We start from the raw sequence: 57,671 nt of genomic DNA on the forward strand, positions 1-57,671 counted from the left end.
GGCTCGTCGCCACTCCACAATGTGGCTGGAATACAGCCCCTCGCGGCGGAGCACCGCGCCTTTCTCACCATCAGGCGACGCGTCGTAAGCGGCCAGCACCTCCAGCTTGTACTTCGCGGTGAATGTCCGGCGCCGGGCACGTTCGGGCACCTCGGGATCGGGACGTTGCTTTCCGTCGTCGGCCATCCGACCAGGATGTTCCATCCCGGTCGCACAGACCAACGTCGTCACCTTGCTTGTCATCTCAGGGAGTCTCTCCATCCCCGCCCTCGAGTCATTAATTGTCAGGGGGTGGGCGCCTCAACTCAGGTTGGCAGAGAGGGGAATCGCCATGGCTTACAAGCTGATCGACGCCGCTCAGGCTCGTTGGCGCGCCGTCAACGCTCCCCACCTGGTCGCCCTGGTCCGTGCCGGAGCGGTCTTCCATAAGGGCAAACTACTCGAACGTCCTACCGACATCACCCCACCCGAACCGGCAGACGACGCCGCCACCACGACCGAAACGGAGGTCGCCTGAAACACCCGATCCACAGGTATTGACGATTCCTCCACTCGGGCAACAGAGTCCCACAACGACTGGACCACTACGACGGGCTCACCTCAAGGTGTGAGCCTCTGCTTATGCTTAGCTATCGGTCCGCACAACGCGATGACCTCGGATCGCGACACTAGATTCCGCAAGAACGGTGTTCCAGCCGCATATGGTCCCGATGAGCTCAGGTCGCGCATACAGTCCCGCGCGCATCTCGGATCGTGTGAGCCGGCTGTAGAGGTCGCGTCGTGCATCGTCAGCGCCCAAAAACTCTTCTTTGCGGTGCAGCACTGGCGGATTCGGGGATTGGCGGTAGTCCCGCCAGTCCACCGTCAGCTTCCGAAGATTCACAATTACGGAGGATGCGAGCGTCGGGTGTGCGTTCCGGTCGAACTCGGGATACGTCAGATACGACACCTGCGGCTCGGTCACTGACAGCTTAACCAGGTTTGCGTGCTCGACCGTGCCGGACAGCGCGCGGGCGCAGCCCTCGTAAACCTGGAGGATTGGCGGAAGCTCCCCCAGAGCACTCCGATGCACATAGAGAGCGCTCGGGGTCTGCTTGCCGACAGAACTCGACCGCGCGTTGACGAGCACTATCGCCGGGTCGCCGCACGCCAGCAACATGCGGTCCGCTTGTATGCACGCATCTTGGTACTTGCCGAAGTGCGTGCGGATATCGATTGCGAGTGTCGTTCCCAGCTGGCTGAAGCGTGGCCTGCCGTTGAATCGCGAAAGTGCAATGTAGACAAGGAGTTCAGCCCGTCGATGAATCGCTACCTGCTTCCAGTAATCGTCATCAGTAACCTTGCGGATGAGCTGCTGGGCACGCGCGATGCTGCCGACGGCATCTTTGATGGCTGATTCCGACTCCGGGCCGATCTCTCCGGTACGTGGCGCTCGTCCGTGCACCTTCATAAAGGACAATAGGGGCTCAAGAACGGTCTCATTCGCCTGGAAGAGTTCGTGCGGATCAATACGCAAACGTGGCCGGTAGGTGTGCACACGTTCAGCCAAGAAGGCTTGAGCATCGGCGGCTTCCCGAAAGACGTAATAAACACCCGGCGCTGCGGCATACGCCTCGGTGCCGAGTGTGTCTTCGATCCACCGGCCCAGTTCTGCTTGTTCGTAAAGCTTTTGAAACGTCCCAGTTCGCGTGACCAGACCGTCACCGAGCGGACGTCCGGTCAGACTCCGCGCATCCCATGTGAGACGCGAGGAAACGACCAGAGCTTTCTCAGCTAGCGCCCATGCGCTTCTTAGGGTTTCAGCGCGTTCACGGGGGTCTTCAATCACATTCACGACATACCCGAGGTTCACGACATCGGCGGACTGAACCGAAGCCGAGGGCCGGTGGGTGGGGTCCCAACCGTCTACGGTGTAGCCGAGAGCGGTTAGGTTTCGGATGTCATCACCCTTACCGCAGCCGTAATCGAACACTGACGTGGTTGACGTGACTACTGCGTCACGTAAAGCCCTGGCGACTGGCCGGGATAAAGCCGCCCGGCTCATCGCGGTCTTATGCCGGGCGACTTGATCATTCATGCGGCGGGGTCACCCGCCAGCGCAAGACCTGCAAGTCCTGCGACGTCGGTGACTCGCGGATCACCGACGAGATAGCCGATGCCGCGGTGAAGATGTAACCGGAACTGAGTGGCAAGTGTTTCGTCGTCGAGTGACAAGCCGTCGAGGTGGCAGCGGTATCTCACCAATCCCCAGTAAAGGTCACCGTGCTCGCCCGCGAAGACGCGCCACGACATCTCGACGTTGCTGTCGAGAGTTAGTTGGACGGTGGGTGGCGGAGCTGGCTCGGCCAACGAGCGGCATAACGCCCAGCGGCAGAGGATGTTCCAGTTGAGTATCCCCGTGCGACGTTTCAGTGTGACGAGCTGATCGCGTGCTGTTTGGGAGAGCCGAATATTCTCGATTGCCATGACTATCCCCAAAAATATCCGTTGACCACAGAGGTCGAGTTGGTTGATTGGTTGAAGACCAGTCGGTACTCGCGACCGACGTGCTTCGCTATGCGGGCGTACGCTTCATCATCGATCTCGGTATCCGTGGACAACAACAGAACCTGATGGCTTGCGTACGGAAAGTAGCGCTCTAGTAGATGTTGTCGGTGAGAGCCATCGAGTCGACCAAGCGGGGTATCGATCACCACGGGGAGAGGTTGTCCTGCAGCGCGAGCAAGTCCCCACAGCAGCGCTACAGCAAGCAGCTGACGCTCGCCTGCTGACAAATCACTTGCTGGTAGCGGGAGTCCATCCTGGCCCGACAGTTGGACGATGTTTGTCTCCGGATCGACATCCACCTGCGTGATGAGGTTCTCTTTGCGGAGGAGGCGTCCAAGCGCATCGAGTATGTATTCAGAGATCCTTCGAAGATGGCGCTGACTGGCCGCCAGCCTGAGATCCGTCAGCGTTGCTCGCACTCTGTCAACGTGTTCGACTAGTCGTCGTTCGTCGTCTGCCTGGAGCGACGCTTGCGCCGCTTTCTCAAGAGCCGATTCATACGCTGCGTCAGCCCGTGCCCGTTCCTGACGGGCAAGGTTCAGTCGTTCCTCGGAGACAAGCAGTGCCGTGCGGCGTCGCTCCACCTCGTCCGCGGCATCGCTGCGTTCGCGTAACAGTGATCCGATTGCTTCGTCATCAGGGATTGCGACCAACACACGTTCTGCTTGGTCGAGCTTTCCGCTTGTGTCGGTACGCATCTCGATCAACTCACGCAGGCGCTTATCGGCACTGGGCAATGTCGACGAGATGAGGTGACGTAATGCTGCGGCGTCGGTGATACCGACGATTTCACGGGTGGAGGATGCGATCGTTCGCGCCTCCCTATCCGTGGTTAAGAACTCTTCGACTTGACGTCGAACTGCGGACGCGACCTTCGCTTTTGCCAGGAAGGTCACGACATCGGCGTCTCGACTGGCGAGGATATTGCTGACCGCCCGGTATTGCCGTGCCTCAGATTCCGCTTCGACTTGGGTCGACATATCCTGCAGCAACTCTGAAACGAGAAGCAGGGGAGCTGCTTCGGCCATTTCATGTCGAATCGCATCTTCGATGCGGGAAAGCTCGCTGCGTAAGGTACTAGCCCTCTGCTCGGCCGATTCGCGTTGTTCGACGAGCTCACCACCTGCTGCACGGAAACGCTCATTGATTTCGTGCAGGGTGTTTTCCGCGCGCTCGACACTGACACGCAGCCCAGCGGCCTGCTGAGCGGCTGCCTCCTCCTCCTGCCGCTTAACGGTAACGTTCTGCTTGCATTCGTCCACTATCGCAAGCGATTTGTCAGATACGTGGGCCTTGTGATGACGCTTCCGTAAGACAGCGAGGTCAGTCGAGAGTCGGTCGACGAGTTCGAGGCCCATTAAAGATGCGAGCGCCGACGAGAGCACTTCCTGCGAGCGCTCAAGATCCGCAAGGGCTTCGATCTGTTCGCCATCGAAAAAGAAGAGCCCAGCGATCCCACGCGGAAGGAATGCTTCGACGTGCTCGCTCCAGGTCGAGGTCAACGCTTCGTCGTGTCTACCGTCGACGGAGACAAGAAGAATTTCACGGATGGATGACCCGATACTCCGCCAACTGCGTCTTATCCAGTATTCCTTTTCGACTCCCTCTTGGTGGGCGTGGAACGTTAGCTCAAGTGCAGCACCCTCACTTGCCGGCACCCCCCGGTGAATCAATCCGCGAAGGTAAGCCTCGTAGCTGCCGGACCTTCTCGCCGCAATCCCGGCGAGCGGTCCGTAGAGCACGAGATGAATTGCTTCGAGCAGCGTGGTCTTGCCAGCTCCATTTAGCCCACCGATCAACACAATCGGTTTCTTCGACGATGGTGGGGTGAGCTCAATCGTGTGGCGGCCCGCGAATGTGCCGACGTTGTGCAGAACGAGCTGGTCGATGATCATCGTTCGACACCCGCCTGTGCAGTCCGCACGAATCCATCTGCGACATCCAATGGATCGGGCTCATCGGGTGTTGGTTTGTCAACTCTCTCAAGCGCCGCTTTGCGATTGAGTGCCCGCTCAGTCGCGTCGTCCTCATTCTCGTAGAACCCACGACGGAGCGCCTTCTCGAGGGAGTCGAAGAGCCCGGCGCGACGTGCGCGCGACCGATGTCGCTGTTCGACGTCGAGCAATTCGCGCACGAGCTCGAAATGTAAACGGTCATCGCCGACGACTTCGGAAAGGACTTCGACCACGTCCGCGCCCAGCGGAAGGTGCTCATCTAGGGGACGGCCGGGGTAGCGCTCGCCAGTAGCAGCCTCATATATCCTCGGAAGGTTGTCCTCGAACTCATGCTTCTCTACAACCCAGTGCCGGCGAATTTCTTCGAGCTCGGCCAGCGTGATTAGTTCGAGCGATCGAACGTAATCGGGTCCATGGGCCCGGATCCACGTCTGTGCCTCGAGAAGCTGCCTCAGCCACTGCTCTCGCGACTGCTGGGTATATGGGCCAGGTATGGGCTTGTCGTGGAACAGCTGGACTGAACCGTTCATACGGCGGAAATCACGAAGGTGACGGTCGTCCGCGACATCCAGTGCGTTGCGTAGTTCGAGCAGCGGAAGCATCCACTCCTTTTCATCGTCGTTCTGGATCATCGCGGACATCGACTTGTCCTTGTCGACCAATGTGCACGTCCAGCAACCGAAGCGACTGTCGCCGCAACTGGGAGTCGTTGAGTCAACGACCAACGGGCACTCGCCGTCTGGTGACGCTCCTTGGTACATGGTCAAAAGCTCTTTGTTTGAGTAGCCCCATGGGTTCGGAGTCTGCATGAGGAACGTCCACACGTCGTCATTCGACCAGTTCTCGACGGGGGAATACACCAGACAATTGGGCAGGGACTCATTGGGACTCAACAAATCTCGGGACCGCCGAGCTTCGAGTGCGGTCATCCGATGAGAGCGACCGCTGCTTTCGGCTTTCCGCGTGCCCAGCACGAGGATCGCTTCTCCGTGCGTGCGAACCATGCTCCTGATAAAGGTGTTCGATGGTTTGATCTTCAACCGTTCGGTACACCAGCGGAATTTGGGGCGAGGAGCGGGATAACCGCGACCTATTAGATTGACCCAGAACGTGTCAGTTACCGCGGGAGTCAATCGATGGGGCTTGATCGGAAGCCACTGTGTTTCAGCCTGTTTCGATAGCACCTCCAGGGAATGGGTAACCCATGAGGCGACAACAGGATTCTCGACCAGCGTGTCGGTGCTAATGACGTGCACCGGCTTCGTTCGTTGGGTGGGTGTAAGGGCTGCAAGCGCCAACCACACGAGCTGGAGCACGGCGGTGGAATCCTTTCCACCCGAGTATCCGACGACCCATGGCACCGCGTCCGCGAGATATAGCTCTTGCGTCTGTTTGAGAACTGCGTCGATTGTTGCCACATAGCCGAGACGGTCGAAAGCGGACCGATTCCGCGGCATGATCGGTAGTTCGCGTTTCATTTGTCTCTCCTAGTGAATTCGCGCTCAGCCTGCTGCTCGTCAGGCGGCAATTCCAATCCAAGCGCGGCTCGGATGTGGCCTGCAGTCAGCAGGATGTTGGAGGCGCCTTTACTTACCTTGCCGCCGATAGTGGCGCGGCCCTCCCAAACCGACGCGTTGGATCGGTGCCAATCGATCTCCCCTAGCTTCGAAAGAACTGCCACCCAATCCGTTTCACTGTTGGACTTGCGAATCAGGGCGTTGCCGATCTTGCCCAGAGATTGGAGAACGATGCCGTGACTATGAATGAAGTCGCGCCGAATCTCACTCGAGTGCACCTGACGTCTGCGGACTTGGTGCCACTCGGGAAACTGGTCGGCGACGACAGCCCAATAGCGGGCCGCCAAATCGACGCGACGCTCGAATGAACCCACCTCGATTCCTTCTAAGAGCGATTTGTTGGCGCTGTAGAGCGCGGATAGTGTGAACAGTTTCCGTGACCGAATAGACAGGTTGCTTGTCTCAGTTTCGGTCAAGTCGCTGAAGAAGGGAGAGCGGGTCACGATAAGCTTTGTGATTACTGACAGTTCGTCGCGGTTGTCATACAGCACACCGATCGACTTAGAAGGTCTGATTGCGTGGCGGTTGAGGTCGGCGAACATCTGTTGGCAGCGTTTTAGCCCGACATCGAGGAAAAGAACGATAGCGATGCTCTCGTCCCCAAGGTCGGGGTTCTCGACCAGCGCTTGCTGGATCGCCGCTCTACGGTGCTGCCCATCGTTGATAATGAAGCGAGCAGACATAGGGATCGATAGCATCCCGACGCGCTCGCCGGCAGTGGCTGCGCCATCGATCGGTTCGAACTGCACGTCCGCGTTGATAGACGCAGTCAACGCCGAAAAGATATAGCTATCAGGATTTTCGACGATATACCGCGATATCTCGGGTATGCGGGCCTTGTTAAGGGTGCGCTGTGCGCGCATCTCGGCCGGCACCTCCTCCTCGTCGAAGGAGAACAGCTTCGGGATGAGACGTAGCGGACACATCGTCACGTAATACTCGCGGCCGGCCTGGACGCCGCGAATCGCGGGGAAGTTGTACTCGAAGCCCGCGGATTTCTTGCTTGTCGCCTCGTCGCTCGCGCGGCGCTGCTCTAACGTGGTCATGCATGCCTCCCATGGCGGATGTACGTATCCTTTGGTCCGTACTGATGGACGTGTTGATCCGTACTGATGTCTGAACCTACACGTACGATTGCTGCCATGACCGTAACTGCCACCACCGACACGCCCGGTGGAAGCGATGCCCAAAAACTCCAACGACCGGTGTACCTCGATTGCAATGCGACGACGCCAGTCGAGCCGGCGGTGATGGAAGAGATCGTCAGATGGACTGTCGAGGAGTTCGGCAATGCTGGGAGCCGCACCCATCACTACGGTCAGGCTGCAAAGAATCGCGTGAATGCTGCCCGAGCGGATATCGCATCCGTCGTCGATGCGTGCGCGGACGAGGTAGTCTTCACCAGCGGCGCCACAGAGAGCAATAACCTGGCGATCCTCGGTCTGGCTTCACATGGGGTTCGGACTGGGCGTTTACACATCGTTTCGACCCAGATCGAGCACAAATCCGTGTTGGGCCCGCTCGACGAGCTGTCAAGGCGCGGATTCGACGTGACTTTGATTCGTCCGACGCCGGGCGGGTGGGTTGATCCCGACGAGGTACAAGCGGCTCTACGCGCCGACACGCTTCTTGTTTCAACCATGGCCGTGAACAACGAGACGGGGGTTGTGCAGCCCATCGCTGAGATTGCCGATGCCCTCAAAGAGCATGAGGCATTCTTTCATGTAGACGCTGCGCAAGCATTCGGTAAAATCATCGCCCCCCTGCGCTTGAAGCGCATAGATCTGATGTCGATCTCGGGCCACAAGATCTATGGGCCCAAGGGGATTGGTGCATTGATGACGCGTCGGCGCCGTTTCAGTCGACTTCCGCTCGAACCCCTTCAGTATGGCGGCGGGCAGGAGCGCGGGCTGAGACCTGGCACCCTACCGGTGGCCCTTATTGCGGGGTTTGGCTTAGCGGCGTCCCTTGCCCTTCAAAATCATGAGCAAAGGGCCGCCAAGTGCGCAGCGATTAAGCGTGAGGCGTTAGCGTCGCTGTTGCCTCTGGGGATCGGAATCAACGGAGATCCAGACAGGACGATTGAACACACGATCAACTTTTCTGTGCCTGGGGTCGATTCAGAGGCCGCCATTGTTGCTTTGAAAAACCTCGCTGCAGTTTCGAATGGATCAGCTTGCACTTCACAGAGTTACGAACCAAGTCACGTGCTAGTTGCAGCTGGACTACCTTCCGAGCAAATCGAAGGCGCGCTGCGAATGTCGTGGTCTCACCTTACGGTTGTGGACGACTGGACGGCTATCGCTGAGACGTTAGGACGGCTAGCGCGCCCCTAGGCGGTTGACGGCAGCACGGGAGGGACCGCTTCAACCGACCAAGCGGGGGATCAAAAGACCCGAACCCGAGAAGCTGGATGAGAGTGCAGGCACGAGCGAAACGAGTATGGAGGAGTTGCTTGGCCAGGACGAAGTTGCAGAAACCGTTAGGCCCATGTAACGCCGCCCAAGAGTTCGTCTACTGACAGAGGTCGCGCCCCGCCGCCTTCAGCCAATGCGTCTGTTACCAGATCTACAACGATAAGGTCGACCGGCTGGTGCCTGACGTTGACCTGCTCTTGGATGTATTCGAGTCCGCCATTTGCGTATTCTTCGAAGATCCTGATTCGTTCTTCCAAGCGGGAAGCATCCATGATTTCAGGATCGTCTGAAATCGTGTTCGCGGCAATCATGTTGATAAGCGTATCGCTGAACCCGGGATAGGTAAGCACCTCATATCGAATCGGATCGCCCGAACTGCTGCTGAACGGAACTCGGCGCTGCTGATGAAACCCCACAGCTGCAGCAAACAAGAGGATATCGCGGTACGTGGGAAACTTTGCTTCGTTTTGCATCTCTTGCATGAGCGCCTCGTGCTGCTGCGGTCGACGGGCACGAACCTCACCATGTACGGTGGTCATTTAATTACCTTCAATTCGGAATGATCAGACGTGTCTGACCGAATGTACGGATACGACATCCCTTCCAGCTCGATGTCCTCGGCAACATTTCCCTGTGCAGTCGTGTGCGCCTCAATCACGCCGAGATGACTGACGTAAGGAAGTAGTTCTGTTACCACTTTACCGAGGCCTTGGCTCTTGCTAACTAGAACTACCAGCTGCGGCGCCATCCTCGCCAGTGCCCGCGAAACAGCTTCTTGGTAGTCCTGATCTAAGGAGCCAAAAGCAGCGTCCATCACTATCGGGAAGGTTCCTGCATCGATAGCCGGCGTACCTTCCGCCCGGCCGACTTTTCGGATTTCCCGAGCTAGCTTTGAAACAGCTGCTACGAAGCTTAGGCTCAGTATTTGGTTCTCGCCAGTGGACTTCGGAACAGGCAACTCGACGCCATTAACGTTCTGGTGAAGGGTCAGCTCGAATCCCTCGTTAAGCGTGGGAACGTATGGTTTGAAGGTGATTCCTTTAAATACTTCCTTGACTTCGGCGTCGAGACGTCGCCGCATGTCTTCCTCTCGGAAGGCAAGTATTTCTTCGAGCGCCTTTTTCACGGACTGCACTAGATCGGATCGTGATCGAGCCTTTTGTGCCAACTCGTCGGTTACCTGTGCCCGCGAACGTTCTTTAGTTTTCTGCTCGATTTCTCTTGCAATTGCGTCCAGCTCTGCCTGAATTGAACCCTTGCGTTGGTTTTTGACAGCGATGCGGCCTTCCAAATCAATTCGTTTGTTTTCTAACTCCTGAATGCCCTCCAATCGGCTGGCTTTGAGCTTGCCGTCGAGTTCCGATTTGCGCGCCTCCAGGCGTGATACTCGTTCACGCTCAACCTGAATACGATTTAGCAATGCGCTGAGCGCATCCCGCAGATTTGCGCGTGCGTCCGCTAGTGGTGCAATCTGGCCGCTTAGTTGTTGCCAGGCGGTCTCGACGGCCTGCAACCCAGCCCGTTGCCGCCACTCCCTGACGTGACTCCATGGCGTGCTGTGCTCAACAAGAGGGGTTCCACAGATGCACGAGCCCTCTTCAAGCAACTGGTCAACGAACTCTCGCTTGAGAGGGGCAGGCAACGCCCCTTTTTGATACAGGTTGTCGGCCATCGCTGCCGTCTTTTCGCCCAGGGACTCCGTGAATGCCTGGAATCCTTTCGTCGCCACCAACAACGCGCGCTCTGTCAACGCTGCGTCCCGAGCTTTGCGCGCTTCCTCAAGCTCAGTCGAGACGGAGTCACGTTCAGCCTGGATCGGCGCCGCTTCAGCGTGCTGTCGTAGCAACTCCATAATGGCGTCACGCTCTTCAGTCAGTATCGCAATTTCGCCCTCAATGACCTTCAAGTCATCCTTGGCCTTCGTTTCCCTATCTGTCAGCGAGTCGATGGCATCCTGAATTGCGCTAGCGGTCGCACCGCCGTGCTTTTTCAGTTCATCAGTGAGCTTGCGGTTCACTTTTGGTAGATGCACGATTGCGCGTTCTACCTGCTCCAGATCAAGTAGGACTTTAATGTCTTTCTGCACCTCAGCGTAGGCGCCCTTCTTGACGAGGTTTTCAATCCGTTCGCCGTTGAAGAAAAAGAACCTACTTACGCCGACCGGAAGAATGCTAAGGATGGTTTCCTGAGGAGCGTGACTCACCTCAGACGAGCCATCTGGACGCGTAGTCCATAGCTCCAGTGTGGGCGATACTGGGCCTTGATGGTCAGATTCCTTGCGGAGGTGGGCACTTCGACGTAGCCGATAGTCCCGTCCTTCATGATCGAAGCGGATTTCTACGGCGACCTCAATCGAGTCGCCGATCGGGAGTTCTCGCCACACGCTGTCCGTGACCATACGCTGTTGCTGCTCGACGTCCTCGGACATATTGCCGTAGAGACCCCAGGTGAAGGCATTGAGCAGTGTTGTCTTACCTGCACCATTCGCTCCGAAAACCAGCGTGACTGGCCTCATGGCATCCGAAGTCAACTCGAGAGTCTGCGTCCCCCTAAACTGACGGAAGTTTGTCATGGTGATTGACTGTAGTTTCACGGGATAATCTCCTTCACCGCTGCCAGCAAGTCGTCAGTCGCGTCGTAGGCGGCGATATGGAGCTTTGCTCGTTCGATCTCAAGAACACGTTTAAGCAATGCTAACTGCTCGGTGCTAAGACTTTCTAATACTTGTCTTTCGGTTCGCACTTCTGTCATTCTCGATTCCTTCGGCTTCGGATTCTTGCATTAAGCTGTTTTACATGTCCATAAGTTGGTAGCGCTGTTTTAGGGGGCGCAAAACTTGCAATGTCGTCTCATAGTTTTCTGACAATTTCCCGAACTCGTTGGCCCTCTCCAACTCCCGGACGAGGAGAGCGCGTTCGATGTTGAAGTTAATCGTTGCCTCGGCATTCGGTACGGCAAGGTAGTCCAAAATCTCTGCCCGTTGTTTCCCCGGCGCGCGTCGCAAGAGGCGCCCGCGACGCTGGATGAACTGTCTCGGATTGCTACTGCTTGCTAGCAGGTAACCGACACGCGCATCCGGAATGTCAACCCCTTCGTCCAGGCAACGCATTGCTACCAGTATGCGCAAGTCATTTCCTGTACCGAAACGTCGGAGGAGCGCCCTCCGTTGAGTACGTGGCGTTTCGGATACGTAAGTGTGTCCCGATAATTTGAGTGCATTCCCAACGAGGTGCATCACCTCGTCGATTTGTCTCGGTCCAGGAGCATCGCCAGGCTCCGACGGGCACCGGCCTTCAGCGCAATAGATTAGCTGGAACCACAAGTCCCGGCGGGACTGTAGATCAGCGCGAAGTGCGGGAAGTTTGCCTCGGGCGTGACCGAGGACGCCCGCTCGCTGACGAAGCAAAAATCCAAGGGGCGAATCCGGGCTCGCATACTTCAAGTCGTCGCCAGATGCGACGCATTGCGCGATCTGTGCCGAGAGTTGCACATAGAGATTGGTCTCAGCATCGTCCAACTCAATGAGCCGAGGAAGGTAGTGGTACGGGGTGAGCGCCCCTATCTTGATCGCGTCCCCAAGCCCGAGCTCGCAACAGACTGGCCCGAAGTACTCAGTGAGAGCATCCGTCCCCTCGTCATCGAACCAACGCTCTGGTGTCGCGGATAAACCGAGGCGGTAGGTGGCGTTCTGAGGTAGCGCTGAACGAAAAACCTTCGAACCGAGGTTGTGCGCCTCGTCGGCAATTACCAGTAGCGGCAATGTAATCCGTGATAAGAAGGACTGGAACCGTTGGCTGGCAAACGAATCGTTCGTCGCAACCATAGCCATTACGGGACGCTGACCCATACGTGTTGCTGCGAGTTGCTCTTCGACCACCGGAAGCCACTTTTGACTCGACTCGTAGACCGCCACAGGCCGAACCCCGAAGTCTTCAATCTCAGTGATCCATTGGTCTACTAGGTGAATTAGCGGAGCTAGAACCAGCAATACTAGCGGCTGTTCATTTTGGCGCAACATGTCGCCCAGTTTGGTTGCCGCCACCATTGCCGTCTTGGTTTTGCCAGTGCCGGTGGCCATCTTAAGGATGCCGCACCCTCTCTGGGCTAGCCAGGCCATCACGGCGTCCCGTTGGTATCCGCGCACCTGCAAGCCATCTGGGATCTTCAGTCGCGGTGGCTCGCTAACTTCTACCGGCGCCGGAATCAAAGCGTTGTCGGTAGCCGGCACAGGACAATGCCGGCGGGTTTTTCCGAGCATGATTAGTCGCTCGCGTGCGACCGCGGGGAATCGTTCCACGCTCAAGTGTGGTGTCTGATTTGACCACAAGGCGCTGAAATCCGCCTCTAACCGCAATGCCCGCGCGCCGTCTCCCGAAATCCACCCACGGTAGACCTCAACCGACTCAAAATTGGCCATGAGCCCGCCGTAGGTCTCGTTGCTACTACCCGTAAACCCCACCAAGTCCCCAGCCTCATCACGAAAGATGCCGATCTTTTCGTGATAAATGCCGACGCAATTGTCTTGTTCGACGAACGCGAGTTTAATGTCGAGCCGCCCTTCGGCGATTAAACGTCCCACTACGCCGAGGCCGTCAAGCACAACATTAGGCTGTTCGTCATGAAGTTCGCGTAGTGTGGCCCGCTCAACCACGGCACGTATGTCATAACCGCGGTTTATGTCGATGATGTCATCTTCGGTGAGATGCGGAGAGGCAATGAGCCGCATCGACCCGCCGCGACTGGCGAAGATCTCAATCCCGCGTGCGTAGAGCGCCAGGCTAGTTGAAGTAAAGTAGCCGACTGCGCGGCTGTAAGACGATGAAACAGAGAATGCGGGCAAGAAAAAATTCTTGACCACATCTTCCCGATCGCTGCGGTAACGATCGCTTAGTTTTAGAGACCGCAGCCCATGCATAGTGTCAATCATAAAAGGTCCAAGATCTCATCTATGTCTGCATCATGTGTGTGCTCGGCTCGCGTATGGCCTGTTTCAAGAAATTCCCGTGCTGCGAATATAAGGTCAGCGACATCGTCATCGCCGCGAGCGCGGTAGTCGCCGATAATGCTGGCGACGGGTGCGTCCTCAGGCAGCCCAATTGCAGTCGCCAACGAAACTCGGGCCTCTTTGGCATCTGACGTCGGCATTGCTCCTATCAGCGAGAGGGCGTCGGAAACGGGGTCGTTAGTTGACTTCCGAACTTGCTCGAAGTCGAACGTACTATCGTCGCGGATAACGAGAAATGCTTCGCTACCGGCGGCCACGTCCTCCTCAATGAGGAACCGGCGGATCGTTCCGAAGGACGGTTGTATTCCGGTCCACGCGATGGTTTGCGGGCCCAGCCGGGACTTCAGTTGAATCGCCTTGCCCTCGCTTAGATTGACGATCTTTGCGATCGCCATCGGTGCCACGGACCCGCTGCCCCGCAGATGATCAGTTGTAATGCGTACGCGGTAGACCCACCCGTCCGGTCGACGGAACAACCGCCGGGTTTCGCGCGGAGTCTTGCGCGCCGTTCGCTCCGCGCCTAACTGAACCACGCCATCTTTTGTCGTAAAAGGTGCGGCAGCAGCGTAAGAGATGACGCTATTGGCGCTAACGCTGTACCTAGCTGTGATGTACTCGACCACTTTGTCCAGCCGCGCACGTCCACCTTCCCGTGCGACGAGTTCGCGGATTATTGACCTGATACCGGTATAAGCTTCTAATCCCCACTCCTTCAGCGCCCAGCGATCACGATCAACACGTTCGAATCGGCTGTCCGAGCTCAGGGCGTTCGCGAGGGAGCGGGCATTGCGTTCCCACACGAAGCGATCGACAATCTCTTGAGAGCTGAGCGGCGAGCCTTCAAGCAGAAGAATTGCTGCGGCGTAATCACTGACAGAAGATGTGCGGGTCAGGACAAACTCGCCATGTATTACGTAACCGCAGTGAACTAGCCATGACGCAGTCAAGTCTGGGCGCCGCTCGGGCCGACTCGAATTAATTAGGTCGAGTTCGTCGAGCCGTATAACACCGTAGTTGTCTGTCCTTTCATCTAACTGAGCCTGAGTGATTGATCGCGCGGCTGTCATCGTTGGGACTACGCACCATCCGTCTTCGATCTCGTAAGCGTCATCGAGTCGGTCTAGCACTCGCCAAGCAGGTTGGCCGACGCGTTTGACTTCCTTGCCGAGCGCCGGAATAAGTTCGATTAAGTCGTCGAGTGGTCGGATGGTGCCGATAAGATCGCGAGCGCTCGTGGCGACCATTGCCAAGGGGCCTTGCTCAGAGATTACGCTCAGCAAGGTGCCGCGGGCTTTTCCCTCGATCTGGCGGATTCTTTCTCGGGTTACGTCGTGTCCTTTCCCGAGTTGGTCGAGCGTCGCCGGCTCGTCGGCGAAGAGTCGTGCACGGAGGACATCAACTGCCCGCGGATCGAGGCGAGCCAACGCATCGTCGAATAGTCCTGCGACGTCTAGTTCAAGATCCTGTTCACTCAATACGTCGCCGGCGGTCAGCGCTTCCAACCGCTGCCTTGCTTTTAGTATCTCGTCGGGAGTTCCCGAGGGAACAGGGCAACCGATCAGGGGCTTGTCGGGAGAGCCCACAGTCCGATACCAGACTGCGATCTTGGTCAAGTCCTCGAGCACGGCATCAATCCAGCCGGCTCGAGCTGGGCGCTCCAATGAGGATTTGGCTGCCCCGAGTCGGGTGATAGAGAACGGAGCCGATACGGTGGGGGTCGCTGTGTAAGTGGACACATCTGCTAGCGCCCGCAGAATCGCATCAACGGTTCCCACGCCGACTTGGCTCCAGTCGAGCATCTCCTCTAGCGTGGTTGCCGTCAGCGTATTTAGATCCGCACGCCCAAACTTTGCTAGCGCATTTCTTGCTCGCATCGGCAGGTCTAGATGCAGCAAGTTAATGTCAGGGGGTAGCCCCGGAAAGATCTGACCGATAGTCCAGCGCGTCAACCGCTCCATCGCAAGCGCCGAGATCGTCGCGAGCCGCGCTTCATGCGTAATCGGATCGGTGTCCTGGATTGAATCTTTCAACCAGTCCACGCCGCTACCCCCAACGGCGCCTGCAAGCCATGGGAATGCGTCTGCCCACGTTCGGGGGGATACATCGTCAAAGGCGGTTTCATAAGTCATTGCTTGCGCCATCCCTTCTCGTCTGGCCAATGTGTATAGCAGCGGTGTACGACAAGTCGTACCTGCCTCCGGCAGATGGGCGAACGGGTCTGCTGCACGATCGGGTGACGATTACGGTTACGCGACATGACCTGCCGGTGTGGCCATGATTGCCTCCAATTCGACTGTGGTCAATCGTCCGAGGCCAATCTGACGACGTCGCCGTGGAGGTGCGCTCGATTTAGGTGAAGATAGCGACAAAGATTTTTCACGGGTTCCCATCGGCGGCGGTCTAAGTCGTTGTTCTGCAGCAGGGCAAAGAAGCACTCCATGGACGCGTTGTCACCGGCCGCTCGAACACTGCGCATGGACCCAACCATGCCCGAGAGGCCCAGTGACACGACGAACTGGCTACCGCGATCGCTGCGCGGGTGTTTGGCAAACATGTCACCAAGACCAATACGCTGGAATCGTGATCGCCTCGTTCGCGTGCGGGTTGTCGGAGCGCGATGTTGAATCGCCCTCGCCGATGCGCTGGGTGATCAGGTCGCGATCTCGAATCGACTGTCTGCCAGATTTGTCACCGCGGCGTAATTCAATCGTGCAATGGAATTAGCTGAGATTCTGAGCGCGACGAGCGGCAGTGACCAAGCACCCCACGACCGCGGCGAATGAACGACAGGGGTGCAGGACCGATGATCCCTTCGAGCGAAACCCCTCGCCTTGGCAACGAAGCCGAACGCAAGGTGTACCGAACCCTTCAGGAGCAGCTCCAACCGGACGATCTGATCATCCCAGGCCAGCGGGTCACCGACCACCTGAAAGACCACGAGGTGGACTTCGTCGTCGCAATCGAGGGCGCCGGCATTGTGTGTCTGGAGGTCAAGGGCGGTGAGGTCTGGCACGACGGCAAGACCTGGCGGCAGGGGAGTCGGGGTCACGACCACGAGATTGATCCTGTCCGGCAGGCACGCGAATCCTGCTATGCCCTGCGCGAATTCGTCGAGAGCGATGACCGCTGGACCCAGGGCCGGTTGCGCTGGGATCACATGATTGTCCTGCCGAATGTCGACATCGCCGACGACTTCGCGTTACCCGACTGTCCGCGCTGGAAGGTCATCGACCGCACCGACCTCCGGCAGCTTGTCGACAAGCTGAAATCCGTCCTCATCCGCCAAGAACTTGACCGGCCCTTGCTAACGGCTCAGGGCATCGCGCAACTCGCAGAAGCATTGAGTGGCAGGGGTTTACCGCAGCGCAGTGTTGTTGCCCGCGCCCTCGCTCATCAGGACACCGCGGACGCGCTGACCGAGCACCAGGCCGTCATCCTTGATGCGATCCAGTTGCTCAACCGGGTCGAAATCCGCGGGGGAGCGGGCAGCGGCAAGACGTTTCTGGCGATGGAGCAAGCCCGCCGTCTGTCGGCAAAGGGACAACGTGTTGCCCTGCTGTGCTACTCCCACGGATTGGCGTCCTACCTGGAGCGTGTCACCGCCACCTGGAAGCGTCGGCAACAACCGGCTTACGTCGGCGAATTCCACGCACTCGGTATCCAGTGGGGCGCACCCGAAGGACCGGATGAATCGATACGCACAGACGAGACGGTGCGGTTCTGGGAGCATGAGCTGCCGCACCAAATGACCGATTTGGCAACGCAACTCGAGCCCGGCCACCGGTTCGACTCGATCGTCGTCGACGAAGCCCAGGACTTCGCCGATGCATGGTGGGATCCGCTGCTGGCCGCCCTCGCCGACGAGGAAACCGGAGGCCTTTACATCTTCACCGACGAAGGGCAGCGTGTATTCAACCGGTTCGGTTCGCCACCGGTGCCGCTGGTGCCGCTGCTTCTCGACCACAATCTGCGCAACACTCGACAGATCGCGACGGCGTTTCAGCCGTTGGTTGATCATCCGATGCGTTTTCTGGGCGGAGACGGGCCGGCCGTCAAGTTCGTGCCGTGTTCGCAGGAAGACGCGATGAACGTCGGCGACGACGAGGTCGAGTTGCTACTTGAGCAGGGGTGGCGCCCCGAAGACGTCGCCCTACTGACCACCGGCAGTCGCCATCCCGAACAGAAGGAACGCCAAGCTGCCGGCAACGCCGCCTACTGGGACAGCTTCTGGGACGCCGAGCAAGTCTTCTACGGCCACGTCCTCGGGTTCAAGGGACTCGAACGCCGCGCTGTCGTGCTGGTGGTGAACGAGGTGTCCGCGTTCGAGCGCTCCCGCGAGAGGCTCTACGTCGGTCTCTCCCGCGCCCGCGACCAACTCGTGGTGTGCGGTGATCCGGCGTTCATCCGCAAGGTCGGGGGACCGGATCTCGCTCACCGGTTGGACATTGCCTGGGCCTAGCGCCACCACCGGCGCGCACTCAGGCAGGGCCTGCCGTCCTAGTTCTTGTCTTGGAGCGGGTGTTCCGAGCCCAACTCCAACCGGGCAACTTCTCCAGCCGAGCCGCCTTCTTCGGATCGAGCAGGTCGCGTGCGAAGAGTTGGCGCTGTTCGGCAACCCATGCGCCGAGTCCGTCACCATCCGGGGTTATGTATGCGCGCGGAACCCGAGCGGCACCATGCTTGTTGACGTAGGCGCGTAGCTGATTGAAGTAGCGTTGCCACTCATCAGGGTGGACGGCCGGTTGTACCGGGAGCCATCCGCCCGTGCTCGAACCTGTCACGCTGATGTCGTCCTTGAACCACCGCTCGTGCGCGGGAGGTATGTCGTCGGCCTTGACCAGGATGTCTTCGCTCACCGCGCGCAGCAGTTGGCGCTTCAATTTTTCGTCGGACCGGTTCCGGGTGACGGCTTGGTTCTCGAACGAGACGTCCTCGACAAAGCGGTCGATCATGTCACGGAAACGGTCCTCGAGGCGATGGTCGCCCAAACAGTCAGGATTACGGCGGACGAAGTCGACAACGGGGTCGACCGAGCGGATCATCCTGACCAGGGCCGCTCGGCTCTCGTTCATCAACCTGTTGACGTCGCCAATATAGAAGTCAAGGTTTGCCCGCGGCGCGAGGTTGTTCAGGTTGAATCCCAGCACCTGCGCGATCGCGAGAGCTTCGCCGAGCCTCGGCTCTCGCTGGCCGGCCTCGATCCGGGTGATCGCCGACGTGTCGAGCTTGACCCCCGCCTCGCTGAGCCGGTCCGACAGCTGCTGCTGGGTTAGATCGGCCCTTAGCCGGGCAGTTTTCGCCCGCTCGGCGAACGTGCCGCCCAACTGGTCGTCATCTTCATGAGAGCGCCCGTCCATGTGCTGCATAGACACAGCATACAGGTCGCTGTTGCAGAAACAATTGCAGCAGAGTACTGTGTCACAACAGGACCAACTGCAACAGAGCAGTAATGCTGTTGAAAGTGGTTGCAAGAGAAGCCGTCTTTTCATTGACACCAGCTTGTCAGTGCTCCGCTTTAGAATGGCCCTGCTGCGTGAGACGCCGTCGGCAAGTTCCGACTAGACGGTTCGCCAACCCTCGTGGGTGGCTCGGATGACGAAGCGGCCGACGTTAGACGACGTCGGCGAGAGGGCCTCCGCAGTGAGGCATGAGAGAGGAGGACCCCATGGACGCTTATTCCGAGATTATTCAGGGCGCGCGAGTGTGGCAGGGCGTGTTGGACACCAACGTCATGGCCGACGACTTGGTCAAGGCGGGCCATCGACTGGCCGACGCTGCGAAAGTCGGCAACTGGCCCGAGGTGATGAAGGTGCTCGACAGTGAGTGGAGCTGGTTGGTCATCAACCAGTGGCGCCCGGGAGGACCCAGCTGGTTCACAGTCCTGCACCAAGCGGCATGGCACGGCGCACCCACCGATGTGGTCGAGGAACTCCTCGAACGGGGTGCCTTGCGGTCCCTTCGAGACGCGAAGGGGCGAACGCCTTTCGATGTGGCAGTCGCGCGCAACCGGACGACGAATTTGAGGGGACTGCTGCAACCGCCACGGTCGTCGCTGACCGATAAGCAGGTCCGAGCGCTCGACGCACGGCTCGCCAAGCTTATCGACGGCCGCATTAAAGGGCGCGTGTACGAGGGCGACTTGCGAAAGGTGCTGCGCTACCCGCCGGTCGAGATCCTCCAGGAGCTTCCCGGTCAGCGAGTCTGGTTTCCCATGCCCGCCAAGTACGGGTTCCACATCGAGCTGCAACGGGGCGGTCTTGAGGTCAAGAGCTGGTGCGGCTTCGTTGAGAGGTCGGGCCAAGCCCACCTTGTGACGCCCGAAGGGTCCGTTCTGGTCGATCAGGGATTCGTCTGAACGCCGGATAGCGATAGTCCCGACTCACCGGACGGTACGTCCGGGCTTGACCAAACTCAATTCCGCGATGACTCGCGGGTCTAAGGAGGTAATCATGACTTTGACTGCTGCACAACGTGACCGCGCCTGCGGCACCCTGCTGGGTATGGCCGCCGGGGATGCCCTCGGCGCTGGGTACGAGTTTGGGCCCTCGCTGGCCCCCGACGTTCCGGTGGAGATGATCGGCGGCGGGCTGGGCGCCTTCGAGCGGGGCGAGTGGACCGACGACACGTCCATGGCGGTCCCGATCGCAGAAATCGCCGCCACAGGGGCGGACCTGCGCGACGAGCAGGCCCAAGACTACATCGTGCGCCGCTGGCGCGAGTGGGCGCAAGCTCCGAAAGGCATTGGTAATCAGACTCGTTCGGTGCTCTCTGCGCTCGGAAGGCAGGGGATCTCTGCGAAATTCGCGCGTGAAGAATCCGCGGCCTTGCACAAGCGCACCGGACACACGGCCGGCAACGGCTCGCTGATGCGCACCGCGCCGGTGGCCCTCGCCTACCTTGCAGACGAGGAAGCCCTGGCCGAAGCGGCCCGTGGGCTCAGCGACCTCACACACCACGACCCGGACGCGGGTGACGCCTGCGTGCTCTGGTGTTACGCCATCCGCCACGCCGTCCTCACCGGGGATATCGATGCGCGGATCGGCCTGGACCGGCTGGACGCTGCGCGCCGCGACCTATGGGCATCACGCCTCGACGAGGCCGAGGCATCACCGCCTTCGCACTTCGCAGCCAAGAACGGCTGGGTGGTCGCCGCGTTACAGGGTGCGTGGTCTGCGATCGTGAATACACCTGTCCCGGCTGACGATTACACTTCCGGTGCATTCCGCGCCGATCATCTGCGGCTAGCATTGGAGGACGCCGTGCGCGGCGGTCATGACACCGACACCGTCGCCGCCATAGCTGGTGGGTTGCTTGGCGCCGCGTACGGAGCATCCGCGGTTCCCTCGCGTTGGCGGCTACTGCTGCACGGCTGGCCAGGATTGAGGACGCGCGGTCTGGTCAAGTTGGCGAACAACATCGTCGACAAAGGACAACCCGACACGTTCGATTACACCTACCGAGGATTTCCGGAAGCCCGTCAACCTGTGCGCCATCCCTACGACGAGAAGGTGTGGATCGGGGGCGTCGCCGCACTGCGAAGCCTGCCCGAAGAAGTCGATGCGGTTGTGTCGCTGTGCCGGGTCGCAGATGAACACCTGCCCGTGGGTATGGAGCACCTCGACGTCCGCCTCGTCGACGCAGAAGGCGAGAACGACAATCTCGATTTCGTGCTACTCGACACCGTGCGGGCGATCGAGCAGTTGCGGGCCGCGGGCCGTACCGTATTCGTTCACTGTGTGCAGGCGTACAGTCGTACGCCCACCATCGCCGCTGCGTACGGAGCTTGCAAACGGGGCGTCGGTATCGACGAGGCGTTGGCTGACGTGGTGGCGGTGCTGCCCGGTGCCAACCCGAATCCTGAGTTCCGCAAAGCGCTCCGAGGGTGGCACCCGAAGGCGTGCGGCGGATCGTGAGCAGCGACTCTCACTATTGAGTGGTCGGGACGACGCGGCAGGGAGGTGCCCAACGCCGGCACCGTAAGTTGTCCGGACACTGAGTTCCGGGCACACCGGTGTCGGCAGGGGCCCTTCCCGCCAGCGGTGTCATTCGGGGAAACTGTGGTGATGGCGAACCCGACTTTGGCGTGCGTTTGCAGCCTCGGCCGGGTCCGTCATCGATCTTTTTAAGCGTCGGTCGGCTGGCTCTGACGTGGGACCGACACGAAGTGATCCCGATCGATACGCGCCTCACCGGACCATCGATAGGCGGTCAATGCACCACCCTTGACCGCGCTGAAGTCGACACACGCGGTGAAGTCAGTCCAGTCTCGTCGGTGCGTAGGCGGCCCCTGGCGCCAATAATGGCCGTAAAACACGGGGATTTGCTCGGTGTAGAGGTGAGGTTGGTGCTCGGGGGACAGTGGCGTGTCCGGCAATGGCGGGTACGGCGCGCCGTCGGCGGTGCGGAATCCTCCACCCATCTCGGCGATCTCGCGCAATGTCACGGGTCCGTCGTGCCACCAACGCACCCGGGCACGGTCACGGGGTTCTCCGTCCTTGTCGTGATAACGAGGATGTCCGTGGTCGGTCAGGCTTATTTCGGGCCCCTTCAGCAGCGTTTCCACCGCTGTGTAAAGCGGGTCGCCCTTGGCGGATGCGCGCACCAGCTCTTCCGCGGTAGCGAATCGGTCGCCGCCAAGTTCCTCGGTGACAATGGCAATCGAACTGCTATGCCAGCACGCATGTACCACCCGAAGTTCACCAAGATCCAGCCACAGCGGCAGTGACCAGAACCATGCCAGGTAGTACTTGCGGTCCTCCCCGGTGACTTGTTTGAGGAATTCTGCGTGTTGACGCTCGTTCTTGGCTGACTTCGGGTCGCTCGGATCATCGTGGGGGCGAAGGTATTTCCCTGATCCCGGGGGCCACTCGGTGTCGTAGGCCAGTGCGTTGAACTCGTGGTTGCCCAGAACCATCTGGGCGCTGCCGGCGTCGACCATGGCCTTCACCGTTTCAAGGACTCGAAGTTGCTCGGGTCCGCGGTCGATCAGATCACCGACAAAAATTGCTGTCCGGTCTGGGTGGCGAAAAGGCGTCGCGGGTGCGAGTTCTTCTGTAGCCCAATGTGTCTAGCAGGGCTTCCAGTTCGGCCGCGCACCCGTGGACGTCGCCGATGATGTCGTAGCGTTTTTGCGAACGCTTCATTCTGCACTCCCTCTGCGCCCACTACGGGCGCGCACTCGACGCTCTTATCCGCACCGGTTGGGGCGGACCGCTTCGTCATCCGAGCCACCCATGAGCCTTGGGGTTGGCGCACCGCCAGTCGGAGCTTGAGGCGGTATCTCTTGAAGCAACTTCAGATTACGACGAGCCACCGACAAAAAGGCTGCGCAAGCAGTCGCAGGTGGTGGCGCCCAAGGCGCTTCTAATCTGGAGTTCCCTCTAAGCGCTCGTTCAGGAACTCAATGAGTGACGAGTTCAAAAGCGGCGCCTTCAGGCCACCCTCAGCCTGGCGGGCCCATTGTTTCTTCGCCCGTTCGACGACAACCTCGTGCAACTGATCTACTCCGATGAGCATCCCCCGCGTCAAGAGGATTCGTCCGTGCTGACGGGCCTCGCGGCGAGTTGGCGGGCGCATGGCAGAACACGCAGGGCACAACCAGAGGGCCTGACGTTCCTGGCGAACACACTGCTTGCAAATTGCGACAGAGCAACAGTCACACCCAACCAGGCCGTCGACGCAAGCGTCGCACACCCGTGCGTGACAGTAGGGGCATTGCCCCCCCTCAGGGCCGAAATGCCCCTCGCGGTCGATCATGCCGCTGTCGAGTGGCACTTGGGTCGTATAGCTGACCTGCCGCCCGTCCGTATCGCCGGGCATTAACCGTGCCTCGTGTCGCCAAGGACGGCCACCTTCCACGCTTACCAGTTGTTCGACGCGGACGCCGATCGTCAGCGACCTGCGAGGCTCGGATTTCTTCGTCCGTTGTTCCAGCAAGGTCCTGAGCTTCGGAGGTAGTGTCCACAGCTCGGGCACCCGCACTTGCGCTGTCGGCATCCACGCTCTTAATGCCTTGGCAGTCGTGTCTTGCAAGCTGTGTCGCGCGGCGGATTTGGTGATGCCTATTGGGTGTAAGTCGACAGAGACACTTGTCGCGTTTAGGACCGTTGAGAGCCTGACCGCCTTGGGATCGACAAAATCGTCGACCTCATCGGCATCTTCAAGGCCGAGCGAGCGGGCCAAGGTGGTAGCTAGCGGAGCCTGCGGTGAATCCGAGACTACGTACCACTTCACACTGTCGTTCGAACGAACACCAAGTGCGAACAATGTTGCAATACTGACGATTGCGGCTTCGGCAAGGTCGGTCGTGGCATACCCACGCAGGCGTGGGGATGGGTTCCACGCTTCAGCAACCCAGGACAAGTCTTTGTCGGACGTCTCCCACGCCACCACATTTTCGCTGACACCGGCCTCGGTCAACGTGCGGTCGATGAGCCCATAATCGGTGACCGCGACGTCGTGTCCGACACGATTCCATTGCAGCACTAGGTCGAAGACTTGAGGGCTCTGCGCGCGGCGTTTTAGCTTTCTAACTTTCCGCGGAATCCCTTCGATGGCTTTAGGCGGATTGGCTATCGGCTCGAAATCCTCTGCAATCAAACGTGTGATGTCGCCCTCGGGTGAGGTGAACCAACGTGTATGGCGCCCATGTAAGTCGATTTCGTCAACCGACCAGGAAGCGTAGACGTACCGTTGTGACTGGACCAGAAGGTGCGGCACATCGATGGGCGCCTCAGGGTCGAGGGTCTTGACGACTGGCTTGACTTGGACTCCGAGATGCCGGGATGCGGCCAGCTGCAGCTTGTACGCATCGTCGATCGTGTATTTACCGAGTACGACCCACCGCTCAACATTGCCATTGCGAACGATTGCTTGTTCGATCGCGTTACCTCGGTTGATGAGGACGGTCGTTGCATTTGTATCGAAGCCGACGAAGACCGTGGCTCCCTGCACCGCGAGTTCCGTTGGAAGATCGTGTAACTGCTCATCGGTGGCAAGAGCCAACTTATCGCATGCCGGGCACAATAGATCGACACGGCAGCCTGCGCACATCTCGCGCTCGCAGACCCGACAGGGCTGTACGTCAGGGTCGCGGCCGCAGCCGGGACATGCTGCATCGTTGCAAAGAATGCATCGAACGTCCGGCACTGCGTGCTCCACCGATGCACACCGCCGGCACACCGAAGCGGAACAATGCGAACAAGACACCGATGCGCGATTACCGATTCCGTCGCAGGCGGGACACGCCCAGGTCTTGCAGGATTCACACAATGCCGATGCGCCTGCTGCGTAGAAGTGCCCGTCGCGGCAAACCCCGAAGTCACTTTGGCGTTCGGCGATGTCGTCGAGCATCGGAGCGACCGGATGGCCGTCGAACATGCGATAGGTATGCGTCGCAGTTCCGTGACCGTGCCACGTCTCATGGACCTCGAAGCCGTTCTGGACGACTGCCGTGAACATCGGCTGGATTCGTGCCAGTAGGGCTCGGCCCAACTCTGTTGGCATCGCGTTGACCACGGGTCCACGCGGTAGGTGCTGACCTACACCCAACGTGGCCAATGATTCTGGTTGCGCAGGGACCAGGTCCAACTGGTCATTCGCGGGGGTAATCTCAGAAACCGGCTTGATCGTCCTGTCGACGAGTTGACACTCGGACGGTGTTGGAAACGGCTCAGCTATTGCCTGCGGTTCGTGCTGACGTTGGCCCACTCTTCCGCCCGGGGTACCGCATGAGCGCAGGATCTCGAACCAGGCGAACTGCTCGTTGACCGACGCCCCATCGGGAAGCGCAATCCACTGCTCAGAAAAGTCCCCCTGGGCTTCGTCCTGAGCGCGCACCACAACCGCATCATGTCTGCGTTCTACCGAAATTTGCAGGCCCGCGAACCGAGTCGCTGCCAGTACTTCGTCCTCCGGTGAGTGGTCCCGCCAATTTAACTGCGCAACAGACTCGTCTAGTATCTGCAGCATGTCGTCGTCGCCTACGACACTCACACGTCCGATCAGCCGGTCCGCTTCAAGGCAGATGTCGGTGAACGTGGAGCGACGGGTTACCACCACGGCCGGCGGGGCTGGGGGAGCGACTTCGGCGCGAAGTTTCTCAAGAAGCGCCGTCAACTTCAGAGCACCTTCACCGCTCACTGTGGGCGCATCGTAATCAGGTATGTCGTCAATGGCGTCACAGTCGAGAGCGGACCCGGCGCCGTGTTCGACCCCGAGTTCGACCGCGACAGTGCTAAGGCTCCGCAACAACAGCGTGTCTTGATTTGGGGAAACCGTCCGTTCAGTGTGGTCGTGAAAAACCAATCCACTGTCAGGAGGCAATTCATTACGTAATGCGTAAGAGCGCAACCGCACTCGATGCTGGTCATCGACATCTTCATCGCGCACGATCAGTTGGCGACTGGAACCGTCGGTGCGTACCAACTCAGCGAAGCGCTGGCCTACCAGCAGTGTCGTGTCGTCGTGCAGGCGCCACGCAATCGCAAAGCTGGTATCGCGTTCTGGTGCCCGGTTGGGCCAGTTGCACCTTAGGCATAGCCCGCCAGTCTCTGCCCTGCACGAGCCGCAAACCGACGAGTCGCAGAGAGGGCAGTTCGTGAAGATGGCGTCCTCGCCGCACGCGGTGCAGCGATCATATCCACACGAATCGCAATGGGTGGCTTCGGTTTCGTCGATCCAGTGGGCATCGGAACAAAGAGCGAGCACGGTGATGGGCTCACCGGAGGCGTCGCTTTCCACGAGTGGTGGCTCGGTCAGGCCCCATTCGTAGGTCAGGGTTCCTTCGGATCCACCAGGTCCCGTCCAAACCTCTTCGACCAGCCAATCATCCTCGTCAAGGATGACAGCTAGCATCTTGGCTCGCGCTCGAACGTCGGGTGCCCGTCCGAGGCGCTGCTCTTCCGAGGCTAGCGCTCGCCGCAGTCGGGTCTTATCTTCGTATGAAGCCTCGGCGATTTGCGCGTTGTAGCCCTTACGAATTCGATCGAGTTCAATTTTTCGCTCGCGCAGGATCTGTTCGGTGCGTTCTTGCCGTCGCTGCTCAAGTTGTTCGGTCGCCGCGCGCTGGAAGGCGGCGACAATCTCAGAGGGATCACCGAAAGCCGATGGTAGGCACTCGCCGTCCTGGAGCGGGCGCCGCGGTAACCGAATTTCGTTGTGGGCTCCAAGTTCCGCCGTAATGATGTGTTCCGTAGTCTCGGCCTCTCCGACGGTGGCCCGGAATGTCGCATTTCCGCTCCACGTGCCACTTGGAATGAGTCTTCGCCGAGCAAGGGTGGTGCTCTGTGCGTGCCGAAACGGAGTGGGTCCAGGGTCCTCCGGGATGACTGGGACGGTCGCGTGCATGTCGCCCCGTACCCGGAGGAGTCCAAGCAGTTCATCGAAGACAGGAGATCCGACAGCGCATAGCTCCGCATCGGGATGATGTTCCATGCCAAGGCGATCAAAGGCGATGTGCAGCAACGTGCGCCCGCCGAGTTCTTCGGCGAGCTCCTCGTCGAATTGGACGGTTAGGAAGGCGCCTTCGCCATCCCCGGTGTCATGGATTAGCTGCGCATCAAGTGCTTTGAGAACTCGTCGAACCCAGGCCTGCACTTTTCGCTGCCGTATGCGTGCACGTTCGGCGACCTCAGGTGCGAGTTCGTTGGATCCTGCCTTGGTCAGTCCCTTGCGATGCTCCGCGGCCGATGCCATCCAGCTGCTAAGACCGGAGTCGGCGGCAATGAGGGTCGAGGCGCGCTTGCGCGCGTCGACAAGTTCGGTGCCGAGCTGAGACAGCAAGCTCTGCATCCTCGTGTCGTCTGGGGCGAACAACGCTTCCAGGACCCGCGATTCGAACGTCGCTGACTTCGAGTCGTCGAGTTCGCCCAGGATGGTGGTCACTTGTCCGAACAGGAGCTCGAACATCCGAAGCTTCTCTGCCAGAAGCCGATATACGCTTTCGTCGACTGTGCTCCGCGCGTACAAGTTGGCGACAAAGACCTCGTCTCTGGGTTGCGTCAAACGGTCCACCCGGCCGATGCGTTGCTCGATTCGCATCGGGTTCCAGGGCAGGTCGTAATTGAGTACGCAGTTGCAGAACTGGAGGTTCTGCCCCTCGGCTCCGGCGTCGGTCGAGATCATAATGGGTGCCTCGCCCGACTTGAACGCAGCGATAGTCGCGGCCCGTTCGCCGGCGGACATCGACCCATGGAATGCGGTCGCTCGAAGGCCCTCGGCGCTAATGCGACGCAACAGGCCGGTCACCGTATCGGTGTGCTGGGTGAAAATGAGGACACGTCCGTGCTCGCGTATCCAGTCACGCGTGATTTGCAGAGCAGCGTTTTCACGCGCGGAACCCTGGATGTCCATCGCAAGGTGGCCAATCTCGTTCAACGCCTTGCGGACCCGCTCGTTGGAGTGTCGCTCAGCCATGCGCAGCGCTGTGGTCCCCATCGAAAACGGGCTGGCCGTCAGCCGTAACGCAAGACTGCGCCGGCGCATGGTGTCACCCGAGTCGCGCATCACGTTTCGAAGCAGATCGGTGCACAACGCGTAGAGTTCACGCTCGCGGGGGCCGAGGTCGATCGGCACATCGACCGGACGACGTACCACCCGGTCCACGCCGGCTTGAGCCCTGGTGGTGCGAATCATTGCGCTACTGATCAAGCGACGCAACGCTGCAGGATCATTCGGCCGTCGAGGGTCACCGCTGCTCATGTACTGGCTTTTGAAGGCACTTACCGAAGTGAATGTCCCTGGCCGCAGCAACTCAATAAGTCGGTAGAGCTCCAGCAGGTCGTTCTGGACCGGTGTGGCGGTCAGGAAGAACGCGTACCGGCAGGCGGTAGTCAAAGCGGTGATGAGTTCCCGCCTCTTCCGGGCGCCCGATCCTGCGGCGCGATGTGCCTCGTCGAGGATGACGATGTCCCACGGTCGAGCGGTCAACTTGTCGATGTTGCTAGTGGCCAACTGCAGGCTGAGGATAAGTTTGTCCTGTTTCTGGATCTCATGCCCGCGGTAGGCCACTTCAAAAGGGAGATCGAACTTGTGGTCCATCTCCTCTCGCCACTGATCACGCAGCGGCGCTGGGCACAACACGAGGACTCGCCTGGCGAGACCGCGAAGAGTTAATTCCTTGACGGCGAGGCCTGCCTCGATCGTTTTTCCGAGACCGACCTCATCCGCCAAGACGGCACGGCCGCGCAGTCTTGAAAGCGCATGTCGCGCAACGGCTTCTTGGTGTGGCATGCGATCGACGTTGGCGACGTCCACGGCGAGGAGTTCCTCGAAGTTGTCCAGGGTCGCCAGCTCTTCGCCCTGAAGCCGCAGTTCTACGAGTTCTAGTTCGTCGAATCCGGCTGCTTTGAGTTGCTCACCGAGTATCTTGCTGGCCTCGGTGAGGAAGCCGACGGTCCGTCTGTTGCCCGGAGACAGACTCCAGTCATATTCGGTGTCTGCGTGGAATTGCCGGTCCACGGTTGCCCGCCGGCGCGCTGCCTTCTGCCCCGCTGGAGTCTTCGGCAGCGGGGGACGTTGAATAAGGGGCCTCTGAATGTGAATTGTCGCGCCAGGGGGTAGCAGCTGGAGTCGGTAACTCTCATCGACTCGCCGTAGGAGAAGGAGGCCACCGACTTGCCCATAGTCCTGGAGTCGTTCGGTGAGTTGGTCGCCACAGAGCTTTCGACTGCGTCCACTCCATTGAACGCCGAAGTGTTCGCCTTCAAGCTCAATCGTGATTGTCGTGCTGTGCTCGGGCAGGCCGAGGGCCGTGCACTCGGCGGCGGTGAGCACGAGCTCACCCGACTCCAGGAGCTGATGAGTTAGCTTCTTTTCAATCATTTTGTTTTGTTGAAACTCCAAGTGTTTGGGCACCGAGGGCGGTTAGGACCAGGGTTTGGTATTGGCTTTGGGAATTCTCGCGAAGGACGGTTCGTCGCTCGACCAGTTGCTTCTCGATGAGCTGATTCACCGCTTCGTCAAAGCGCCTTTCGCCGCCGCGCACATGTCGTAGTGCTCCGAACTGCGGACAGCTCAGGACGCCCTGTCCGAGTGGTCGTCCTTCACCTAGGGTCTCCTTACCGAGTACAGCCGCGCGCAAGCTGGTTAGACCGTACGAGCCTCGTCGGAATCCAGAAGACCACGCCACGGCTTGCAACACGATCAGTTCTGCGTTTACGAGCAGTTCCGGATCGGGAACCAGGTGGTCCGCGACGGACGACCACGGCGTAGGTTCCGGGTTGCATACGTCGCAGGGCATGATGCCGCGGCTTGTACAGTCGGGAACCTGGTCGCCGAAATGATTACCGACCGATACGCGGCGGCATTCCCAGTTGTGGGTGGCATAGTCGATCATTGCCTGAAGCCGACGTCGTTGCCACTCCTTCCAGAGCGACGCCTGGCGGGCCAATTCGTCCCGCGGCGCGACTCTCGCAAAGAGTTCGACGCGGCGCAGTCTGCGCGAACTCGAAAAGGTGATCAAGCGATCGAGGCTCCACTCGATCAGTTGCTGTTCTAGCTCATCTGGGTCGTAGCCCCGCTCGTCTTTGAGTTGCTGAAAGTCGATCTGTAGCCGAACGTTTGGCCTTGCCCGATTGGCTTGGTAGAACAGCTCGCGGAATAGGCGTCGTTCTGCTTCCTGCTCCGGTTCCCGAAAGCCCACGTCAACCATGCCGCGAGCCGAGCAGTCGAGGCCTTGTTTGAGCGCCCCGACTCGTTCTAGCCGAGCTAGATGGACATTGAGCTCGTCGTCGTCAATGTCGAGCTTGTCTGACATCTCGTCGACGTCGAACACCCGACTTCTGCCCCGTTCCGGGCATGCCCACAGCGCGGTGAGAAGCCGCTGCGAAAGGTCGGCGTCAGCTTTGGATTGGTGGACGTCGATCAAGCCTCGTCTACGTGCGATATCGCCGCGCGTGTAGAGGAGCACACATTCCCCGGTTATGTCCTTTTGCCGTGCGGCTCTGCCGGCCTCTTGCGCGTATCCGTCCAGCGAGTCCGGTAGGTCGTAATGAACGACCCAGCCGATGTTCGGTTTGTTGATCCCCATCCCGAACGCTTTTGTCGCGACGATGATGCGCGTGGTGTCGGAGTCGAAGTCCTCTTGGACTGCATCGCGTTGCTCGGGAACCATGCCGGCGTGGTAAGGCCGTGCGGCGTGACCAGCGCGGCGCAGCAATGCTGCTGTTTCTTCGGCGAGTGCGCGACGAGACACATAAACGATGCCGGGTTTGTCCGCAGCCCACGTTACGAACCGCAGCAACTCGCGGACACGCTCTCTCTCGCTGGAACACTCGACAACGCGAAAGCGGAGGTTGGGCCGGTCACTCGGCTCCCGAACGATGACGGGGTCCTGCATTTGCAATGCGTCGTTGATGTCTGTCTCGACTTCGCGCGTGGCGGTTGCCGTGAGGCCGGCTCGTGGCGGCCGGGTATCAAAGGTGGCAACCGAGGCAGGGACCTGGCGGAACTCAGGCCGAAAATCGTGTCCCCACACCGAGATACAGTGCGCTTCGTCGACTACAACGCGATTGAGCTGCTGACGGCGCAAGGCTCCCCGCAAGATCGGATCACGGGCCAGACGCTCCGGAGAGACGTAGAGGAGGCGCACCCGTCCCTCGGCTGTATCACGGAGTATTTCGGTCTGTACCACTTTCGATGTGGTACCGGTTATTCCTTGCACGGGTCGGATGCCCCGGCGCCCTCGCAAGTCGTTCATCTGATCCTTGATGAGCGCTACCAGGGGAGAGACGACCACCGTCGCACGCGCTTCGGGTGCAAGCAGGGCGGGAAGCTGGAAGCACAGTGACTTGCCAAAGCCGGTCGGCAGCACCGCTAGGAAGTCCCTGCCTTCTACAAAGGCCCGCATTACTTCAAGTTGTTTGGGATGTAGTTCGGTTATGCCAAAGAGTTTTTCAGCAGCTTCAACAAACTTGGCTGTCGGATCTTCGCCGGGTACCAGACGCAGACGTTCCAGCAATTGCGTGATGTCGTCCCGACCGAATGTTATGGCCGTGGCGAGATCCGGCTTCACACCGGTCACGAATTCGATTGCGCGAGTCCACGCGTCGTCTCGATCCATTGCCTCGTGGATAGTCGGCTCCGGCAGCGAACCAAGAATCACACGCTGGGCCTGGGTGGGCGAGTGCAGACGCCGGTCACACACCAGGACGGCGCCAATATCGTTCTCGGAGCGGATCAACCGACCAAAGCCCTGAGTAAACTGCATGGCGGTCATCGGTAGGACGTAGTCGAGAAATGGGTCTCCGCCGCGCTCTGCGATTGCGCGTTGCCGAGCTGCAACCAGCGGGTCATCGGGATGAGGGTAGGGCGGCTTTTCGATGAAAAGATATGACAGCGTTTCGCCTGGCGCGTCGAAACCTTCCCAGTACGATTTCAGGCCGTACAGAACTGTTCCCAGCTCGTTCCGAAACCGGTGCAGGATCTGGGAACGTCCTGATTCGCCTTGTACCAGAAGCTCGACGCCTCGCTCTGCGAGTTCGGCGGCTCTGGTCTGCACCAGAGCCGCGACCGCTTCCATCCGGCTTCTTGCCGCGAACAGTGTAAGGGCCTTACCTCTGGAGAGGGAAAGGAAACCCGTTTGGTCTGCCGCCATCTCCTCGCAGAATTCGCGCTCGTTCATGGGGATCGGCACCGGCAAGTGATTCGTCAGTATCACCAACGACTGCTTCGAATAGTCGAATGGTGATCGCAGGGTGAGGGCGCGGAAGCCCCCTTCCGCGGGTTCAGTGTCGACCTGTATGCCCAATCGAGATGCGAGGTAGTCGAATCGATGTTGCACGGTAAGTGTGGCCGAACACAAGACGGTGGAGTGTGTTTGGTCGACAATGGACTGCTGAAACTCTGGGAACACGTGAATTGGTACGCGCTCGAATGTCCACGCCGCGGGATCGTCATCTTCGGCAGCGAGGCGGTACACCCAGAGGTGGTCGTCGGGAAGCCCGTTCATCGTTCCAAGGAGTCCGATCGCGGCGTCGAGCCTCTCCAAATAACCCCAGAGGCGGCGACGGGCGGAGCCTGTTCCAGCGCTTTCCTCAAGTGAATTACGAAGTTTAGTAACTGCTTTCGATAACTGAATAAGCCAATACCGCACGGTGGATGCGGCCTGGCGTAGTCCTCGGAACTCTGGTCGGCTGTTGACGACACCGCCACGCAGAACCGCAGAGTCGGACTTGCCTGCGTACTCGTGCAGGTAGCGGTTGATGGCCTGAGCTAGTTCTTCGCCCCGTGCACGCACCTCTGCAGTGCTCGCTGCGACAGCTTGAATGGCCTCGTTTGCCGACGTCCCGGCACGCTTGCGTACCTCCCTGATCAGCTTCGAGCGAGGGGAGAGGCTATTGACGAGAATCTGAAGTTCAAGCGCATCAATCCGTTCGGTCCACGCGGCGGTCAGGCTGTCTTCCAGCGCATGCGCTTCATCGAAGACCAGGTCCGCGCGAGACTCGGCGAGCACATCGCCAGGTGCTTTACCACCACTCTGTTGGTTCCGTACCCAACTGGCTAACAGGGCGTGATTGACCGAGACCACTCCTGGCGACTTATCGAGACCCTTTATCTGCTGCATCAATGGGCAGATTTTCGACCACTTGCAGTGCACACGGTCGCACCCGCCAGCGTTCGTGCGCAACCGTGCCCGGGTGCGGGCGTAGCGCGTGTCTTGGGCGCGAATGGCGTAATCGGTGACGTCGTCCCAAGTCCCAGTGGGAGACGCGGCGAGTGCGCGAAGGGCGATAGCGATTGCAAGACCCGACGATTCGCGGTCGGAGAGCGCATCCTCGAGTTCCCTCGCGCAGACGTAATTGCCCACGCCTTGAATTTGGCGGAAAGGCGCTCTGAGTAGTCCTTCTTCCTGCAGGCGGGTTGCTTCTTCACGTAACTGTCCTTGCAACGCCTTGGTAGCCGTCGCGACGATTACAGGCTGGCCTTTTCGGGATGCCCGCCCGAGTGCCGGCAGCAGGTATGCGAGTGACTTGCCGGTCCCGGTGGGAGCTTCGACCGCCAGGCGGCCGCCGTGATCGAATACCTGAGCGACGGCGTGTGCCATTTCATGCTGTGCGGGCCGGGTGCGGAATTTTCGCTTTCCTTCAATAACTTTCAAGGCTTCCCGGGTGGCCGACCATGAATCCGTGGCTGGCGAACCTGACGTGACGAGCAACGGATCGGGTTCCCTGGTCAAGGCATCGAGGTCTGGCCTGGCTGGGAGCGTTGGCATCAGTGGTGTGAGTGGGTGGTCGAACGCTTCGAGTACGCCGATTACTAGTTGCCAACTCGGATCGCTCACATCGATGGCTTCGAGCAGACGGCGAATCACCGCGGCCGTGGCGGTGGCGTCGGGCAGAGCGCGGTGAGCGTCGGGATTACCGATGGCGAACCGGTCGGTGAGATCGGCCAACGAGCGGTTGGGCATCGAGACGTCCACCAGTGTCGCGAGGTGCAGACTGTCCGCGCACGGCGGCAGGTGTGGGGCGTCCACCCCTGCTCGCTCGGCCGCCTTCCTCAAGAAGGGCACGTCGAAGGCGAGCAAATTGTGCCCGATTAGGAAGTCGACATTTTCCAATTCCTTGTCGAGCACCTTTAAGGCTTCGTCGATACGTATTTCTGGCCGATTTTCTTGGCTAGGCCGCGGGATCTCCTCGGGCATTCTTATGGCGACGTCTGCCAGGATTTCACCCGTCAGCCGGACGAGTGAAAGTTCTAAAATATAGTCCGTCGCGGGACGGACTCCGGTCGTTTCGATATCCAGTACGGCAACACGGTCCAGTGGAAGTCGGCGCAGCTTGGTCGGTGTGTACCAGTCGGGGTTGTCTGGCTCAGCTTCTCCGCCACCTTCCTGCTCTTCCGACGCTTGTGCAGGCGCAATGGACAACAACCCTTGGGGGGTCAACTGAAACCGATGCGGGAATCGGTCCGGGAGTTGAGCGAGTCGCTCGATCGATTGGCTGTAGCCCTCCGACCGCAGACTCTGTCGAATATCGACCGCAGACAGTGGGCCTCGGTCCATCAATATGCGATAGGCGGCCTCTGCGGCCGGCGGCAACGGCGCGTTGGACTCAGTCACTGGCATCACCGACGCATGTATCGATTGTGCGGGCTACGTCGGATCGCCGAGGAATACCGTGTGAAGAGGTGTCGATCCGTGAGGTGATCGTGGCGATGACCAATCGCATGGCCGAACGATACGCAAGCCTTGCGACAAGTTGCACCTTTTCTCTCACACACATGGGCGGCCAAGTCCGTAGACGTCGCGCTGGGGGTCCGGCGGCTTTGTAACACGGGCGAGTGGTTAGTTCTCTCCTCGTTCCCCGGACATGTTTTAACACCATCGTTAATTTCCTATCAAGGGGGCGGCTCGGTTGACTTATTGCGTCATAGCGTCTGAAAATTCGGGTTTCGGAGTACGCGGCGGTGAGTTAACCTCGCCGTGGATCGACTACCAAGATGATCAAGCTATTCAAGGGATGTACATGCGTGACTTCGTCGGGTGCGCAGGCCGCGCGATTCGTTTGACACGTTCGCCCCAAATCGGAGCCGCTCTGTCGGGCTTCAACGACTGGTTTGCGAGGTAGCGCCATGGGCTTCTATGTCCGTAAGAGTGTCAAAGCGGGGCCATTCCGATTCAACCTGAGCAAGTCGGGCGTCGGCGTCAGTGTGGGTGTTCCCGGGTTTCGTGTCGGCACTGGGCCGCGCGGCAACTACGTACACATCGGCCGCAATGGCGTCTACTACCGTGCGTCGCTAAACGGAAATGATCGACGGTCATTCGTCGGACCTAAACAACCTGTCCAAGACCATCAACTTGCGTACCGCCCGAGTGACATCGTCATGGAAGACGTGACCGGTGCAACGGCCATGACTTTGGAGCCGACCGGTCGAGGTGACGTTGTCGACCAACTGAATGCTGCGGCCGCACGTTTCGTGTGGTGGTGGCCAGTAGCAATTGTAGTTATTCTGCTGGGCCTCATGACGATGCCATGGGGATTGATAATTTGGGTTCTCGGCGGCGTCGGCTGCGTTTGGTTGTACTTCAATGACCAGGCCAGACGAACGGTCGTCCTGTTCTATGACGTTCATGACGGCGCCCATCAGTGGTTTGACTCGTTAGTCGCCGACTGGCATTGGTTAACCCAATCGCAAGGACTCTGGCGAGTTATCCAGTCCGGTGACGTCGTGGGTACGTACAACTACAAAGTGAATGCAGGCGCAAGCGCACTCGTTCGAACCATTGGTGCGACGGCGTCCACGTCGAGCAAGATCAAACAGCTAGCTACGAATATCTCGATTCCCTCAATCACCGCCGGTAACTCATCTTTGTATTTTCTGCCGGATCGCCTATTGGTGCGAGAAGGAAACCGTTACAGCGATGTCGACTACCAAGAATTGCGTGTGTTCCACCAAGAACAGCGCTTCATAGAGAGCGGGACGCCGCCCCGAGACGCTGTGCAAGTCGATTACACGTGGCAATACGTAAACGTCAAAGGTGGTCCCGATCGTCGATACAAGAACAACCGAACTCTGCCGATCATGCTGTACGGCAGGCTCGTCGTCGCATCAGCGAGCGGGCTCTACTGGATAATCCAGATTTCTCGGGCTGCCGCCGCCGAAGCCGTGGCGCGCGTGGTGTCTGCCGCGCCGACTCCATCCCTTGCGGTTAGCACCGACACACCGCCGGCTAGCGCAGATCCGAATGATGCACACGCCGATCTGGCGACCAAGGTAAGGTGCGCAAATTGCGGTCATATCCAAACCGCTTCTGCAAACGCAGCCACATTTCCCTGTGAGAAATGCGCTGCAACCCTACGACGATTGAAGAAGCCTGCATAACTGGATGCGCTTTCCGCTGTGGTCTAGCTGCCTGTGCGTGAGCAGTCGAACGAGCGAGAGGGCCCGCACCAGTTCACCGGGGGTCCACCTCCCTTAGTCCGATGCAATCGACACGATCAGAGCCGAGTGGTCAGTCTCATTGAGAAGCCTTGGAGTGTGATCGAATTCGCAGGAAACGACCCGCTCGTTCAGTCCGGGCCGGGCGTAGGCGTGGTCGAGACGGAAGCCGTTGTTGGCCTTGGTGGGGCTGAACCAGGAGTATTCACGCGTTCGGGGATGTCGCGCGCGCCAGATGTCGATATAGCCGGTGCCTATAAACCGGCCGGGCAATTCCGGGCCGTAGAACTTCGTGCCGCCCGGATCCTTATCCAAATCATTGTTGCCGGTGTTGAAGTCACCGATGAACAAATCTATCCCGCTACCAACACCGTGTTGGATCAGCGACTCCCAGTATGAAACCTTGGCGGCGCCCTGGGGCATGTACACCCCACAGATAGCCATCTCTGTCGTTGCAGCACACCATAAATGGTGAGATTCCAAAGTCTGGCTGAACGCCCAGGAGCGCTCGATTGGCCATCGCGACGCGATGAGTACGGAATTTTGCCTAGGCGCGGCGACGGGATGCGACGTCGCGTAACCGGACCTTTCGAGCGCTGCTTGCAGACGGGCGCCATTAGCATTTGCACGAAACTCGGAAACCACCAGCATGTCGGCGTCGTAGCCGAGCATGCGAGTGACAAGGGCATCGACACGGTCGGTCGTTCCACCCCCGTGGCGGATGTTGATGGTCACTACCGTTTTCATCGGACGCGGCACCCCCCGATGTGGTGCGGAATCCGAGCGAACGGGTCGTGGGGTAGGTAAAGCCGAAGATGCGGGTTCAAACATGGCACGGTGGGATATTAGGGCGAGGCACCGACATTCTCGTGCCGTCAGATCGTATGGCTACCACCACCGCTTTCCAGCGGCAGCCGACGGCGCCACGCGAAGTCAGAAGTCAAGTGAACGCCACTGAAATCAAGACGGATTCGTGGACAATCCCCTGGAATCCCGTCAGCCACAGCGCACCCGACGAATCTCGCCCAGGCGCAGGGCAAACTCGGTGCCGGCAAGAGCCTGCGCGCCCAAACGACATCGAATCAGTACACCGGACCCGTGTAACCGTTGCTCCGCGCCCACGCGACGACGTCATCCTTCGTGTCCGGGCACATGTTGTCGATGGCCGACAACAGGATGATCGCCGACTCGGCTGGCGCGAACCCCGTGCTCTTCAATTTGGCGAGCACCGGGGGTGGTGTCACACCATTCCGCAGATCGTGACAGACCGCTTTACCGATGTCGATCATGTCGGACAGCGACCCGTAGCTCACGCCCATGCTGTCGAGTTGCGAAATGAAGTCATATTGATCGGCGCGAGCCGGCGCCGACAATGCCACCGCTGCGCACATCGCCAGCGAGGCCCCCAATAACTTCGGTACACCCATCGTCTTCCCCTTCTCGTGGGAAAACTGTATGACGGGCCACCGACAAGAACTGCCGTCCCGGGACCCGCCGTACGCGGACGTACTCGCGGAGAGGAATCAGAGGCTGTCGACGTCGGGTACCACCGATTCAGGCGCCCCATCTAACTGTGCCCGAACGAACTTGAGCACCTCGTCGGCCTGCGCGAACCCACCCAGGTGACTCGTACCCGGCAGCAGGACGAGCTCGCCGCCGGGCAGCCGCGACACGGCCTCTTCGGCGGCAGGGAGCGACACGATGGGGTCGGAGTCGCCGTGCCACCACCGCACCGGCACCTGCACGTCGGCGAACCGGAAACCCCAGTCGCGCCCGAAGAGTCGGGCGTCGCCGTAAATGGCCTGGAAGCCGCCCTTCATGCAAACGAGGTTGTCGTCGATGAACATGCCCTCGATTTCGGGGTCGGCGAAGACCACTTGGTCGCCCTCGGGCATCAAGCCGGCAACTCCCTGTATGGCGTAGTGCGCGAACGGGATCAGCGGCGTCACCAGTCCGGTTGTCGTCGCGGCCATCGCCCCGCGCAGCGCCGACACTGCCGGGGCGAAGCGCCGGGCCAGGTCGGAGACGGTGCCGGCGACGGCATCGGGACCGACTGACGGAACCGTGCCGCCGAGCACGGCGACGGCTGCCACCCGCTCAGCCAGCGGTGAAACCGCACCGCAGGCCAGGGCATAGGGGCCACCGCCGGAGAGGCCGACGACGCCCAATCGCTCCGCACCGAGTGCGTCGGCCACGTGCGCCATGTCGGTTGCCCAATCCGCAATCGCGTCGTAGGCGTGCGGATCGGACATCCCCGAACCCGGCCGCTCCACGAGGATGACGCGCAGGCCGAGCTCGCGGGCGGCGCGCCGCCCGACCAACGGGAATTGGCGTCGCGCGCCGGGTGAGCCGTGGAACCACAACACCACCGGGCCTGAAGGGTCTCCGAACTCTGCGTAGCCGAGGCGGCGGCCGTCGGGCAGGAAGAAGCGACCTTCCGCGCGCGGCTTCTCGACCCGTGGCACGCGGAACGGATGGCGAAGGGGATTGGTCAGCTTCATTGGTCCTCCGGCAAGATCGTGGGCGCGCCCAGCATACTCAGGACCGTCGACTCAGTTCTGGGCCACCGCCTGCCGCTCCAGCTCGAGAATTTGCCGTGTCGTCTTCACCACCACATCCGGGTTCAACGAGATCGAGTCGATGCCGCAACGCACCAAGAATTCCGCCATGTCCGGATAGTCTGACGGCGCCTGCCCACACAGCCCGGAGTGAATCCCGTTGCGCTGGCAACCTTCCACGGCCAGGCGGATCATCTCCTTGACGCCGTCGTCGCGTTCGTCGTAGTCGAACGCCACGATCTCGCTGTCCCGGTCGACGCCGAGCGTCAGTTGCGTCAGATCGTTGGAGCCGATGGAAAAGCCGTCGAACCGCTTGGCGAACTGGTCGAGAAGGATGACGTTGTTGGGGATTTCGCACATCGCGTACACCTTCAAACCGTTCTCCCCGCGCCGCAAGCCGAGGTCGGCCATCGTCTGCAGCACCAGGTCCGCCTCGGCGACCCTGCGCACGAACGGCAGCATGATGATGACGTTCGTCAGACCCATGTCCTCGCGCACTCGCCTCATCGCGCGGCACTCCAGCGCGAAGCCCTCGGCGTAAGCCGGGTGCGCGTAGCGCGAGGCACCGCGGAACCCGATCATCGGGTTGGCCTCGACGGGCTCGAAGGCGCTCCCGCCGATCAGACTGGCGTATTCGTTGGTCTTGAAGTCCGACATCCGCACCACCACCGGTTTGGGCCAGAAGGCGGCGGCGATCGTGCCGATACCCTCCGAAAGGCGCTGGACGAAGTACTCGGCCCCGTCGGTGTAGCCGCGCAACAGTCGTTCGATCGTCCGCAAAGCCTCTGCATCACCGACCTTTTCGGGATGCAGCAGGGCCATCGGGTGCACCTTGATGTACTCGCCGACGATAAACTCCATCCGCGCCAACCCCACCCCGTCATTGGGCAGAAACGACGTCTTGAACGCCAGGTCGGGATTGCCGAGGTTGATCATGATCTTGGTGCGCGGCCTCTCCACGTCGGCCACCGCTGTGCTCTCGACGTGGAAGCCGACCTCGCCCCGATACACCCGCCCGGTGTCGCCCTCCACGCACGACACCGTGACGACCTCGCCGTCCTTCACCCGCGTGGTGGCGTCGCCGGCACCGACCACCGCCGGGATGCCCAGTTCGCGTGCGATGATCGCCGCGTGGCAGGTCCGCCCACCCCGGTTGGTCACGATCGCGGCGGCGATCTTCATGACGGGCTCCCAGTCCGGCGTGGTGGTGTCGGCGACCAACACCTGCCCGGGTTGGAAGTCCGACAGGTTCTTGAGGTGGTCTATCCGTTTGGCCGTACCCGCGGCGATCTTCTCGCCGACCGAACGCCCTTCGGTGAGCACCTCGCCCCGTCCCTCGAGCACATAGCTCTCGACGGTCGCCGAACTGCGTTGGGACGCTGCGGTTTCGGGTCGGGCCTGCACGATGTACAGCTTGCCGTCCAGACCGTCCTTGGCCCACTCGATGTCCATCGGCCGCTTGTAGTGCTGCTCGATGGTGCAGGCATAGCCGGCCAGTTCGAGGACGTCCTCATCGCTGATGCAGAACCGGGCGCGGTCGGCCTTGGGGGAGGGGATGTTGCGGGTGGTGGCTCTCGTTCCGCCCTCGACGAATACCATCTTTACCGCCTTGTCGCCGACCAGTCGGCGCAGCACGGCGCGGTGGCCGGCCAGGTAGGTCGGCTTGTGGACGTAGAACTCGTCGGGATCGACGGCACCCTGCACCACGTTCTCGCCCAGGCCGTAAGCCCCGGTGATGAAAACGACGTCGTTGAAACCGGATTCGGTGTCGATGGTGAACATGACGCCCGACGCCGCGAGGTCGGAGCGCACCATCTTCATGATGCCAATCGACAGCGACACCTTGAAATGATCGAAGCCTTGGTCGACGCGATAGTGGATAGCCCGGTCGGTGAACAAGCTGGCGAAACAACGCCGGCAGGCGTCCAGCAGACTCTCCGAGCCGGTGATGTTGAGAAAGGTTTCCTGCTGGCCGGCGAAGCTAGCCGTCGGCAGGTCCTCGGCGGTCGCCGAACTGCGCACCGCGAGGCTGACGTCTTCGCCGTACTCCTCCTGCAGCATGCGGTAGGCGCCCACGATCTCGGCGGCCAGGTCAGCGGGAATGCCGGCGCCGTAGACGATTTCCCGGGCGCGTTTGCCGGCGCGCGCCAACGCGGTGACATCATCCGCATCCAAATCATCGAGCGCCTCGTGCAACGCGTCCCAAGCGTTGGCGCTGTCCAAGATGTGCTTATAGGCATCGGCGGTGGTCGCGAAGCCATGCGGCACCCGGATGCCTTGCCCCGATAGCTTTTGATACATCTCGCCGAGCGAAGCGTTCTTGCCACCCACCAGCGGCACGTCTTCGATGCCGAATTCTTCAAAGAAGCGAACGTATTTGAACTGGCTCATGACTGCATCCTCCGATAATACTGCGATTTCAATAAGCGTCGTACATACCGCTGTTGGCTTTGCGCACCGCCCAGACGTAGTCAGCGCGTTCTTGGGCATCCGAAGTCTCAGCGTTGGACCCCGCCAACAATCCACGGACTTCCGATAAAGAGCGAAAGCCCTTGCGGGTCATCCAGATATGCAGATCCTGCAGGAGCACAGCCGCGTAGTCGGGCCCGTGCCGCAGCAGTGCCGACGCTGTCTGGACCGCATCTGCCCCGGCGAGCAGATACTTGGCTACGTCGCCGGCACGCTCGACACCCGTGCTGGCTGCAAGCGAGGCGCGGATCCTCCCGTGCAACAAGGCAATCCACATCAGCGGCAAGCGGGTGTCGCCGGGCGTCGATAACGTGACACCCCGCACGGTACTGAGCGTCTCGGGGTCGATGTTGGGCTGCAGAAAGCGGTTGAACAGCACCAGCCCGTCGGCGCCCGCCGCATCCAGCCGGTGCACCATGTCAGCCGTCGCGCTGAAGTAGGGGCTGAGCTTGACCGCGGCCGGAACCGTTACGGCGCTCTTTACCTCGTCCAGTACGTCGAGGTGGCGTTGTTCGACCGCAGCACCGTTGACGCCGGTGTCGCCGGGAAGGTAGTAGATGTTGAGCTCGATCGCCGCGGCGCCGGCGTCCTGCATGCAACGGGCGTAGCGGGCCCAGCTGCCGGGGGTGGATGCATTGAGGCTGCCGATGATGGGGATGTCGACGGCGGCCGCCGCGCGTTCGAGCAGCCGCAGGTAGCGCTGCGCGCCGCTGGTGGGGTCGGCAGTGCTGGGGTTGCAGCTGAGCGGCTCGGCGCAACTCTCGCTGCCAGGGGAAGCCATCAGCTCGTTGTGGTCGGCTTCGCGACGCACCTGTTCTTCGAACAGCGAATACAGCACGACCGCGCCGACGCCCGCGTCGGCAAGCTGACGGACTCCGTGCAGCGTCTGGCTCAACGGTGACGCCGAGGCCAGCAACGGGTTACGCAGCTGCAGTCCCAGGTAACGGGTGGATAGGTCCATCACTCCTCCTTCGTCGGAGGGGAACTGGTGTGCGGCGCGCGAGGCCATGCCGTCCGGTCCCGCGCGCGCCTGTCCTGGAGACGGTCGGGCAAGGCGGTAAGGTCGCCGTGCTCGGTGGTCACCCCGGTGACGTTATGACTAGTTGTTGCGCCTGCACTGCGTGCGTTTGTCCTCGATTTAAGGGACTTCTGGCCCTGATTGCGGGCCTGGCGCGGTAAGGGCACCGTTGGGTCTGTCAGCTGTCGGTCCCAGCCCCTAGTCTCTTGCCCAGGAGGCGCGACATGGGGACGGCGAACACCCTGAAGAACTATGTGCTGGCGCTCGCGGATGCTGACGATGCGCTCAGTGAACATGCGCGGCTTGCAGTGCTGGCTGCGCTCGAGGACCCCGAGGCGTTGGGCGAAGCGCTGGGCGACAGCGGAGCGTCCCCGCAACTTGCGGAGACGCTGAACGCCGACGACCAGGCAACGGAGGAACCCGTCGGGGCCTACCTCGCCTCGATCACCGTGTCCGGATTCCGCGGGATAGGCCCCAAAGTCACTGTTCCCCTTCAACCGGGCCCAGGCCTGACGGTAATCGCCGGCCGCAACGGCTCAGGCAAGTCAACCCTCGCCGAGGCTTTGGAGCTGGCCCTCACCGGCGTCAACTCCCGATGGAACGACAAGCCTGTGGTGTGGTCGCGCAACTGGCGCAACCTACATTCCGGCGATCCCGCGCAAATCCGCATCGACATTGTCGAGGAAGGTTCGGGTACGACGACCATCGGTGTGGACTGGCCCGCGGGTGATGGCGTGGCGGTCGGTGACCTGGAGCGCTGGATCCAGCGCAAGGGCCAAAAGCGCGAACCGGTCAGCGTTTTGGGCTGGGACGCCCCGCTGACCATGTATCGACCGCTGCTGAGCTACGACGAGCTCAGCAGCATTCTCGAAGGCAAGCCCAGCGAGTTCTATGACCAGCTCTACCGGCTGCTGGGTCTCGAGCAGCTGACCGAAGCCATCAATCTTCTCGACGACGAGGTCAAGAAGCTGAAGGTGCCGGCCGCCGAAGCGAAGAAGGTTGCCGACAGTCTTAAGCCGCTGCTGGCCGCTCACGAGGATCCACGAGCCGCGACGGCGCTCGCACAGGTAAAGAAGACCAAGCCCAACCTCGATGTGGTCGGGCCGTTGATCACCGGTACCGCGCCGGATGTGCCGCCGGCCTGGGAACACGCGAGCCGGCTGGCGGTGCCGACGGCCGAGGAAGCCGAACCCCGCTGTGCCGCATTGCGATCGGCCGCGGAAGCGGAACGGCAGGAAGCGCGGCGCGCGGACACCCTGGCGGCCGACCGTGCGCGGCTGCTGGAGTCAAGCCTCGAGTTTCACGATCAACATGGTGATCAGAGCTGCCCCGTATGCGGCCAGGGCACCCTCGACGGAAACTGGGCAATCGCCGCCCGCGCGGCCTTGGAGCGCGCCGAGAGCGCCGCGCGGGATCTCACCGCCGCACGCGCCGAGAGCCAGCAGGCCCGGTCGTCCGTCGTGGCGATGGTGCGCGAGGTAGCACGTCCGCCGTTGGCCGACGCCGAACTAACCGCGTTGCCGGCCGCGCGCAGCGCCTACGACGACTTCGCCGAAGTGCCACTCGACGACGATTTCGCACTGGCCGACCACGTCGAGACCACGCTGCCGCCGCTGCGTGCCGCCTACGCGCAGCTGGCCCAGGAGGCGTCGTCGTTGATAAAGGCGCGAGACGACGCCTGGAGCCCCGTGGCCCAAAAGCTGGGGGAGTGGCTAAGCAAGGCCGAGGAAGCCGTGGCGGTGGCCCCGCAGTTGGGGATCGCCACCGAAGCATTGAAGTGGTTGCAGGCCAACGCTGGTCAACTGCGTAATGAGCGGCTGGCTCCGCTGACCGAGAAGTCACGCCAAATCTGGGCGGCGCTACGCCAGGAGAGCAACGTCGACCTCGGTGCGATTCGCTTGGAGGGGCAGAAGACCAACCGGCGGGTGGTGCTGCAGGCCGCGGTCGACGGTGCGGAGACCGAGGCATTCGGCGTGATGAGCCAGGGCGAGTTGCAGGCGCTGGCCTTGGCCATCTTCATTCCGCGCGCCACATCGCCCGAAAGTCCCTTCCGCTTCTTGGTATTCGACGACCCGATCCAAGCAATGGATCCGTCGAAGATCGACGGATTCCTCGATGTGTTGACCACACTTGCCAAAGACCGGCAAGTGATCGTGTTGACCCACGACAACCGCCTGCCGGCGGCGATCCGCACCTCCCGTGCGCCGGCCCGGATCGTCGAGGTGACGAGGGCAATGAATTCGGCCATCAGCGTGGTGGATTCGACCCGGCCGGCGACGCGGCTGCTCGATGACGCGTTCGCCATCGCCGCCGACGACGCGGTGCCGGAAGATATCAAGCGGTCCGCGATTCCGGCGCTGTGTCGGGAAGCATTGGAGGCCACCGCGTGGGACGTGTACTCATCGAAGGCATTCGCGAAGGGCCATTCTCGCGAAGACGTTGAAACCGCTTGGGAAGAAGCCAATAAGACGGCCAAGCGGCTGGCGCTCGCGCTCGCCGGTGACGCGGAAGACTCCATCGCAGTCGACAAATGGAAAGCGGGAGGATCCGCCCGACGGAACACGCTCACCGTGGTGAACAAGGGAGTCCACCAAGGCGTGTCCGATTACAAGGGGGCAGTGAACGATGCTCGGCTCGCCATCGGTGACCTTGCGGCTGGCGCCGCATGACCGGGCGGACCAAGCTTCTCGAATACGCCGACCAGGTTCTGGACGGACAGATTGCGCTCGGGCCGCGTGCGCCGCGTACCGCGGCGCTGCTGGCGCGCTTGGCGCTGGAAGACTGGCTCAACGAGCAGAGCGCCGCATGGTGTGCGACGGGGGAGAAGCCGCCGACGATGACTTCGAAACTCGTTGTGTTGGGCAGGAAAAAGGGGGCCGACGTGGGGGAGCGGGCCCGGCGGATGTGGCATTCGCTAAGTCGCGCGGTGCACCACCATGCGTATGAGTTGCAGCCGTCACCGGCGGAGGTGCGTCATCTGGTGAGCCAGGTTCGGGACTTGGCGGGGAACTGAACCGCAGGAACGTCTAGATTCCCCCCAACGATCTGTCAGTTGTACTCCGTACTCCCCGCCACACCGTGCCTCGTGCTGACGAGCTTCGCTATGCAGTGGTTGCGGTCGAATCCCCTGTTACTGCACCACATCAACGCGCCGTCAGCAGTGGCGAAGGAAATGTCCGCGATGGTCACCCAGTAGTTGCGCTCCGAGAACGTCGACCAGTTTCCAGACCAGAGCAACCTGGCGCCGTAGGTCTGCCGAAGCTGGAGGTGTTCGTTGAGCGCCATTCGTAGATCCCACGGCACCCCGCCCTCCACAGTTCCATATCTCTTGGCACTGAGCTGTGGGACCCAGTAGTCCGCAAGCCTTGTAGCAACGTAAGACCGGTCACTAGAGGCGATTTGGCGCATTCTCTGCTCGGGATCCTGCGATATGGCTGGTGCGGTTGTCGGGGCCACCGTCGGTCGTGTCGTTGTGGGCGCGGCCGTTGGATACGAGGGCTGAGTCGTCGTCGTCTCGTAAATGGGTTGCTGATACGTGGACGTCGTTGTCGTTGTCCCGTACGTGGGGTAGCCGGATGTCGGGTAAGCGACGGTAGTCGTGGTACCGGGGCCAGACTTGTCGTCAACGGCGATGGCAACCACCAGGACGATCACGACAACGACTAGAACGGCCGCGACCGCGACGAGCGTCGGAAGGACGTATCTCTCCAGGCGTTGATCCCCATCGTCTGAACTAGATGGTGGTTCCGAAACCTTCGGCGTGGAGCCGGGTCGTCTCCTGAAGTGCTCGTGCTCTTTCGTCAGCTCCTCATCTTGAGAAGAGCGGTCAAGGGCGCGTTTGGCGGCGCGTGCCAGCGCGCCGGCGGTGCCGTACCGATCGTCGGGGTGTTTCGCCATGCCGCGCGCGATGACGGCGTCGAATGCGGCGGGAACGCGGGGATTCGCCGCGCTCGGCCGCGGAGGATCCGAGGAGAGGTGGGCCGCAATAAGTTGCTCAGTACCGCCTGAAAATGGCGGCTTGCCTGTCAACGCTTCGTAGAGGACGCAGGCGAGCGAATAGATGTCGGTGGCAGGAGTAGTGGGTTCGTCTCTGAACCGTTCCGGAGCCATGTAGGCGAAGCTGCCAATTTGATAGCCCGCCATGGTCAGGTGGGTGTCACCCCTGGCTTCGGCGATGCCGAAGTCGACCAAATAAGCAAAATCGTCGGGCGTCACGATGATGTTCTGCGGCTTGACATCGCGGTGGATGAGTCCCTGTTTGTGCGCCGCGTCTAACGCCGAGGCGACTTGGCGGACGATGTCGACCGCCCGCTGTGGTTTAAGGGCGCGCGTCTTGACCATGTCGTGCAGGGTCCGCCCTCGCACCAGTCGCATATCGATGTACAGGGTGCGGTCGATCTCGCCCCAGTCGTGGATCGGTATGACGTGCGGCTCTTGCAGCACCGCCGCCGCGCGCGACTCACGCAGGAAACGCGTACGAAAGGTTTCGTCGGCCGAGTATTCATCCGGAAGCACCTTCAACGCGACGCTTCGGCCCTTGTCGGTGTCGTAAGCCTCGTACACCTCGCCCATGCCGCCCTTGCCGAGCAGGGTCTTCACTTCGTACTTGCCGAAGGTCCCACCGACGAGCGATTTCACGGCGCCTCCTAGATCACTTACTTAATTGAGGGCAGTATTCATCGGAGGTCTGACAAAAATCGGATGTTCGCCGAGGCGCATCGGCGGCAATCGATGCCGCTGGTCCTCGCTAATCCCTGCACGGCTAGTTCTTCAGCATTCGCAGGCGAGGCCGTCGCCGTCGCGGTCTTGCTTAGAGCAATAGGCCGGGTCATCTTGTGGGATGCTGCATCTGCCGTGTGCTTTCGCGTCGGTGCAGTTCTTATAGACGCAAGTGCCGCTATAGCTCACTTCGGTGCAACCGGCCTCTTCCGGTTCCGCCAATGCCGTCGGAGCGACCCCGGAGGCGTGAATCCAGGCGGTGGTTGCGATCGCGACAGCAGCGAATAGTGCACGAATCGTCATGGATCTGCTCCTTGACACGAATGCCGAAACGTGTGTTTCGGAGCGTACGCCGCGTTCGCTGACTGAACAATTGCTAATCGGGGCCGGGACATCTGGGCCCTCAAACGCCGTGATGCCCCGGGACGTACTAGCCGGCCGGCGTCAATTGCAGGCCGTTGGTGACGCGCGGCTTCGCCGTGTATTCGCACACCTCCATAACGGGGCCGGATTCGTCTTTGCCGGCCAGCGTGTACGCATCCCACGTCGCGTAACTGGAAAGGGCCCCGGGAATGCGGGTGCCGTTCGGGCAGATGACGTCGGAGTGCCAAACGAGTGTCCACTGGCCGTCACGGAACTGCGCCTGTCCGAACGGCTGTCCGTCGGGCGTGACGGCTACTTGAGCGCATCCGTCACCACACGGAGTGAAGTACCAATCGCCGTTGTTGACCGGACCCGATGGTGACGACACGGTCATGAGGTAATGGCCGCTCATTGTTGGTGCGGCACAAGCGATACCGGATGAACCGACAGCCAAGCCGGTGAGCGCGGTGGTCATGGCGATCGCCCGTCGAATGGTCATTTTCGTGTCCTCCTCGCCGTTGTGCGACCCAGCGGAGTTTCGTGACCTCTAACTGACCATGGCACATGACCATCGGCGAACACCAGATCCAAGTATCAGCGTCGCCGCCGGCATCGCTGTCAACGTCACACCCAGGAGGGAAGAAACCTGATGTCCAACCGTTCGCTTCGCTTGTACCCCGACCACGTCGGCACCCCCGCGGGCTGCCCCCGGTAGATCCCCCGCGCCGCCGCGAGGACACGGTCATGCTGGGTAGGCCACGTCAACTCGGAAGCGATCTGTTCAAGCACGTCCCGGTCGCGCTGAAGAACGCGGTCGACGATCGTCAGCGCCGGCAGCGCGCCGCTCTTGTCGCCGTTGCAGCGCGCGCAGGCCAGCACCAGGTTCGCCAGCCCGTCGATACCGACCAGCGACCACGGCAGCACGTGGTCGATCGGGTTGTTCGGCGGCAGGTGTGCGTGACAGTAGAAGCAGTGCGGACCGAACGCCTCCTTGAATGGCTCGCGGACGGCGGTGAGCGCGGTCCGTTCCCGTCCGAACAGGTGTCCCGCAACATCGGGAACCTCGGCGTCGAGAAACTTGTTCATCCGGCGCACATCGTCGACCCACATGATCTCCAGCGCCGGCTTCAGCAGTCCCGCCAGTCGCGCGAGACCATGTGCGACGCCGGGTTTGAGTTCGATGCAGTCACCGTGTGCCCGCAGTGTCGACCGCGACACGTGGTCGTGCAGGAATGAGTCGTCGTAGAGGAACGGATCGCTGATCGACGAACCGGGCAGTTTCTGCAGGCGGTGCAAAGGCTGCTGGGCGAGACACAACACCACGTCGTCAACGGCGCGATCGTATGCCGTCGGCGCACGCATGCGCGCCGCATCGACCGAACCCACGCCGTAGCCCGCCGCTGCGCGTAACTCGTTGGTGGCCGTCAGTATTCGGGCGCGAGGCTGCGTCGACTGCCGCAGCTCATGACCGTCGAACGGGCGGACCTGCCGCCAGTAGATTCCCAGTACGCGGTGCGCCAGGTCGGGGATGGGGACCTGCAGTGCGTCGCCGGGCTTAGCCGGCAGGTTCTCGATGCAATGCTCGATGAGCGCCATCAGCGTAGCCAGCTTGTAGGTCGCCGTGCGACGACCGGTCTCTAGTATCGCGACCACGCGCTGGCCGAGGAGAAGCGGATCCGCCGCGTCACCGTCCACCACCGCATCATCATGACGCGAGGCGCACGTCCCGGGCAAAGTAGCGCGGCGTAGTGCCTCGCCGACCGCAACGGCAGCGGCATAGGGTAGTGGGCGTGGCGGAAGTGTTGGATGCGGTGGGGACCCTTGCAGAAATTCTGATCGAACATGGCCCTCTGCCCGAGGACGACATAGCACGGCGACTGCAGGACTGCGGCGCGGATGATCCAGAAGCCATCATGGACGAGCTTCTCGACGAAATGGCCTGTCCGGCTAGGCAATTACTGGACGAGCGGTGGTTCTGGCTGCCGACGCTGCTACTGGGCAAAGTGTTCACGCACCGGATCGACGCAACCGAGGTTGCCCACGACATACTCGCCGTGACACCGGACCTGATCGTGATCGCGGAAGTCTGCGAGTACGAGGATTACGGACACTACGTCGACGGGTCGCCGGCGGAGGTCGCGCACCCAGGACTTGACGATGAGCTGATCGAGCAGCGCGGTGTCCCGGCCGAGCTGATCGGCCCGCACGCGTGGCTGCTCCTGCCGCCGGGCACGTTGGCGGGCCTGGAGGCGGGCGAGGGCGACCTCATCGGGGTGCGGGTGACCGGAAACGGTCTGGTGGTCGAGCGGGTCGACGCGGGTGCGCACACCGAGGTGGGCGAGCGTTTGGCAGCCACGTTCGACGACGAACCCGTGTACCTTGGCGCCGCCGTATGGACAATCTGTGCCGAGGACCCGGCGGTGTTCACCGAGCCATTACCGCCTCTCTCCGAGATCATCGACGATTACGGGCTGGCGCGTGACGGTGATTGGCTCGGGCCCGACGGGTTCGACTTCGACACTTGGCGTTTCGAGCGTGGGTGCACAGTGCTGGCCGAGCGACACGACCTCGACCCCGACGACGCGTTCGCGCTGTACACGTTGGTCAAACTGTTCGAAGAGGTGGCTGCGCTGGTCGACGCCGTCGATCTCGACGAGTCGCCGGCGGAGGCGTTGGGCACCGTGTGGAAGGGCGCGACCGGGGCGGGCGAAGCCACGGCCCAATTCGAAGAACTCCGCGAGTTGGTCGACCTCGTCGGTGAGCTTGGGGTGGTGCTGGCCGATCCGACGCTGGCCGAGCTGTTGGTGGCCGAGACCATCGGCACCGGCCGCGAAGGGGCGCCCGCGCTGGGCCTGTTCGCCGAGATCATCGGACCCAAAGTCCCGCGTACAGCGCTCGTGGGAGTTCGCTGGTTGCGCGCGGTGGCCCTGGAGCGGGTCGGGGCCGTCGACGCTTGCGAACGTGAGTTGCTGGAGGCTGAACGCATCGATCCCGATTGGCCGTTGGCGTTGATGGATCTGGCCCGCTTTGCTTCCGATCGCGGCGACGCGGAGCGCGGGTTGGCGTTGCTGCGCCGCGCCGGTGCTAGTCCCGATTACCCGCTCCTGCAGGTGCTGGAACGGCATCGCGGCGAGCCGCGCCGGGATATCGGTCGAAACGCGCTGTGCTGGTGTGGATCGGGCCTCAAGTACAAGAAGTGCCATCTAGGGCGTGAGCAACAGCCGCTAGCCGAGAGGGTCGGCTGGCTGTATATGAAGGCCGGTGAGCACGCCGTGGCGAGCGGGTGGACCGAGGCGGTGGCCGAGGTGGCCTGCGAACGCTGTCGCTACGCCGACGATTTTTCCGCTGCGTTGGACGCGGCGCTGGAAGATCCGCTGGTGACGGACGCGGTGCTGTTCGAGGGTGGCGCGTTCGAGGAGTTTCTCGAGGTACGCGGGCACCTGCTTCCCGACGACGAGCGACAGCTGGCCGAGCAGTGGTTGTTGGTGCATCGGTCGGTGTTCGAGGTCGAGGACGTGCACCGCGGCCACGGCATCACCGTGCGCGACCTGCGCACCGGCGACATCCATGAGGTACGTGAACGAACGGCGAGCCGTCAGCTGAAGCCGGGGCACCTAATCTGTGCGCGCGTGGTGCCGGCCGGGGACAGCATGCAGATCTTCGGCGGCATCGAACCAGTCGCCCTGCACGAACGCGACGCACTGATCGAACTGCTTGACACCGAACCCGACCCGGTGACGCTGGTGGCGCAGCTGAGTCGCCGCTTCGCACCGCCAGAGCTGGTGAACACCGAGGGCGACCCGCTCGCGATCTGCGAAGCCACCGTGCAAGTCAGTGACCCAGCCGCAATGGAGGCCGCGCTCGATGGCACCTACGACCGCGTCGAAGGTTACGAGCCGCCTCAGTGGATTGAGCATGTCACGACCAATGGCATGAACCGCGTCCGCGCCTCGCTCGTTCTGGACGGCCAGACGTTGCGGGTGCAGACCAACAGCGAAACGCGGATGGACCGAGTGCTGACCTTGTTGGCTCGTCTCGACCCGACGATGAACCTGCTCGAGGACTCCCGCCGTCCGATACATGACGTGCGCGAGGCGGCCGAGTTGGGCGGACAGTTGCCCACTGCCGGTGAGGACGCACTCGATCCCGACGATCCCGAGGTCGCCGCGATGCTCGACGATTTCATCCGCGACTACGAGACCAAATGGCTCGATGAACCCATTCCCGCGCTCAAGGGCCATTCACCGCGGCAAGCCGCCGACGACCCCACCCGGCGCGGCGACCTGATCAAACTGCTGGACAGCTTTCCCACGGAGGCGCGCAGCGGCACCATGGACGTCCGCCGGCTGCGGGCCGCGCTCGGCCTGTAACCAGTCGGCGTCTACACGAAACCTTCATCGACCAGGATGGCGCCCTTCGAGGTGATCACGTGCGCCTGGCCCGAACCGTGGACATCGCGGCACCAACTCTCGACCTCGAGAAAATCTTCCACCAGCCTGACATCGAAGCCCCCGTTCATGCCCGGCACCGGAAACCACAGGTGCTGGTCCGGCAGCTCGTGCAAGATCTCGACCGGCGGGTACCGCAGGACGCGTTGCGGGTCCCGTCCGTCATAGAGCACGCCACGGATGCGGCTGTCGATGACATCGGCCAGGTGCCAGTTGAGCGCGCGAATATTGTCCGGTGCCAGCGGCGAAGGGGGGGCTTCAGATAGCGCGTGCGCAATACCAGCGACTTGCGCTGTTGGGCTGCAACGTCTTTGGGGCGGCCAGCGTTGAGATCCCGTTCGCAGCGGACATCGTAGGCGGTGCGCCCCCACGCGTCAGGAAGCGACCTTAGCGCACCGCGCTCGATGAGTTCGGCGGCGACCTCATTAGGTGCGCCCTGCCAGGCCGCTTGGTGCAAGACGGTGAACCACGCCGTCCCGCCGGGACGCCACCAGTTGATGTCGACGAGTTCGTCGGGGTCGTCGAGCAGGTCGAACACGGTGGACCAGTCACCCATTTTGGCGGCGTCGGCCAGTTCGTGTCCCGCCGCGACGACGTCGTCGAACACCTGGTCGGGGTCGATGATCCCGCACCAAACAAAGGGCTCATCAGTCCGTGTGCTGTCGGGATTCATCGGCCCACTCACCACACTCCCATGTGCCGCTGCCAAGTAGCTGGGCTTGGAGCCTATTTCCTCGCGCGGGACCGAACCCGTAAGGCGCGCCGCGCGCAGTGCCAACGACTCGAGGGTCAAGCGCGCTAGGCGATGATGGCGCCGGTGGCCAGCGAGCCCGGGCCCGCCTGAGGAATGAAACTCTGGTGGCGCCCCAGCTCGTTGATCTCGAAGTTGTCTCGGTATGGCGCCGGCACGTTGTCGCTAGGCAAATGGCCGCCAGGCGAGCGGCTGATGCCATCGCGGATTTGGCGGACTTGCCGTTGCACCGTGCCCCGCACCAACCGCTTTTGCAGCGCATATGGGAACTGCGGCATGTCGTGCCGCCGTATGACGCCGCGTACGTTGCCCTTGCCGAGGCTCTCGAGGTTCGGTTTGTCACCGCCGATGCGCGTCTTTCCCGGGCGTCAGGCATCCGCTGCGAGATCGAGGTCATCAACGGGATCGGACGCACCTAACCCGTCTGCGGTGCGCCGGAAGGTGTCGACAAATTTTCTTGTCCACACGTTCGCGCGCCTCCCACAAAAGTCTCAACCACAGCTTTAACCTTTCAGGTCATGACGACCCGGGGGTCCTTGCTACTGCCAGAGTCCGAGATTCTGTCGGCGCTGGATTTCGACACCGAGATACCGTGCATCTGCCGGAAGTTCTGCGACGAAGCAGATCACCCGGCGGACTGGTGGATCACCCTGTCGTGCGGCTGCCGTTACCCGTTCTGCCACAAGGCGTTACGGATTTCGCGGATTCGCCTGAAGATTCGCGCTCTGACCTGTCACTTGTGCTCGACGCACAACATTGCCATCAGCCGAGTGGTGCGCACGTAGCCCCCGCGCGCTACTTCGCGAGCAGACGCAAAGTCGTACGCTACCCGCCGTGAAAGTACAAGTTCGCGTCTGCTCGCGGCGACAGGGCTTCCTGTACGAGCTGGACCCGGGACGTGATGCCAAGCTTGGCGTACACATGTGTCAGATGCGTCTGTACGGTGCGGGGTGAGATGAACAGCCGCGCGCCAATGTCCTTGTTGCTCAGTCCTTCCCGCACTAACTGGGCTACATCCCGCTCCATCGGCGTCAGCGATCCCCAACCGCTCGCGGGCCGCTTGCGTTCACCGCGACCCCGTTGCGCGTATGCAATCGCCTCCTCGGTGGACAATGCCGCACCTTCAGCCCACATGGCTTCAAACTCCGGCTGCCGTAGGAACTCTCGGAGAGCCGCAATCGCTTCCTGGTAACCGGCTTGATGCACCGGAAAGCGAGTCTCCCCGGTACGTTCCCGGATCGCGTCCGCCGCGCCTAACAAGCGCGTCACGTAAGAGCGGTTGCCGCCATCGGCCTCGACGCGTGCTAGGCATTCCAGAGCGTCGGGAACCCGTAGGTAGGCGTGAGTCCTCCCAGCGATCGCCAAGGCCTCGTGAGCGTCACGTTCAGCCTGGTCTGCCTCCCCTTGGGCGAGCGCGACGTAGGCGCGCGCCGTCAGCGCCGATACTTGGTACCAACCTGGCAGCCCTGCCGCAACGGTCTCGTCGGCCCACTGGCGGGCTGCGACTAAGTCACCACATGCCAGCAGTGCCTCCGCCATGGGCATCAAACCCCGCACGTATACCTGGCGCAAGGGAATGGTGTGTTGCCAAGCCATTTCCCCCGCGTGCCTCGCCGCCATGGCATCGCCGGCGGCCAAATTGGCCCACATCAATCCGCCGTATATCCCGTCCTGGTAAAGCCCCATCGCGTTTGCGGCCCCGAACCCGGCCTGAACCGCCTCCTGCGCGCCAACCACCTCGCCTCCGTACGCGAGCGTCACGCTGAGGGCAACTTGGCTGATGGCCGACACGGGCGGGTCTCCGTTGTCCTTCGTCTCCTCGGCGACGGAGCGGAGCACCCCGATGGCATCGGCGAGATCGCCGCGCATGGCCAGGAGGGAGCCCAGCCATACACGGCTCATTCGCGAGATCTGCCAGTAGCCGAGCGAGTCAGCGATGTCACGTCCTTCTTCGGCGGCCGCGAGCGCGAGCAGCGGTTCGCCCGCGTAGTAAGCCATGGTCGTTTGATAGGCCAGGATCTGGCACAGGTTCCACCGATCGCCGGTCGCACGGGTTAGTTCAATCGCTTCGGCGAAGTAGGGTCGCGCCAGGTCCGCAAAGTAGATCGTTGCCGTCGCGCACCCCACGAGGGCGCGACAGATCAATGCTGGGTTGTCGAGTTGGCGCGCTAAATCCAGTGCTGCGCGCGCCCTTTCGAGATCCACGGGTGCGACCATCCACATGGAGAGGACGCTCTGGTCAGCGACGGCTTGGATCCAGACCGCCGGTGCTACGTCACCCCTAGGACGCGCATCGCTCAACACGGCGTCGAAGCCGGTGAGGCCCTCACTGAACCGACCGCGGGCCAACCAGAACGTTTGCAACGAGGACACCAGCCTCAGCGCGGTATCGACTTCGCCGTTCTCCGTGCTCCAGGAGAAGGCGGCGCGGAGGTTGTCGATCTCGGTGTCCGCCCACGCCATCAGGCGCTCAGCGCCCGCCTCCTGTTGCGATGCCAAATCGACAGCCGCATTGACGTAGAAGTCACGGTGGCGGGTGCGAACTTCATCGGCTTCGCCGGATTCGCCGAGCTTTTCCTGTGCGTACTGGCGCACGGTTTCCAGCATTCGGTAGCGCATTTCGGTGCCCGAATCGTCGGTAACCACAAGAGATTTGTCGACGAGCAGGCCGAGTTGATCGAGCAGTTGGTAGCTTTCGGCATCGTCGGCGGCGCCGACGGCCTGGGCGGCATCAAAATCGAACCCGCCCGCGAAAACCGCGAGTCGTCGAAACAGCACGCGCTCGGGCTCAGTGAGCAATGCATGCGACCAATCAACCGAGGCGCGTAGCGTCTGTTGACGCCGTACCGCGGTGCGCGCGCCGCCAGTCAGCAACCGGAACCGGTCATGCAGGCTGTCCACGATCTGATGCAGTGACAACGACCGAACCCGCGCTGCAGCAAGCTCGATTGCCAAAGGCATACCGTCCAGACGGGTGCAGATCTCAGCAATCTGAGCGTAATTATGCTCACCCACAACGAAATCCGTGCGAACCCTGCGAGCCCGGTCGCGGAACAGCTCGATCGCCTCATCCGCTAGCGGCAGCGACGGCACCCGCCAACAAAGCTCACCGGGCACACCCAGCGGCTCGCGGCTAGTGGTCAAAACCGTCAACTGTGGGCTGGCGGCGAGTAGTTCGACCACCATGCTTCCGCAGGCATCGAGCAGGTGCTCGCAATTGTCGAGCACCAACAGCAGTTTCTTCTCACCGAAGAAACTCATCAGCACTTCCATGGCGGAGCGCCCTGGCTGATCGGGTAGACCTAACGTGCGAGCGACGGTCACCGGTGCAACGGCGGGATTCGTGATCGGTGCGAGGTCGACATACCAAATACCGTCACCGAATTCCGTGGTCAACCGGGAGGCGACTTCGATGGCGAGTCGGGTCTTGCCGGCCCCGCCGGCGCCGGTCAAGGTGACCAGTCGGTTGTCGGTCACCAGCTGGCACACCTCAGTCATTTCTGACTGGCGCCCGACAAAAATTGTCAGCTGGGTGGGCAGATTATGCGACGCCATAGTCTGTTTGACGCGCAACGGCGGGAACTCGTTGCGTGGCTCGGGATGACACAGCTGCACTACGCGTTCGGGACGTGGCACACCGCGCAGCGCGTAGCTGCCCAGCTCGATCAGCCAGACATCGTCGGGAAGACGGTCGAGGACCATTGCTTCAGTCGCTCCCGACAACACCGTCTGCCCGCCATGGGCCAGATCGCGGATGCGCGCGGTACGGTTGATCGTCGGACCGGCGTAGTTGGATTCGTCGCGCAGTTGGATTTCGCCGGTGTGGACGCCGATGCGGATCTGGATCGGGTCCAAGTGGGCTTGTTGCAGCTCGAGTGCGCACGCGACCGCGTCGGAAGCACGGGGGAAGGCGGCCACGAAGCTGTCGCCCTCGCCCTGTTCGACTGGACGTACCCCGTCGTGGGCCGCGATGGACCGGTTCACGGCTTGGTTGAGTTGTGCCAGTGCGGCGGCCATCTGCTCGGGTTGGGTTTCCCAGAGCCGCGTTGAGCCTTCGACGTCAGCCAGAAGCAGCGTCACCGTGCCGGTCGGCAGCAATTCAGTCAAGCCCAACTCGCTCCAGTTCAGTGGCGAGATTTCGGTGTGTGGGCTCATGGTAGCCAGCTTCGCGGCTCGTGCCCTAGAAAACATCCGCGCAACCGCGCAGATGTGCCCCCCGATGAGCGCGTAGAAGTGCCACGATAGCCAGGTGACCGACTCTCGGCCGCGCCAAACGGAAACGGCGTCGATTGATGAGTTGCTAGATCGCGCGGTCGCGGCAGTCAACCGCGGTGATCGCGCCGCCGCGACGGATTTGGCGGGTCAGGTGCTGGCCGCCGACAGTGCAAATGCCGAAGCCGAGGATTTGTTGGCCGCGCCCGCCGACCCCGGTGAGATCCGGCGATTGACCATCTTCTTTGCCGATCTGGTGGATTCGACGGTGCTGTCTACTCAGGTCGAACCCGAGACGTACCGCCTCCTGGTTGGGCGTTATCGCGATCAGGTGTTGCGCGCGGTGAACCGGTACGAAGGTCACATCGGATCCACAAAGGGGGATGGGCTGTTGGCCGTGTTTGGCCACCCAGTCGCTCATGAAGATGACGTGCGCCGGGCGGTTCAGGCTGGGCTTGAAATCACCCGCGAGGTAGTCAAACTCAGCGATCAAGCTCGCCGCCGCCTTGGCATCGAGATCCACGTCCGCGTTGGGGTACACCGCGGGTTGGTCTACTTGGATACCGCCCAAGACGACGTCTACGGGTTGGCTGCCAACCTCGCTGCGCGAGTCAGTGGCCTTGCCGCACCGGATACTGTGGTGGTTTCAGAAGCGGTTGCGGCGTTGGTAGGCAACAATTTCGAGTTGGAACCGTGCGCAGCGGTGCTGGTTAAAGGGGTCGCGGATCCGATCGCTCACTACCGGGTGGTCGCT

Annotated in this window: 36 protein-coding genes, 3 pseudogenes and 2 riboswitches (1 of these 41 running past the window's edge); of the genes and pseudogenes, 13 read left to right on the plus strand and 26 right to left on the minus strand. The window is 61.3% G+C overall.

The window, feature by feature from the left end; translation table 11 throughout:
* Positions 1–204: pseudogene (locus tag BST27_RS12690) on the minus strand (hypothetical protein); the annotation flags it as partial.
* A 118-nt stretch (positions 205–322) separates the two neighbouring features.
* Here BST27_RS12690 and BST27_RS12695 point away from each other — a divergent pair.
* Positions 323–517, plus strand: a pseudogene (locus BST27_RS12695) (IS256 family transposase); the annotation flags it as partial.
* 108 nt (positions 518–625) lie between these two features.
* Here the strand turns inward: BST27_RS12695 and BST27_RS12700 are convergent.
* The 5 genes from BST27_RS12700 to dndB are packed head-to-tail and all read right to left on the minus strand — an operon-like array spanning position 626 to position 7,125.
* A complete protein-coding gene (locus BST27_RS12700) occupies positions 626–2,077 on the minus strand; it encodes a DNA phosphorothioation-associated putative methyltransferase (protein ID WP_069420685.1) in 1,452 nt (483 codons plus the stop codon).
* On the minus strand, positions 2,074–2,466 hold the full coding sequence (gene dndE, locus BST27_RS12705; RefSeq protein WP_069420684.1) for a DNA sulfur modification protein DndE: 393 nt from the start codon (positions 2,464–2,466) through the stop codon (positions 2,074–2,076). The genes BST27_RS12700 and dndE overlap by 4 nt, the downstream gene beginning before the upstream one ends.
* A gap of 2 nt (positions 2,467–2,468) precedes the next feature.
* Positions 2,469–4,442 carry a DNA sulfur modification protein DndD gene (gene dndD, locus BST27_RS12710; protein WP_069420683.1) on the minus strand — a complete coding sequence of 658 codons (1,974 nt, stop codon included), beginning with the start codon at positions 4,440–4,442 and terminating at the stop codon, positions 2,469–2,471.
* A complete protein-coding gene (dndC, locus tag BST27_RS12715) occupies positions 4,439–5,980 on the minus strand; it encodes a DNA phosphorothioation system sulfurtransferase DndC (protein ID WP_069420682.1) in 1,542 nt (513 codons plus the stop codon). The genes dndD and dndC overlap by 4 nt, the downstream gene beginning before the upstream one ends.
* Positions 5,977–7,125: a DNA sulfur modification protein DndB gene (gene dndB / locus BST27_RS12720; protein WP_069420681.1), complete on the minus strand. Its 1,149-nt coding sequence runs from the start codon at positions 7,123–7,125 to the stop codon at positions 5,977–5,979. The genes dndC and dndB overlap by 4 nt, the downstream gene beginning before the upstream one ends.
* 96 nt (positions 7,126–7,221) lie before the next feature.
* Here dndB and dndA point away from each other — a divergent pair, with 96 nt between their 5' ends.
* Complete coding sequence (dndA, locus tag BST27_RS12725; protein WP_069420680.1) at positions 7,222–8,415, plus strand: cysteine desulfurase DndA; 1,194 nt, start codon at positions 7,222–7,224, stop codon at positions 8,413–8,415.
* 146 nt (positions 8,416–8,561) lie between these two features.
* Here the strand turns inward: dndA and BST27_RS12730 are convergent, their stop codons facing one another.
* From BST27_RS12730 to BST27_RS12745, 5 genes are read right to left on the minus strand one after another with little or no spacing between them, the layout of a single operon-like run.
* The gene (locus BST27_RS12730) at positions 8,562–9,035 is read right to left on the minus strand and encodes a DNA phosphorothioation-associated protein 4 (protein WP_069420679.1); all 474 of its coding nucleotides are present in this window, start codon (positions 9,033–9,035) and stop codon (positions 8,562–8,564) included.
* Positions 9,032–11,089 (minus strand): AAA family ATPase, encoded by a 2,058-nt coding sequence (locus tag BST27_RS12735; protein ID WP_069420678.1) that lies wholly within the window; start codon positions 11,087–11,089, stop codon positions 9,032–9,034. Before BST27_RS12735 ends, BST27_RS12730 begins: the two co-directional genes overlap by 4 nt.
* On the minus strand, positions 11,086–11,247 hold the full coding sequence (locus BST27_RS32400) for a hypothetical protein (protein ID WP_156789286.1): 162 nt from the start codon (positions 11,245–11,247) through the stop codon (positions 11,086–11,088). Before BST27_RS32400 ends, BST27_RS12735 begins: the two co-directional genes overlap by 4 nt.
* 40 nt (positions 11,248–11,287) lie before the next feature.
* Positions 11,288–13,411, minus strand: a complete 2,124-nt coding sequence (locus BST27_RS12740) for a DEAD/DEAH box helicase family protein (RefSeq protein WP_069420677.1) — start codon at positions 13,409–13,411, stop codon at positions 11,288–11,290.
* An 8-nt stretch (positions 13,412–13,419) separates the two neighbouring features.
* A complete protein-coding gene (locus BST27_RS12745; RefSeq protein WP_170062309.1) occupies positions 13,420–15,540 on the minus strand; it encodes a sigma factor-like helix-turn-helix DNA-binding protein in 2,121 nt (706 codons plus the stop codon).
* A gap of 764 nt (positions 15,541–16,304) precedes the next feature.
* Here BST27_RS12745 and BST27_RS12755 point away from each other — a divergent pair.
* Complete coding sequence (locus tag BST27_RS12755) at positions 16,305–17,960, plus strand: NERD domain-containing protein (protein ID WP_069420674.1); 1,656 nt, start codon at positions 16,305–16,307, stop codon at positions 17,958–17,960.
* A 19-nt stretch (positions 17,961–17,979) separates the two neighbouring features.
* Here BST27_RS12755 and BST27_RS12760 read toward each other — a convergent pair whose 3' ends face one another.
* Positions 17,980–18,867 (minus strand): Helicase associated domain protein, encoded by an 888-nt coding sequence (locus tag BST27_RS12760; protein WP_069420673.1) that lies wholly within the window; start codon positions 18,865–18,867, stop codon positions 17,980–17,982.
* Between the two features lie 163 nt (positions 18,868–19,030).
* Positions 19,031–19,137: riboswitch (SAM riboswitch) on the plus strand.
* Between the two features lie 29 nt (positions 19,138–19,166).
* Here BST27_RS12760 and BST27_RS12765 point away from each other — a divergent pair.
* Together BST27_RS12765 and BST27_RS12770 are read left to right on the plus strand one after the other, a co-directional pair.
* A complete protein-coding gene (locus BST27_RS12765) occupies positions 19,167–19,856 on the plus strand; it encodes an ankyrin repeat domain-containing protein (protein WP_139805134.1) in 690 nt (229 codons plus the stop codon).
* 94 nt (positions 19,857–19,950) lie between these two features.
* Positions 19,951–21,414 carry an ADP-ribosylglycohydrolase family protein gene (locus BST27_RS12770; protein WP_069420671.1) on the plus strand — a complete coding sequence of 488 codons (1,464 nt, stop codon included), beginning with the start codon at positions 19,951–19,953 and terminating at the stop codon, positions 21,412–21,414.
* Between the two features lie 209 nt (positions 21,415–21,623).
* Here BST27_RS12770 and BST27_RS12775 read toward each other — a convergent pair.
* A pseudogene (locus BST27_RS12775) lies at positions 21,624–22,644 on the minus strand (metallophosphoesterase).
* 35 nt (positions 22,645–22,679) lie between these two features.
* Positions 22,680–22,790, minus strand: a riboswitch (SAM riboswitch).
* A 74-nt stretch (positions 22,791–22,864) separates the two neighbouring features.
* Positions 22,865–28,960, minus strand: a complete 6,096-nt coding sequence (locus tag BST27_RS12780; protein WP_232007360.1) for a DEAD/DEAH box helicase — start codon at positions 28,958–28,960, stop codon at positions 22,865–22,867.
* Positions 28,961–29,116: 156 nt separating this feature from the next.
* Between BST27_RS12780 and BST27_RS33685 the strand changes: the two genes are divergently transcribed.
* Positions 29,117–29,308: a hypothetical protein gene (locus BST27_RS33685; RefSeq protein WP_232007359.1), complete on the plus strand. Its 192-nt coding sequence runs from the start codon at positions 29,117–29,119 to the stop codon at positions 29,306–29,308.
* Between the two features lie 7 nt (positions 29,309–29,315).
* On the opposite strand, the gene BST27_RS12785 is transcribed toward BST27_RS33685, so the two are convergent.
* A complete protein-coding gene (locus BST27_RS12785; RefSeq protein WP_069420669.1) occupies positions 29,316–34,559 on the minus strand; it encodes a RecQ family ATP-dependent DNA helicase in 5,244 nt (1,747 codons plus the stop codon).
* Between the two features lie 512 nt (positions 34,560–35,071).
* Between BST27_RS12785 and BST27_RS12790 the strand changes: the two genes are divergently transcribed.
* Positions 35,072–36,322, plus strand: coding sequence for a DUF4236 domain-containing protein (locus tag BST27_RS12790; RefSeq protein ID WP_069420668.1), 1,251 nt, complete (start codon positions 35,072–35,074; stop codon positions 36,320–36,322).
* A 93-nt stretch (positions 36,323–36,415) separates the two neighbouring features.
* Here BST27_RS12790 and BST27_RS12795 read toward each other — a convergent pair whose 3' ends face one another.
* The 5 genes from BST27_RS12795 to BST27_RS12815 form a co-directional block, all read right to left on the minus strand.
* Complete coding sequence (locus BST27_RS12795) at positions 36,416–37,114, minus strand: endonuclease/exonuclease/phosphatase family protein (protein ID WP_232007358.1); 699 nt, start codon at positions 37,112–37,114, stop codon at positions 36,416–36,418.
* Between the two features lie 347 nt (positions 37,115–37,461).
* Positions 37,462–37,806 (minus strand): DUF732 domain-containing protein, encoded by a 345-nt coding sequence (locus BST27_RS12800; RefSeq protein ID WP_069420666.1) that lies wholly within the window; start codon positions 37,804–37,806, stop codon positions 37,462–37,464.
* 96 nt (positions 37,807–37,902) lie between these two features.
* Positions 37,903–38,880: an alpha/beta fold hydrolase gene (locus BST27_RS12805; protein ID WP_069420665.1), complete on the minus strand. Its 978-nt coding sequence runs from the start codon at positions 38,878–38,880 to the stop codon at positions 37,903–37,905.
* A gap of 51 nt (positions 38,881–38,931) precedes the next feature.
* Complete coding sequence (gene ppsA / locus BST27_RS12810; protein ID WP_069420664.1) at positions 38,932–41,328, minus strand: phosphoenolpyruvate synthase; 2,397 nt, start codon at positions 41,326–41,328, stop codon at positions 38,932–38,934.
* Between the two features lie 28 nt (positions 41,329–41,356).
* On the minus strand, positions 41,357–42,367 hold the full coding sequence (locus tag BST27_RS12815) for a dihydroorotate dehydrogenase-like protein (RefSeq protein ID WP_069420663.1): 1,011 nt from the start codon (positions 42,365–42,367) through the stop codon (positions 41,357–41,359).
* A 281-nt stretch (positions 42,368–42,648) separates the two neighbouring features.
* On the opposite strand from BST27_RS12815, the gene BST27_RS12820 reads away from it, so the two are divergent.
* The gene (locus BST27_RS12820) at positions 42,649–45,093 is read left to right on the plus strand and encodes an AAA family ATPase (RefSeq protein ID WP_069420662.1); all 2,445 of its coding nucleotides are present in this window, start codon (positions 42,649–42,651) and stop codon (positions 45,091–45,093) included.
* Positions 45,090–45,437, plus strand: a complete 348-nt coding sequence (locus BST27_RS12825; RefSeq protein ID WP_069420661.1) for a hypothetical protein — start codon at positions 45,090–45,092, stop codon at positions 45,435–45,437. Before BST27_RS12820 ends, BST27_RS12825 begins: the two co-directional genes overlap by 4 nt.
* A gap of 35 nt (positions 45,438–45,472) precedes the next feature.
* Here BST27_RS12825 and BST27_RS12830 read toward each other — a convergent pair whose 3' ends face one another.
* The 4 genes from BST27_RS12830 to BST27_RS12845 all read right to left on the minus strand — a co-directional run bounded on the left by BST27_RS12830 (position 45,473) and on the right by BST27_RS12845 (position 49,204).
* Positions 45,473–47,062, minus strand: a complete 1,590-nt coding sequence (locus BST27_RS12830) for a serine/threonine-protein kinase (RefSeq protein WP_069420660.1) — start codon at positions 47,060–47,062, stop codon at positions 45,473–45,475.
* A 132-nt stretch (positions 47,063–47,194) separates the two neighbouring features.
* Positions 47,195–47,446, minus strand: a complete 252-nt coding sequence (locus BST27_RS12835; RefSeq protein WP_069420659.1) for an excalibur calcium-binding domain-containing protein — start codon at positions 47,444–47,446, stop codon at positions 47,195–47,197.
* A 127-nt stretch (positions 47,447–47,573) separates the two neighbouring features.
* On the minus strand, positions 47,574–48,005 hold the full coding sequence (locus BST27_RS12840) for a hypothetical protein (protein ID WP_069420658.1): 432 nt from the start codon (positions 48,003–48,005) through the stop codon (positions 47,574–47,576).
* Between the two features lie 125 nt (positions 48,006–48,130).
* Positions 48,131–49,204: an HNH endonuclease gene (locus BST27_RS12845; protein WP_372515551.1), complete on the minus strand. Its 1,074-nt coding sequence runs from the start codon at positions 49,202–49,204 to the stop codon at positions 48,131–48,133.
* A 92-nt stretch (positions 49,205–49,296) separates the two neighbouring features.
* Between BST27_RS12845 and BST27_RS12850 the strand changes: the two genes are divergently transcribed.
* Positions 49,297–51,876: an SEC-C domain-containing protein gene (locus tag BST27_RS12850; protein ID WP_069420688.1), complete on the plus strand. Its 2,580-nt coding sequence runs from the start codon at positions 49,297–49,299 to the stop codon at positions 51,874–51,876.
* Between the two features lie 11 nt (positions 51,877–51,887).
* Here the strand turns inward: BST27_RS12850 and BST27_RS33140 are convergent, their stop codons facing one another.
* Complete coding sequence (locus BST27_RS33140; protein ID WP_211285308.1) at positions 51,888–52,127, minus strand: hypothetical protein; 240 nt, start codon at positions 52,125–52,127, stop codon at positions 51,888–51,890.
* A gap of 685 nt (positions 52,128–52,812) precedes the next feature.
* On the opposite strand from BST27_RS33140, the gene BST27_RS12860 reads away from it, so the two are divergent.
* A complete protein-coding gene (locus BST27_RS12860) occupies positions 52,813–53,124 on the plus strand; it encodes a type II toxin-antitoxin system VapC family toxin (RefSeq protein WP_232007356.1) in 312 nt (103 codons plus the stop codon).
* Positions 53,125–53,223: 99 nt separating this feature from the next.
* Entirely contained in the window at positions 53,224–53,490 is a 267-nt protein-coding gene (locus BST27_RS12865) for a hypothetical protein (RefSeq protein WP_069420656.1), read from the plus strand.
* Positions 53,491–53,530: 40 nt separating this feature from the next.
* On the opposite strand, the gene BST27_RS12870 is transcribed toward BST27_RS12865, so the two are convergent.
* Entirely contained in the window at positions 53,531–56,860 is a 3,330-nt protein-coding gene (locus BST27_RS12870; protein WP_069420655.1) for a helix-turn-helix transcriptional regulator, read from the minus strand.
* A gap of 94 nt (positions 56,861–56,954) precedes the next feature.
* On the opposite strand from BST27_RS12870, the gene BST27_RS12875 reads away from it, so the two are divergent.
* Positions 56,955–57,671, plus strand: the start of a protein-coding gene (locus BST27_RS12875; RefSeq protein WP_069420654.1) for an adenylate/guanylate cyclase domain-containing protein. It continues 2,478 nt past the right edge of the window; 717 of the gene's 3,195 nt are visible here — the first part of the coding sequence; it begins with the start codon at positions 56,955–56,957; the stop codon falls past the right edge of the window.

This window comes from Mycobacterium intermedium (genome assembly GCF_002086275.1).
In the GTDB taxonomy this organism is placed as follows: domain Bacteria; phylum Actinomycetota; class Actinomycetes; order Mycobacteriales; family Mycobacteriaceae; genus Mycobacterium; species Mycobacterium intermedium.

What these genes read in the sequence shown, in the direction of transcription:
- BST27_RS12700 (WP_069420685.1), bottom strand. Translation starts at nt 2,077, where the DNA reads ATGAATGATCAAGTCGCCCGGCATAAGACCGCGATGAGCCGGGCGGCT.
- dndE (WP_069420684.1), bottom strand. Translation starts at nt 2,466, where the DNA reads ATGGCAATCGAGAATATTCGGCTCTCCCAAACAGCACGCGATCAGCTC.
- dndD (WP_069420683.1), bottom strand. Translation starts at nt 4,442, where the DNA reads ATGATCATCGACCAGCTCGTTCTGCACAACGTCGGCACATTCGCGGGC.
- dndC (WP_069420682.1), bottom strand. Translation starts at nt 5,980, where the DNA reads ATGAAACGCGAACTACCGATCATGCCGCGGAATCGGTCCGCTTTCGAC.
- dndB (WP_069420681.1), bottom strand. Translation starts at nt 7,125, where the DNA reads ATGACCACGTTAGAGCAGCGCCGCGCGAGCGACGAGGCGACAAGCAAG.
- dndA (WP_069420680.1), top strand. Translation starts at nt 7,222, where the DNA reads ATGACCGTAACTGCCACCACCGACACGCCCGGTGGAAGCGATGCCCAA.
- BST27_RS12730 (WP_069420679.1), bottom strand. Translation starts at nt 9,035, where the DNA reads ATGACCACCGTACATGGTGAGGTTCGTGCCCGTCGACCGCAGCAGCAC.
- BST27_RS32400 (WP_156789286.1), bottom strand. Translation starts at nt 11,247, where the DNA reads ATGACAGAAGTGCGAACCGAAAGACAAGTATTAGAAAGTCTTAGCACC.
- BST27_RS12740 (WP_069420677.1), bottom strand. Translation starts at nt 13,411, where the DNA reads ATGCATGGGCTGCGGTCTCTAAAACTAAGCGATCGTTACCGCAGCGAT.
- BST27_RS12755 (WP_069420674.1), top strand. Translation starts at nt 16,305, where the DNA reads ATGATCCCTTCGAGCGAAACCCCTCGCCTTGGCAACGAAGCCGAACGC.
- BST27_RS12760 (WP_069420673.1), bottom strand. Translation starts at nt 18,867, where the DNA reads ATGCAGCACATGGACGGGCGCTCTCATGAAGATGACGACCAGTTGGGC.
- BST27_RS12765 (WP_139805134.1), top strand. Translation starts at nt 19,167, where the DNA reads ATGGACGCTTATTCCGAGATTATTCAGGGCGCGCGAGTGTGGCAGGGC.
- BST27_RS12770 (WP_069420671.1), top strand. Translation starts at nt 19,951, where the DNA reads ATGACTTTGACTGCTGCACAACGTGACCGCGCCTGCGGCACCCTGCTG.
- BST27_RS12790 (WP_069420668.1), top strand. Translation starts at nt 35,072, where the DNA reads ATGGGCTTCTATGTCCGTAAGAGTGTCAAAGCGGGGCCATTCCGATTC.
- BST27_RS12800 (WP_069420666.1), bottom strand. Translation starts at nt 37,806, where the DNA reads ATGGGTGTACCGAAGTTATTGGGGGCCTCGCTGGCGATGTGCGCAGCG.
- BST27_RS12805 (WP_069420665.1), bottom strand. Translation starts at nt 38,880, where the DNA reads ATGAAGCTGACCAATCCCCTTCGCCATCCGTTCCGCGTGCCACGGGTC.
- ppsA (WP_069420664.1), bottom strand. Translation starts at nt 41,328, where the DNA reads ATGAGCCAGTTCAAATACGTTCGCTTCTTTGAAGAATTCGGCATCGAA.
- BST27_RS12815 (WP_069420663.1), bottom strand. Translation starts at nt 42,367, where the DNA reads ATGGACCTATCCACCCGTTACCTGGGACTGCAGCTGCGTAACCCGTTG.
- BST27_RS12820 (WP_069420662.1), top strand. Translation starts at nt 42,649, where the DNA reads ATGGGGACGGCGAACACCCTGAAGAACTATGTGCTGGCGCTCGCGGAT.
- BST27_RS12825 (WP_069420661.1), top strand. Translation starts at nt 45,090, where the DNA reads ATGACCGGGCGGACCAAGCTTCTCGAATACGCCGACCAGGTTCTGGAC.
- BST27_RS12835 (WP_069420659.1), bottom strand. Translation starts at nt 47,446, where the DNA reads ATGACGATTCGTGCACTATTCGCTGCTGTCGCGATCGCAACCACCGCC.
- BST27_RS12840 (WP_069420658.1), bottom strand. Translation starts at nt 48,005, where the DNA reads ATGACCATTCGACGGGCGATCGCCATGACCACCGCGCTCACCGGCTTG.
- BST27_RS12865 (WP_069420656.1), top strand. Translation starts at nt 53,224, where the DNA reads ATGACGACCCGGGGGTCCTTGCTACTGCCAGAGTCCGAGATTCTGTCG.
- BST27_RS12870 (WP_069420655.1), bottom strand. Translation starts at nt 56,860, where the DNA reads ATGAGCCCACACACCGAAATCTCGCCACTGAACTGGAGCGAGTTGGGC.